This window comes from Nocardia lasii (assembly GCF_042658545.1).
Classification (GTDB): Bacteria; Actinomycetota; Actinomycetes; order Mycobacteriales; family Mycobacteriaceae; genus Nocardia; species Nocardia lasii.
On record NZ_JBHSQN010000011.1, the window covers coordinates 204,049 to 258,332 of the forward strand.

General features: G+C 68.6%; 61 protein-coding genes and 1 pseudogene. 21 read left to right on the plus strand and 41 right to left on the minus strand.

Annotation, left to right across the window (positions count from 1 at the left end; translation table 11 throughout):
- Positions 1–140: 140 nt before the first annotated feature.
- On the minus strand, positions 141–566 hold the full coding sequence (locus ACFP3H_RS16985; protein WP_378606874.1) for a ribulose bisphosphate carboxylase small subunit: 426 nt from the start codon (positions 564–566) through the stop codon (positions 141–143).
- 8 nt (positions 567–574) lie between these two features.
- The gene (locus ACFP3H_RS16990; RefSeq protein WP_378606877.1) at positions 575–2,038 is read right to left on the minus strand and encodes a form I ribulose bisphosphate carboxylase large subunit; all 1,464 of its coding nucleotides are present in this window, start codon (positions 2,036–2,038) and stop codon (positions 575–577) included.
- A gap of 107 nt (positions 2,039–2,145) precedes the next feature.
- Here ACFP3H_RS16990 and ACFP3H_RS16995 point away from each other — a divergent pair, with 107 nt between their 5' ends.
- Both ACFP3H_RS16995 and ACFP3H_RS17000 read left to right on the plus strand, forming a co-directional pair.
- On the plus strand, positions 2,146–3,057 hold the full coding sequence (locus ACFP3H_RS16995) for a LysR family transcriptional regulator (protein WP_378606880.1): 912 nt from the start codon (positions 2,146–2,148) through the stop codon (positions 3,055–3,057).
- 35 nt (positions 3,058–3,092) lie between these two features.
- Complete coding sequence (locus ACFP3H_RS17000) at positions 3,093–4,082, plus strand: class I fructose-bisphosphate aldolase (RefSeq protein WP_378606883.1); 990 nt, start codon at positions 3,093–3,095, stop codon at positions 4,080–4,082.
- Here ACFP3H_RS17000 and ACFP3H_RS17005 read toward each other — a convergent pair.
- From ACFP3H_RS17005 to ACFP3H_RS17015, 3 genes are all read right to left on the minus strand, one after another.
- Positions 4,064–4,228: a hypothetical protein gene (locus tag ACFP3H_RS17005; protein ID WP_378606886.1), complete on the minus strand. Its 165-nt coding sequence runs from the start codon at positions 4,226–4,228 to the stop codon at positions 4,064–4,066. The two genes, ACFP3H_RS17000 and ACFP3H_RS17005, sit on opposite strands and share 19 nt — an antisense overlap.
- Before the next feature lie 153 nt (positions 4,229–4,381).
- Positions 4,382–5,554 (minus strand): GAF domain-containing sensor histidine kinase, encoded by a 1,173-nt coding sequence (locus tag ACFP3H_RS17010; RefSeq protein WP_378606889.1) that lies wholly within the window; start codon positions 5,552–5,554, stop codon positions 4,382–4,384.
- Positions 5,551–6,219 carry a response regulator gene (locus ACFP3H_RS17015; protein ID WP_378606892.1) on the minus strand — a complete coding sequence of 223 codons (669 nt, stop codon included), beginning with the start codon at positions 6,217–6,219 and terminating at the stop codon, positions 5,551–5,553. Before ACFP3H_RS17015 ends, ACFP3H_RS17010 begins: the two co-directional genes overlap by 4 nt.
- A 134-nt stretch (positions 6,220–6,353) precedes the next feature.
- On the opposite strand from ACFP3H_RS17015, the gene rpe reads away from it, so the two are divergent.
- The 3 genes from rpe to ACFP3H_RS17030 are packed head-to-tail and all read left to right on the plus strand — an operon-like array spanning position 6,354 to position 9,750.
- Positions 6,354–7,049, plus strand: coding sequence for a ribulose-phosphate 3-epimerase (rpe, locus tag ACFP3H_RS17020; protein ID WP_378606895.1), 696 nt, complete (start codon positions 6,354–6,356; stop codon positions 7,047–7,049).
- On the plus strand, positions 7,046–9,064 hold the full coding sequence (locus ACFP3H_RS17025) for a transketolase family protein (protein ID WP_378606898.1): 2,019 nt from the start codon (positions 7,046–7,048) through the stop codon (positions 9,062–9,064). The genes rpe and ACFP3H_RS17025 overlap by 4 nt, the downstream gene beginning before the upstream one ends.
- Positions 9,061–9,750, plus strand: a complete 690-nt coding sequence (locus ACFP3H_RS17030; RefSeq protein ID WP_378606901.1) for an HAD-IA family hydrolase — start codon at positions 9,061–9,063, stop codon at positions 9,748–9,750. Before ACFP3H_RS17025 ends, ACFP3H_RS17030 begins: the two co-directional genes overlap by 4 nt.
- Positions 9,751–9,764: 14 nt before the next feature.
- Here ACFP3H_RS17030 and ACFP3H_RS17035 read toward each other — a convergent pair whose 3' ends face one another.
- The 4 genes from ACFP3H_RS17035 to ACFP3H_RS17050 form a co-directional block, all read right to left on the minus strand.
- Complete coding sequence (locus ACFP3H_RS17035; protein WP_378606904.1) at positions 9,765–10,640, minus strand: phosphoribulokinase; 876 nt, start codon at positions 10,638–10,640, stop codon at positions 9,765–9,767.
- Between the two features lie 10 nt (positions 10,641–10,650).
- The gene (locus tag ACFP3H_RS17040) at positions 10,651–11,727 is read right to left on the minus strand and encodes a class 1 fructose-bisphosphatase (RefSeq protein ID WP_378606907.1); all 1,077 of its coding nucleotides are present in this window, start codon (positions 11,725–11,727) and stop codon (positions 10,651–10,653) included.
- Positions 11,728–11,808: 81 nt separating this feature from the next.
- A complete protein-coding gene (locus tag ACFP3H_RS17045; protein WP_378606910.1) occupies positions 11,809–13,227 on the minus strand; it encodes a DHA2 family efflux MFS transporter permease subunit in 1,419 nt (472 codons plus the stop codon).
- 72 nt (positions 13,228–13,299) lie between these two features.
- On the minus strand, positions 13,300–13,776 hold the full coding sequence (locus ACFP3H_RS17050; RefSeq protein ID WP_378606913.1) for a MarR family winged helix-turn-helix transcriptional regulator: 477 nt from the start codon (positions 13,774–13,776) through the stop codon (positions 13,300–13,302).
- A gap of 109 nt (positions 13,777–13,885) precedes the next feature.
- Between ACFP3H_RS17050 and ACFP3H_RS17055 the strand changes: the two genes are divergently transcribed.
- Both ACFP3H_RS17055 and ACFP3H_RS17060 read left to right on the plus strand, forming a co-directional pair.
- Positions 13,886–14,896 carry an LLM class flavin-dependent oxidoreductase gene (locus ACFP3H_RS17055; RefSeq protein WP_378606916.1) on the plus strand — a complete coding sequence of 337 codons (1,011 nt, stop codon included), beginning with the start codon at positions 13,886–13,888 and terminating at the stop codon, positions 14,894–14,896.
- Positions 14,897–15,036: 140 nt separating this feature from the next.
- The gene (locus ACFP3H_RS17060) at positions 15,037–15,525 is read left to right on the plus strand and encodes a hypothetical protein (RefSeq protein ID WP_378606919.1); all 489 of its coding nucleotides are present in this window, start codon (positions 15,037–15,039) and stop codon (positions 15,523–15,525) included.
- On the opposite strand, the gene ACFP3H_RS17065 is transcribed toward ACFP3H_RS17060, so the two are convergent.
- Positions 15,488–16,150, minus strand: a complete 663-nt coding sequence (locus tag ACFP3H_RS17065) for a hypothetical protein (protein WP_378606922.1) — start codon at positions 16,148–16,150, stop codon at positions 15,488–15,490. The two genes, ACFP3H_RS17060 and ACFP3H_RS17065, sit on opposite strands and share 38 nt — an antisense overlap.
- A 91-nt stretch (positions 16,151–16,241) precedes the next feature.
- Positions 16,242–16,847 carry a DUF4126 domain-containing protein gene (locus ACFP3H_RS17070; RefSeq protein ID WP_378606925.1) on the minus strand — a complete coding sequence of 202 codons (606 nt, stop codon included), beginning with the start codon at positions 16,845–16,847 and terminating at the stop codon, positions 16,242–16,244.
- A 145-nt stretch (positions 16,848–16,992) separates the two neighbouring features.
- On the opposite strand from ACFP3H_RS17070, the gene ACFP3H_RS17075 reads away from it, so the two are divergent.
- From ACFP3H_RS17075 to ACFP3H_RS17090, 4 genes are all read left to right on the plus strand, one after another.
- The gene (locus ACFP3H_RS17075) at positions 16,993–17,520 is read left to right on the plus strand and encodes a hypothetical protein (RefSeq protein ID WP_378606928.1); all 528 of its coding nucleotides are present in this window, start codon (positions 16,993–16,995) and stop codon (positions 17,518–17,520) included.
- The gene (locus ACFP3H_RS17080) at positions 17,517–17,984 is read left to right on the plus strand and encodes a hypothetical protein (RefSeq protein WP_378606931.1); all 468 of its coding nucleotides are present in this window, start codon (positions 17,517–17,519) and stop codon (positions 17,982–17,984) included. The genes ACFP3H_RS17075 and ACFP3H_RS17080 overlap by 4 nt, the downstream gene beginning before the upstream one ends.
- A gap of 245 nt (positions 17,985–18,229) precedes the next feature.
- Positions 18,230–18,706, plus strand: coding sequence for a DUF1772 domain-containing protein (locus ACFP3H_RS17085; RefSeq protein WP_378606934.1), 477 nt, complete (start codon positions 18,230–18,232; stop codon positions 18,704–18,706).
- Positions 18,707–18,740: 34 nt separating this feature from the next.
- On the plus strand, positions 18,741–19,136 hold the full coding sequence (locus tag ACFP3H_RS17090) for a PPOX class F420-dependent oxidoreductase (RefSeq protein WP_378606936.1): 396 nt from the start codon (positions 18,741–18,743) through the stop codon (positions 19,134–19,136).
- 194 nt (positions 19,137–19,330) lie between these two features.
- Here ACFP3H_RS17090 and ACFP3H_RS17095 read toward each other — a convergent pair whose 3' ends face one another.
- The 6 genes from ACFP3H_RS17095 to ACFP3H_RS17120 all read right to left on the minus strand — a co-directional run bounded on the left by ACFP3H_RS17095 (position 19,331) and on the right by ACFP3H_RS17120 (position 25,302).
- On the minus strand, positions 19,331–20,128 hold the full coding sequence (locus tag ACFP3H_RS17095; protein ID WP_378606939.1) for an ABC transporter permease: 798 nt from the start codon (positions 20,126–20,128) through the stop codon (positions 19,331–19,333).
- Positions 20,129–20,130: 2 nt separating this feature from the next.
- On the minus strand, positions 20,131–21,021 hold the full coding sequence (locus ACFP3H_RS17100) for a 2-aminoethylphosphonate ABC transporter permease subunit (RefSeq protein WP_378606942.1): 891 nt from the start codon (positions 21,019–21,021) through the stop codon (positions 20,131–20,133).
- A 133-nt stretch (positions 21,022–21,154) separates the two neighbouring features.
- Positions 21,155–22,357: an ABC transporter ATP-binding protein gene (locus tag ACFP3H_RS17105; RefSeq protein WP_378606945.1), complete on the minus strand. Its 1,203-nt coding sequence runs from the start codon at positions 22,355–22,357 to the stop codon at positions 21,155–21,157.
- Positions 22,358–22,385: 28 nt separating this feature from the next.
- Entirely contained in the window at positions 22,386–23,423 is a 1,038-nt protein-coding gene (locus ACFP3H_RS17110) for a 2-aminoethylphosphonate ABC transporter substrate-binding protein (protein WP_378606948.1), read from the minus strand.
- Positions 23,424–23,479: 56 nt separating this feature from the next.
- Positions 23,480–24,166 carry a phosphonatase-like hydrolase gene (locus ACFP3H_RS17115; protein WP_378606951.1) on the minus strand — a complete coding sequence of 229 codons (687 nt, stop codon included), beginning with the start codon at positions 24,164–24,166 and terminating at the stop codon, positions 23,480–23,482.
- 8 nt (positions 24,167–24,174) lie between these two features.
- Complete coding sequence (locus ACFP3H_RS17120) at positions 24,175–25,302, minus strand: TIGR03364 family FAD-dependent oxidoreductase (protein WP_378606954.1); 1,128 nt, start codon at positions 25,300–25,302, stop codon at positions 24,175–24,177.
- Between the two features lie 97 nt (positions 25,303–25,399).
- Here ACFP3H_RS17120 and ACFP3H_RS17125 point away from each other — a divergent pair, with 97 nt between their 5' ends.
- Positions 25,400–26,122 carry a GntR family transcriptional regulator gene (locus ACFP3H_RS17125; protein ID WP_378606957.1) on the plus strand — a complete coding sequence of 241 codons (723 nt, stop codon included), beginning with the start codon at positions 25,400–25,402 and terminating at the stop codon, positions 26,120–26,122.
- Between the two features lie 3 nt (positions 26,123–26,125).
- Here ACFP3H_RS17125 and ACFP3H_RS17130 read toward each other — a convergent pair whose 3' ends face one another.
- Positions 26,126–26,485, minus strand: coding sequence for a DUF4254 domain-containing protein (locus tag ACFP3H_RS17130; protein ID WP_378607454.1), 360 nt, complete (start codon positions 26,483–26,485; stop codon positions 26,126–26,128).
- Positions 26,486–26,884: 399 nt separating this feature from the next.
- On the opposite strand from ACFP3H_RS17130, the gene ACFP3H_RS17135 reads away from it, so the two are divergent.
- Entirely contained in the window at positions 26,885–27,763 is an 879-nt protein-coding gene (locus ACFP3H_RS17135; RefSeq protein WP_378606960.1) for a helix-turn-helix domain-containing protein, read from the plus strand.
- A 3-nt stretch (positions 27,764–27,766) separates the two neighbouring features.
- Here the strand turns inward: ACFP3H_RS17135 and ACFP3H_RS17140 are convergent, their stop codons facing one another.
- Positions 27,767–28,189, minus strand: coding sequence for a hypothetical protein (locus tag ACFP3H_RS17140; RefSeq protein WP_378606963.1), 423 nt, complete (start codon positions 28,187–28,189; stop codon positions 27,767–27,769).
- A 232-nt stretch (positions 28,190–28,421) separates the two neighbouring features.
- The gene (locus ACFP3H_RS17145) at positions 28,422–29,765 is read right to left on the minus strand and encodes a TIGR03118 family protein (RefSeq protein ID WP_378606966.1); all 1,344 of its coding nucleotides are present in this window, start codon (positions 29,763–29,765) and stop codon (positions 28,422–28,424) included.
- 103 nt (positions 29,766–29,868) lie between these two features.
- Here ACFP3H_RS17145 and ACFP3H_RS17150 point away from each other — a divergent pair, with 103 nt between their 5' ends.
- Together ACFP3H_RS17150 and ACFP3H_RS17155 are read left to right on the plus strand one after the other, a co-directional pair.
- Positions 29,869–30,366, plus strand: coding sequence for a peroxynitrite isomerase (locus ACFP3H_RS17150; protein WP_378606969.1), 498 nt, complete (start codon positions 29,869–29,871; stop codon positions 30,364–30,366).
- Between the two features lie 178 nt (positions 30,367–30,544).
- Complete coding sequence (locus tag ACFP3H_RS17155) at positions 30,545–30,748, plus strand: hypothetical protein (RefSeq protein WP_378606972.1); 204 nt, start codon at positions 30,545–30,547, stop codon at positions 30,746–30,748.
- 22 nt (positions 30,749–30,770) lie between these two features.
- Here the strand turns inward: ACFP3H_RS17155 and ACFP3H_RS17160 are convergent, their stop codons facing one another.
- The 5 genes from ACFP3H_RS17160 to dxr all read right to left on the minus strand — a co-directional run bounded on the left by ACFP3H_RS17160 (position 30,771) and on the right by dxr (position 37,491).
- Positions 30,771–32,561 carry a penicillin-binding transpeptidase domain-containing protein gene (locus ACFP3H_RS17160; protein ID WP_378606974.1) on the minus strand — a complete coding sequence of 597 codons (1,791 nt, stop codon included), beginning with the start codon at positions 32,559–32,561 and terminating at the stop codon, positions 30,771–30,773.
- A gap of 76 nt (positions 32,562–32,637) precedes the next feature.
- A complete protein-coding gene (locus ACFP3H_RS17165) occupies positions 32,638–33,501 on the minus strand; it encodes a GNAT family N-acetyltransferase (RefSeq protein ID WP_378606977.1) in 864 nt (287 codons plus the stop codon).
- Positions 33,502–33,574: 73 nt separating this feature from the next.
- Positions 33,575–34,729: a flavodoxin-dependent (E)-4-hydroxy-3-methylbut-2-enyl-diphosphate synthase gene (ispG, locus tag ACFP3H_RS17170; protein WP_378606980.1), complete on the minus strand. Its 1,155-nt coding sequence runs from the start codon at positions 34,727–34,729 to the stop codon at positions 33,575–33,577.
- Between the two features lie 115 nt (positions 34,730–34,844).
- A complete protein-coding gene (locus ACFP3H_RS17175) occupies positions 34,845–36,044 on the minus strand; it encodes a M50 family metallopeptidase (RefSeq protein ID WP_378606983.1) in 1,200 nt (399 codons plus the stop codon).
- Positions 36,045–36,297: 253 nt separating this feature from the next.
- Positions 36,298–37,491 (minus strand): 1-deoxy-D-xylulose-5-phosphate reductoisomerase, encoded by a 1,194-nt coding sequence (gene dxr, locus ACFP3H_RS17180; RefSeq protein ID WP_378606985.1) that lies wholly within the window; start codon positions 37,489–37,491, stop codon positions 36,298–36,300.
- A gap of 116 nt (positions 37,492–37,607) precedes the next feature.
- Here dxr and ACFP3H_RS17185 point away from each other — a divergent pair, with 116 nt between their 5' ends.
- Entirely contained in the window at positions 37,608–37,877 is a 270-nt protein-coding gene (locus ACFP3H_RS17185; protein ID WP_378606988.1) for a DUF2631 domain-containing protein, read from the plus strand.
- A 60-nt stretch (positions 37,878–37,937) separates the two neighbouring features.
- Here the strand turns inward: ACFP3H_RS17185 and ACFP3H_RS17190 are convergent, their stop codons facing one another.
- On the minus strand, positions 37,938–38,900 hold the full coding sequence (locus tag ACFP3H_RS17190) for a LysR family transcriptional regulator (RefSeq protein ID WP_378606991.1): 963 nt from the start codon (positions 38,898–38,900) through the stop codon (positions 37,938–37,940).
- 35 nt (positions 38,901–38,935) lie between these two features.
- The gene (locus tag ACFP3H_RS17195; RefSeq protein WP_378606994.1) at positions 38,936–40,057 is read right to left on the minus strand and encodes a serine/threonine-protein kinase; all 1,122 of its coding nucleotides are present in this window, start codon (positions 40,055–40,057) and stop codon (positions 38,936–38,938) included.
- 140 nt (positions 40,058–40,197) lie between these two features.
- Here ACFP3H_RS17195 and ACFP3H_RS17200 point away from each other — a divergent pair, with 140 nt between their 5' ends.
- On the plus strand, positions 40,198–41,001 hold the full coding sequence (locus tag ACFP3H_RS17200) for a transglutaminase-like domain-containing protein (protein ID WP_378606997.1): 804 nt from the start codon (positions 40,198–40,200) through the stop codon (positions 40,999–41,001).
- A 12-nt stretch (positions 41,002–41,013) separates the two neighbouring features.
- Here the strand turns inward: ACFP3H_RS17200 and ACFP3H_RS17205 are convergent, their stop codons facing one another.
- The 5 genes and pseudogenes from ACFP3H_RS17205 to rlmN all read right to left on the minus strand — a co-directional run bounded on the left by ACFP3H_RS17205 (position 41,014) and on the right by rlmN (position 43,485).
- Complete coding sequence (locus ACFP3H_RS17205; RefSeq protein ID WP_378607000.1) at positions 41,014–41,418, minus strand: hypothetical protein; 405 nt, start codon at positions 41,416–41,418, stop codon at positions 41,014–41,016.
- 132 nt (positions 41,419–41,550) lie between these two features.
- Positions 41,551–41,697 (minus strand): annotated as a pseudogene (locus tag ACFP3H_RS17210) (23S rRNA (adenine(2503)-C(2))-methyltransferase RlmN); the annotation flags it as partial.
- Between the two features lie 54 nt (positions 41,698–41,751).
- Positions 41,752–42,063, minus strand: coding sequence for a hypothetical protein (locus tag ACFP3H_RS17215; RefSeq protein WP_378607003.1), 312 nt, complete (start codon positions 42,061–42,063; stop codon positions 41,752–41,754).
- Entirely contained in the window at positions 42,060–42,266 is a 207-nt protein-coding gene (locus ACFP3H_RS17220) for a hypothetical protein (protein ID WP_268240879.1), read from the minus strand. Before ACFP3H_RS17220 ends, ACFP3H_RS17215 begins: the two co-directional genes overlap by 4 nt.
- A 109-nt stretch (positions 42,267–42,375) precedes the next feature.
- Positions 42,376–43,485, minus strand: coding sequence for a dual-specificity RNA methyltransferase RlmN (gene rlmN / locus ACFP3H_RS17225; protein WP_378607007.1), 1,110 nt, complete (start codon positions 43,483–43,485; stop codon positions 42,376–42,378).
- Between the two features lie 101 nt (positions 43,486–43,586).
- Here rlmN and ACFP3H_RS17230 point away from each other — a divergent pair, with 101 nt between their 5' ends.
- Entirely contained in the window at positions 43,587–43,964 is a 378-nt protein-coding gene (locus ACFP3H_RS17230; protein ID WP_378607010.1) for a LapA family protein, read from the plus strand.
- Here the strand turns inward: ACFP3H_RS17230 and ACFP3H_RS17235 are convergent.
- The 5 genes from ACFP3H_RS17235 to rpsB all read right to left on the minus strand — a co-directional run bounded on the left by ACFP3H_RS17235 (position 43,961) and on the right by rpsB (position 48,402).
- Positions 43,961–44,824, minus strand: a complete 864-nt coding sequence (locus ACFP3H_RS17235) for a phosphatidate cytidylyltransferase (protein ID WP_378607457.1) — start codon at positions 44,822–44,824, stop codon at positions 43,961–43,963. The two genes, ACFP3H_RS17230 and ACFP3H_RS17235, sit on opposite strands and share 4 nt — an antisense overlap.
- Positions 44,825–44,937: 113 nt before the next feature.
- A complete protein-coding gene (gene frr / locus ACFP3H_RS17240) occupies positions 44,938–45,495 on the minus strand; it encodes a ribosome recycling factor (protein ID WP_378607012.1) in 558 nt (185 codons plus the stop codon).
- Between the two features lie 49 nt (positions 45,496–45,544).
- On the minus strand, positions 45,545–46,273 hold the full coding sequence (gene pyrH, locus ACFP3H_RS17245; RefSeq protein ID WP_378607015.1) for a UMP kinase: 729 nt from the start codon (positions 46,271–46,273) through the stop codon (positions 45,545–45,547).
- A gap of 169 nt (positions 46,274–46,442) precedes the next feature.
- A complete protein-coding gene (gene tsf / locus ACFP3H_RS17250; protein WP_378607018.1) occupies positions 46,443–47,267 on the minus strand; it encodes a translation elongation factor Ts in 825 nt (274 codons plus the stop codon).
- A 253-nt stretch (positions 47,268–47,520) separates the two neighbouring features.
- Positions 47,521–48,402, minus strand: a complete 882-nt coding sequence (gene rpsB / locus ACFP3H_RS17255; protein WP_378607021.1) for a 30S ribosomal protein S2 — start codon at positions 48,400–48,402, stop codon at positions 47,521–47,523.
- An 887-nt stretch (positions 48,403–49,289) separates the two neighbouring features.
- On the opposite strand from rpsB, the gene ACFP3H_RS17260 reads away from it, so the two are divergent.
- From ACFP3H_RS17260 to ACFP3H_RS17270, 3 genes are all read left to right on the plus strand, one after another.
- Positions 49,290–49,532, plus strand: a complete 243-nt coding sequence (locus ACFP3H_RS17260; RefSeq protein WP_378607024.1) for a hypothetical protein — start codon at positions 49,290–49,292, stop codon at positions 49,530–49,532.
- A 513-nt stretch (positions 49,533–50,045) separates the two neighbouring features.
- Positions 50,046–50,579, plus strand: a complete 534-nt coding sequence (locus tag ACFP3H_RS17265; RefSeq protein WP_378607026.1) for a M23 family metallopeptidase — start codon at positions 50,046–50,048, stop codon at positions 50,577–50,579.
- A gap of 50 nt (positions 50,580–50,629) precedes the next feature.
- Complete coding sequence (locus ACFP3H_RS17270) at positions 50,630–51,145, plus strand: DUF1990 family protein (protein WP_378607029.1); 516 nt, start codon at positions 50,630–50,632, stop codon at positions 51,143–51,145.
- Positions 51,146–51,148: 3 nt separating this feature from the next.
- Here ACFP3H_RS17270 and ACFP3H_RS17275 read toward each other — a convergent pair whose 3' ends face one another.
- The 4 genes from ACFP3H_RS17275 to ACFP3H_RS17290 form a co-directional block, all read right to left on the minus strand.
- Positions 51,149–51,517 (minus strand): GatB/YqeY domain-containing protein, encoded by a 369-nt coding sequence (locus ACFP3H_RS17275; protein ID WP_378607032.1) that lies wholly within the window; start codon positions 51,515–51,517, stop codon positions 51,149–51,151.
- Positions 51,518–51,762: 245 nt separating this feature from the next.
- Positions 51,763–52,062 carry a DUF202 domain-containing protein gene (locus ACFP3H_RS17280; protein WP_378607035.1) on the minus strand — a complete coding sequence of 100 codons (300 nt, stop codon included), beginning with the start codon at positions 52,060–52,062 and terminating at the stop codon, positions 51,763–51,765.
- Positions 52,059–52,424 carry a YidH family protein gene (locus ACFP3H_RS17285; RefSeq protein WP_378607038.1) on the minus strand — a complete coding sequence of 122 codons (366 nt, stop codon included), beginning with the start codon at positions 52,422–52,424 and terminating at the stop codon, positions 52,059–52,061. The genes ACFP3H_RS17280 and ACFP3H_RS17285 overlap by 4 nt, the downstream gene beginning before the upstream one ends.
- A gap of 503 nt (positions 52,425–52,927) precedes the next feature.
- Positions 52,928–53,851: a tyrosine recombinase XerC gene (locus ACFP3H_RS17290; RefSeq protein ID WP_378607041.1), complete on the minus strand. Its 924-nt coding sequence runs from the start codon at positions 53,849–53,851 to the stop codon at positions 52,928–52,930.
- Positions 53,852–54,284 lie beyond the last annotated feature (433 nt).

Below are 54,284 nucleotides of genomic sequence, written 5' to 3' on the forward strand. Positions count from 1 at the left end.
CCGCGGCCTCGTCGGCCGAGAGATCGAGTACCTCGTCGTCGCCGAGGATGGCCGGCTCGCGCGGCTCCTCGTCGACGACCGTGTTCGCCGCGTTGGTGGACGGTCGATGGAACCCGAATCCCTTTGGTGTGTCCATCAGTTCACGCGCCCGGGTACCGTTCGCCGGTCGGGCGCGCGGTGGCGTAGGACTTCACCGAGTACCGCTGGGTGCGGTCGGGGCCCTCCACACGTTCGAGCAGGAAGCCCGGCTCCGCACTGGGTCGCTGCACCAGAAACGACATCGCGGTGGACTGGCGGCCCAGGCTCGCGTCGTAGGCCAGCAGCCGGATGTAGTGCTGGGGGAAGGTGGCCCGGCAGTCGTTGAGCTGGGCGAGCACGCCGTCGGGTTCGGCCAGGTCGAACATCGGCAGCCCCCACATCTCCCAGTACACATTGCGCGGGTGCGGGTCGTCGGTGTATTCGAGCGAGACCGGCCACCCGTGGTCGAGGGCGTATTTCACCTGGGCGGCGATCTCGTCGTCGGTGAGGTCGGGCAGGTAGGAGAAGGTGCCGTAGCGAAGTTTCATCACAGTCCTCAGATCGAAGGCACCGGGGTGGGCACCACGTCGGGCGCGTCGGTGCTGGTGTAGTCGAAGGTGACCTCGCCCCAGGTGTCGAGGGCGGCCTGCAGGGGTGCGCAGTGCTTGGCCGCGTTGCGCAGCACGCCGGGGCCTTCCAGGAGCAGGTCGCGGCCTTCGTTGCGGGCCTTGACCACGGCTTCCAGCGCGACCCGGTTCGCTTCGGCGCCGGCGGCGATGCCGTAGGGGTGGCCGATGGTGCCGCCGCCGAACTGCAGGATCACGTCGTCGCCGAACAGGTCGAGCAGCTGGTGCATCTGGCCGGCGTGGATGCCGCCGGAGGCCACCGGCATGACGCCGGGCATCGAGGCCCAGTCCTGGTCGTAGAAGATGCCGTTGCCGAGATTCTGCGGAACGTTGTTGTCGCGCAGGGTGTCGTAGAAGCCGCGCGTGGTGGCCGGGTCGCCCTCGAGCTTGCCGACGACGGTGCCCGCGTGGACGTGGTCCACGCCCATCAGCCGCGACCACTTCGCGATCACCCGGAAGCTCACGCCGTGGGTCTTCTGCCGCGTGTAGGTGGAGTGACCGGCCCGGTGCAGGTGCAGCAGCACCCCGTTCTGCCGAGCCCAGTTCGCCATCGACTGGATCGCCGTGTAGCCGATGGTGAGGTCGATCATCACCACGACGCTGCCGAGTTCCTTGGCGAAGTCGGCCCGCCGGTACATCTCCTCCATGGTGCCCGCGGTGACATTGAGGTAATGGCCCTTGATCTCGCCGGTTTCGGCCATCGCCCGATTCACCCCCTCCATCGCGTAGAGGAAGCGGTCACGCCAGCGCATGAACGGCTGGGAGTTGATGTTCTCGTCGTCCTTGGTGAAGTCGAGACCGCCGCGACAGGCCTCGTAGACCACGCGCCCGTAGTTGCGGGCCGACAGGCCGAGCTTGGGTTTGATGGTCGCGCCGAGCAGCGGGCGACCGTACTTGTTGAGCATCTCCCGTTCCATGACGATGCCGTGCGCCGGACCCTGGAAGGTCTTGGTGTAGGCGACCGGGATGCGCATGTCTTCCAGGCGAAGGGCTTTGAGCGGTTTGAAGCCGAAGACGTTGCCGATGATCGAGGAGGTCAGGTTCGCGATGGAACCCTCCTCGAACAGGTCGATGTCGTAGGCGATGTAGGCGAAGTACTCGCCGGGCCGGCCCGGGACCTCGTCCACGTGGTACGCCTTGGCCTGGTAGTGGCTGTTGGCGGTGAGGCGGTCGGTCCACACGACGGTCCAGGTGGCGGTGGAGGATTCACCGGCCACGGCCGCGGCGGCCTCGATCGGGTCGACGCCCTCCTGCGGGGTGACCCGGAAGACCGCGAGCACGTCGGTGTCCTTGGGCACGTATTCCGGGTTCCAGTAACCCATTCCGGCGTAACTCTGGACACCGGGATCCCATCGCTGTTTGACGGTGGGGCCCTCGTTCTCGATCGTCGTCATCGCCGTTCCTTTCGGGTCACGCCAGGTGGAGCTCTCCCAGTGTGTGGGCGGAGACTGTTCAACGACAATGGAATCTTCACTGAGCATTGTTAAGGCATCCTTGAACAATGTTCGCCAGTCCCGATCTGCCCGCCGCCGCCACCTGGGGTCGGCTGCGCACGTTTCTCGCCGTCTACGAGTCCGGGAGTGTGCGCGCGGCCGCCGAATCGCTGCACGTCACGCCGCCCGCGGTGTCGGCGGCGCTCACCGCGCTCGAAGAGGCTTTGGGGACACGGCTTTTCGGCAAGTCGGGACGTGGCATCGTGGCGACGGATTCGGGGGAGATCTTCGCCGGGTACGTGCGCAAACTGCTCGGGTTGCTCGCCGAGGCGGCCGGCGCGGTGCACGACGCCGATCGGGGCCGGGTGCGGATCGGGGCGGTGGCCACGGCGAGTGAGTACGTGCTGCCGTTGTTGATGGCCTCGTTCGCGCGGGCGCATCCGCAGGTCGAGTTGTCGCTGTCGGTGCTCACGCGCGGTGAGTTGTTCGCGCGCGCCGCCGATCACACCTTCGACATCGCCTTGGCCGGGCGTCCGCCCAGTGGGTCCGGGCTGGTCATCGCGGCACGGCGGGCGAACCGGCTGCTGCTGGTGGGGCGTCCCGGGCTGGTCGAGGACCCGCTGACCACGCCGTGGTTGCTCACCGGAGTCGGCTCGGGCACCAGGGACACGACGCTGTCGCTCCTGAGTCGACTCCAGGCCGCACCGCCCCTGCTCACCCTGGGAACCTCGGGGGCGGCGGTGGCGGCCGCGCGCGAAGGGCTCGGGGTGACGCTGGTGCACGAGGAGGCGGCACGCGAACCCCTGGCCTCGGGGGAACTGGTCGCCTACGACGTGCCCGGCACACCGCTGGACCGACCGTGGCACGTGTGCACGAGCGCCGAACCCACTTCCGCGACAACGATGTTCGTGGCGCATCTGTGCGATCCTGGCCTCGTGGGCGCGGCGGCCTTTCACACCCCCTCTCGCCCGAAGGGGTGAGGACGACCGGTGGTGCTCCTCGCATGCTGGTGCCCATGACGACACTTCCCGCCACGTCCCTCACCGAGATCGCCCAGCAGCTGACCGGTGCCGGACGCGGCGTCCTCGCCGCCGACGAATCGATCAAGACCATGTCCGCGCGCCTGGCAGCCGAGGGTGTGCCCGCGAGCGCGACCGCCCGCCGCGACTACCGGGAACTGCTGCTCACCGCCGACGGCCTGTCGCAGTGGATCAGCGGAATCATCCTGTGCGACGAGACCTTCGGCCAGGACCTCGCCGACGGGCGGCCGTTCCCGGTGGCGGCCCGTGAACTCGGGGTCCTGCCCGGCATCAAGGTCGACACCGGCACCACACCGCTGCCCGGCCAGGGCGGCGCGCTGATCACCGAGGGGCTCGACGGACTCGGCGCGCGACTGGCCGCCTACGCCGACCGCGGCGCGGCCTTCGCCAAATGGCGGGCGGTATTCGACGTGGACACCATCACGCCGTACTCCGCCGGTGCCAACGGGCAGGCGCTCGCCCGCTACGCCGCGCTGTGCCAGCAGCACGGGATCGTGCCGATCGTGGAACCCGAGGTGCTGTGCGCGGGCACGCACGGGATCGACGCGTCGGCGAAGGCTTCCGCGCTGGCCCTGAGCGCGCTGTTCGCCGAGCTGATCGACGCCGGTGTCGACCTGTCCGCAATCGTGCTGAAGCCGAACTTCGTGACCCCGGGTCTCGATGCCGCGCCCGCCTCCCCCGCCGAGGCCGCGGCGGCCACCGTCGCGGTGCTACGCGAGTACGTGCCCGCCGAGGTACCGGGCATCGCGTTCCTCTCGGGTGGGCATCCGACCGCGCGGGTGTGCGAGTACCTGACCGCACTGGCCGCCATCGACGGGCGGCCGTGGTCGGTGACGTTCTCCTTCGGCCGCGCTCTCGTGAGCGCCGCACTGCGCACCTGGGCGAACGCGCCGACCGACATCGTCGCCGCCCAGGATGTCCTGCTGGGTAACTGCGCCACCGCCGCTCAGGCCGCGTCCGCGTAGCCGAACAGTCGGGCGACGAAGTCGCTGGGCGGCCGCACGCGCAGCACGGATTGCGTCCCGGCCGCACCGGGGATGGCTTCGTCGACGATGTCGACCTGCCAACCCCGGGCCGTGTCGTCCCACGTCGGGGTCCTCGAACCAGCCATCTGCCTACCCCTTCGCCAGGTCGCTCGGTGATCGGTGTCCGTCGTCTCGACCAGCGTAGGACCGGCTCTCCGCGCAGGTCACGCCCACGAACAGCAATTAGGGGACCGCCGATCGGAGTTAGGGGCACTGGGGGAACATCCCCCACGCGCCGACTACCGCAGCGGCAGTTCGACCAGCACGGTCGTCCCGCGTCCCAGCATGGACTCCACCCGCAGCGACGCTTCGATAATGGCGCAGCGTTCGGCGATCGAGGTCAGGCCGAAGTGCTGTTCACCGTCGATGTCCGCGGCCCGGTTGGCGCGGTGCAGGGCGGGGTCGAAACCCTCACCGTCATCGGAACAGCCGAGGATCACCGAGTCCCCGGCCCGGCGCAGGGACACGACGATCCGTTGCGCCCCAGCGTGTTTCACCGCGTTGGCCAGCGACTCCTGGGCGATGCGGTAGAGGGTCGCGGCGGCGTGGTCGGGGATGTCGTCGATGGCGGCGTCGGGGTCGACGAGGAGTTCGATCTCCGGCGCCCCGTCGCCGCTGACCGTGCGCACCAGCGATTCGATGGCGGCGACCAGACCCAGATCGTCGAGGACGAGACTGTGCAGGCCCGAGATCGCCGCCCTGGTCTCGTTGTAGGCGAAATCGGCCAGCTCGCGCGCGCTGACGAGTTCGGCGCGGGCGCGGGCGAGATCGCGCAGGCTGGCCTCGTCGGTCACGTCGACGTGGGCGACCAGTTCGGACACGGTGAGGTCGGCGGCGGACAGGTGGAACGACATCGAGGCCAGCGCGGTGGTGACCCCGTCGTGCAGGTCGAAGGCGATGCGGCGACGTTCGGCCTCCTGCGCGGTGATCGCCTTCTCCACCAGGCGATCTCGTTCGCTGCGCTGCCGGTTGACCGTGCGGAACAGCCGTTGCGCGTGCAACCACAGCCCGAGTACCCCGGCGTACTGTTGCGCGCGCTCGAGGTCGGCCGGTCCGAACGGGGTGCGCGGGTCGCGGTGCACGGCCAGTACACCCACCACATCACCCTCGAGTCCCGGCAGCGGTAAACACATTCGCGCGATCGTCTGCTGTGGCTCCAGACGTAAGAGCCTGCGGTGCAGCGCGTTTCGGGGAGAATCCGATTCCAGCAGCACCGGTTTGCGCGTGCGCGCGACCAACCCGGTCACCCCGAACCCCACCTGCAACCGCAGCGACCCCGCCGAGGGGTGCGCCGGCCACAGGTCGACGATGCCGAGGTCCTGGCCGTCGATCGCGTACAGCAGCACCCCGTCGACCTCGAGCACCCCGGCGAGCTCGGCCGCCGTCGGCACCACCGCACCGAGCGGGTTCACCGGAACAGCCCCTCGCGCAACGCCACCGCGATCGCCCCGCTGCGATCGGACACCCGCAGCTTCCGATACAGCCCCCTGATATGGGTTTTCACCGTGTCCTCGCTGACCACGAGCTTGCTGGCCACCGCCCGATTGGAGTGCCCCGACACCAGCAGGCCGAGCACCTCGGATTCGCGCTGGGTGAGCCCGAGATGCGCGCCCGACCAGAACTGGCCCGCGCTGAGCCGGGCCGCGGCCAACGCCACCCGACCCGCCAGCGCCGCGTCGACCACGGTCTCGCCCTCGCGGACCCGCCGCAGCTGCGCGACGAGTTCGCGCCCGTCGACGCGTTTGAGGATGTAGCCCGAGGCGCCGACGCGCAACGCCTGGTAGAGGTAGTGCTCGTCGTCGTAGACGGTGAGCAGCACGACCTTGGTGTCGGGGTATTGCAGGGTGATCTGGCGGCACAGGTCGAGGCCGCTGGCCTTGCCGATGCGCACATCGCAGAGCACGATGTCGGGTCGGTGTTCGGCGACCATGCCCAAAGCGGCGGTGTCGGTGGTGGATTGGCCGACGATCACGACCTCGTCGGGAAAATGGCCAAGCATGGCGTCGAGCCCGTGCAGCACCATCTCGTGATCGTCGACGAGCACAAGCTTCAACGGGGTCGGAGGTAACTCCGGCATCTGTTCACCCTACCGGCGGGGAAACACCCGGCGGGGGCATCGCCGAGATCTCACCCGGACCGCCACCCCGGCGGGGGAATACCCGCGCTCCCCGGTGCGGTCCGATGGACGGACTCGATCAGAAAGGCCGTGCCATGCCGGAACTTTCAGTCCCTGGACCGCTCATCGTGCCCTCGGTCCTGCCCGCCGATTTCGCCCGCCTCGGCGCGGAGGTGCGGGAGCTGTGCGCGGCCGGCGTCGACCGGATCCAGTGGGACGTGATGGACGGGGTGTTCGTCCCCAACCTCACCTTCGGCCCGGACGTGATCGCGGCGGCCCGACCGCACAGCACCGTCGCCTTCGAGGCGCACCTGATGGTGGTGAATCCGGACCAGATGCTGGCCGAATACATCAGTGCCGGTTGCGAACTCGTCATCGTGCACGCCGAAGCCTGCACGCACCTGCATCGCACCATGGCCCGCATCCGTGACCTCGGGGCGCGCAGCGGGGTGGCGCTGAACCCGCACACGCCCGCCGAGACGGTGGCGCACGTGCTGGCCGAGACCGACCTGGTGCTGGCGATGACGGTGAATCCGGGATTCGGTGGGCAGCGCTACATTGCGGCGGTCGAACCGAAGATCGCGCGGTTGCGCGGGCTGATCGACGAGTCGGGCTACGCGATCGAGCTCGAGGTGGACGGCGGGATCACCGCCGACACCATCGGCGGGGCCGCCGCGGCGGGTGCGGACGTGTTCATCTCCGGGTCGTGGATGTACGGCTACCCGGAGGGCAAAGCCGCTGCGGTGAAACGACTTCGCGACGCCGCGCTGACCGGCGAGGCCGTCCGATGACCGAGGTTCTCCGACCGGCTTTCGTGCCGTCCGCCGACACCGACCAGCTCGCGGTCGACACCCTGCGCTTCCTCGCGGCCGACATGGTGGAGGCCGCCCGGTCCGGCCACCCCGGGATGCCGATGGGGGCGGCGCCGATGGCGTGGACGCTGTGGAGCCGGCACCTGCGCCACGATCCGGCCGATCCGGACTGGGCCGATCGGGACCGGTTCGTGCTGTCGGCCGGGCACGGATCGGCGCTGCTCTACGGGCTGCTGCATCTGTTCGGCTACGACCTGCCCGTCGCGCAGTTGCGGCGGTTCCGGCAGTGCGGGTCGGCCACACCGGGGCATCCCGAATTCGGTGACACGCCCGGCGTGGAGTGCACCACCGGGCCGCTGGGTCAGGGGTTGGCGATGGCGGTGGGGATGGCGCTGGCCGAGCGGATGAGCGCGGCCCGCTATCCCGAGGTGACCGGGCATCGCACCTACGCGATCGTCGGCGACGGGTGCCTGATGGAGGGGGTCAGCCACGAAGTCGCCTCGTTCGCCGGGCATCTGGGGCTCGGCGGGTTGATCGTGCTGTGGGACGACAACGAGATCACCATCGACGGCGCGGTCGGGCGCTCGTGTAGTGACGATCAGGTGGCCCGGTTCGCGGCCTACGGGTGGCATACCGAGGTGGTGGCCGACGGAACCGACATCGCGGCGATCGATGCCGCACTGAACCGGGCGAAAGATGATGCGCGGCCGAGCTTTCTGGCCGTTCGCACGGTGATCGGGCACGGGGCGCCCGGTGTCGCGGGAACCTCGAAGGCGCACGGGGCGCCCCTGGGAGCCGAACAGTTGGCGCAAGCCAAAGCCCTTGCCGGATGGACACTTCCACCGTTCACCGTGCCGGACGAGGTCGCGGCGACGTGTGCGGTGCTGGCCGAACTCGGCGCCGAGCAGCACACGACCTGGCTCGACGAGTTCGCGAGGTTCGACGCGCAGTCGCCCGATCGGGCCGCGGAGTTCCGCCGCACCCGTGCGCGCCTGCTGCCCTCGGCGCTGGCGGCGGCGCTGGAATCCGTTGTCGCCCAGGCCCCGCGCGCGACCCGGCAGTCCTCGCAGGCCTGTTTGACCGCCGCGCTGGCGACGATGCCCGAATTGGTCGGCGGCTCGGCCGATCTCGCCGGATCGACCGGAACCTCCTGCGGCGAGGTGGTGACGCGCGAGGACTTCTCCCGCAGCGCCATCGCTTTCGGCATCCGCGAGTTCGGGATGGCCGCCATCCTGAACGGCATGAGCCTGCACGGCGGGTTCCGGGTGTTCGGCTCCACCTTCCTGGTGTTCGCCGACTACCTGCGGCCGGCCCTGCGTCTGTCGGCGCTGATGCGCCAGCCGGTGATCTATGTGCTGACCCATGATTCGATCGCGGTCGGCGAGGACGGACCGACGCATCAACCGGTGGAACAGGTCGAGTCGCTGCGCCTGATCCCGGGGTTGCAGGTGTTGCGGCCCGCCGATGACGCGGAGACCGCGCTCGCGTGGGAGCTGGCGCTGACCCGCATCGACGGCCCGACCGCACTGATCCTGTCGCGACAGGCACTCCCCCAGCTGAACATCACGTCCGACAGGGTCGGCGAATCGTGGCCCGCCACTCTCGCGACACCCTCGCTCGACGACCACTCGGGGCCGATGGAGCCGGACGGAACCCCACGCGCCTCGGTCGCCGTCGCACGAGCCATCGAAATCGTCGCCACCGGTTCGGAAGTCGCGTTGGCGGTGGCGGTCGCCGAACAGCTGCGGGCGCAGGGATACGACGTGCGGGTGATCTCGGCATTGGACCGAACTCGGTTCACCCCCGATCCCTCGGTGCACACGATCAGCATCGAGGCCGGCAGCACGGCCGGCTGGAAGGCCGCGGTCGACCTGGCGATCGGTATCGACGGATTCGGGCACAGCGGTCCCGGCGACGAGGTCATGGCCCACCACGGCTTCACCGTCGCGGCCGCGCTCGCCCGGATCCGCGAATATTTGCACGGTGCACCATGACTCGGCTGCGCGCGGTGATCTTCGACGTCGACGGCACCCTGGTCGACAGCGAACGCGACGGCCACCGGGTCGCCTTCAACGCCGCCTTCGCCGAGGCGGGGCTGCCCGACCGGTGGGAGGTCGACGAGTACGGCACGCTGCTGAAGGTCGCCGGGGGCGCGCAGCGGCTGGCGTACTGGTTCGAGCAGCACGGCATGAGCGCCGGGCAGGCACGTGACCTGGCCCGACACCTGCACCGCGGCAAGACCAGAATCATGGCGCAGATGGCCGCCGAGGGGCGGATCAGGGCCCGGCCGGGCGCGCGGGAACTGATCGAACGCCTCCGGGCGCGCGGGATCGCGCTGCACGTCGCGACCACCGGCACGCGGGCCTGGGTGGAGCCGCTGTTGCGGCACGCGTTCGGTGACCCGTTCGACACGGTCACCACCGGAACCGAAGTGCCCGTGCTGAAACCGAGCCCGGCGGTGTATCTGGACGTGCTGATCCAGACCGGACTGGCAGCGGAAGAGGCGGTGGCCGTGGAGGATTCGGCCAACGGGGTGCGCTCCGCGGTGGCCGCGGGACTGCGGTGCGTGGCCGCGCAGAACGCCTACACCCGCACCGACGACCTGTCCGCGGCTGTCCTCGTGGCCGACGGCCTCGACGACCCGGAACTGGTGGCCTGGTTCGACGACCACCTCGGGTGAGGTGGTCGCCGTTCTCAGCGGTGCCGTCCGCTGCGCTCCATGAGCCGCAACAGCATCGGTGTGAAGATCAACTGCATGGCCAGGTCCATCTTCCCGCCCGGACACACGATCGTGTTCGGGCGGGACATGAACGAGTCGTGCAGCATCGACAGCAGATACGGGAAGTCGATGCCGTGCGGATCGGCGAACCGGATCACCAGCATCGACTCGTCCGGGGTCGGAATCGTACGTGCGGTAAAGGGATTCGAGGTGTCGACCACCGGCACTCGCTGGAAGTTCACGTGCGTGCGGGAGAATTGCGGGCACATGAAGTTCACGTAGTCGTGCATGCGGCGCAGGATGGTCTCGGTGACCGCCTCGGTGGAGTAGCCGCGTTTGGCCTTGTCGCGGTGCAACTTCTGGGTCCACTCGAGGTTGATCACCGGCACCACGCCGATCAGCAGGTCCGCGTACTGGGCGACATCGACCCGCTCGTTGGCCACCGCGCCGTGCAGGCCCTCGTAGAACAGCATGTCGGTACCGGGCCGGATCTCCTCCCACGGGGTGAAGGTGCCCGGCTCCTGGTCGTACGGTGCCGCTTCCTCCTTGTCGTGCAGGTACTTTCGTACCCGACCCGTCCCGGTCTCGCCGTAACCACGGAACAGTTTCTCCAGCTCCTCGAACAGGTTCGCCTCCGGCCCGAAATGGCTGAAGGTGTGGTCGCCGTCGGTCAGCGCCCGCACCAGTTCCTCCTTCATGCCTGCCCGGTCGAACTTGTGGAAGCTGTCGCCCTCGACATACGCGGCATCGATGCCTTCCCGGCGGAAGATCTGATCGAACGTGCGCATCACCGAAGTTGTTCCGGCACCGGAGGATCCGGTGATGGCGACGACGGGGTGCTTGACGGACATGGAACTCCTCCTAGGTGGTGGAACGGTAGAGACCGCGCAGACCGAACAGCGGCGACCAGCCGCCGTCGGGTTCCTCGGCCGACTCCGCGTGATAGGCCACGATCCGGGCCACCTCCTCGCGGGAACCGAAGACGAACGCGATCCGCTGATGCAGCTCGGTGGGGGTGATGTCGAGGATCCGCTCGCGGCCGGTCGAGGCGAGACCACCGGCCTGTTCGATCAGGAACGCGATCGGATTGGCCTCGTAGAGCAGGCGCAACCGGCCCGCCTTGGCCGGGTCCTTGGTGTCGCGCGGATACAGGAACACCCCGCCCCTGGTGAGGATCCGGTGGGTCTCGACCACCAGCGACGCCACCCAGCGCATATTGAAATCCTTCTCGCGCGGACCGGTCGCGCCGGCCAGACACTCGTCGATGTAGCGGCGCACGGCCGGTTCCCAGAAGCGACGGTTGGAGCTGTTGACGGCGTACTCCGAGGTCGACTCGGACAGGCGCAGGTTCTGGCCGGTCAGGAAGAACTCGCCCAGCTCGGGGTCGAGGGTGAAGGCGTGCACGCCGGTGCCGACGGTGAGCACGAGCTGGGTGGCGGGACCGTAGATGGCGTATCCGGCGGCAACCTGTTCGGTGCCGGGTTGCAGAAAGTCCGCGGGCACCGCGTCCACGCCCGGCGTCGCGGCGCGCAGGATCGAGAAGATGCTGCCCACCGCGACATTCACGTCGATATTGGACGAGCCGTCGAGCGGATCGAAGGCCAGCAGGTACTTGCCGCGCGGATACTCCGGCGGGATCGGATACGGGTCGTCGAGCTCCTCCGACACCATGCCCGCGAGCTGGCCGCCCCATTCGTTGGCGCGCAGGAACACCTCGTTGGCGACCACGTCGAGCTTCTGCTGCTGCTCACCCTGCACATTCACCACCCCGGCGCCGCCGAGGACACCGGTCAGCGCGCCCGAGGCGATCCGTTTGGAGATCGCCTTGCAGGCCAGCGCGACGTCGAGGATCAGGGAATTGAGTTCACCGCTGGAACCGGGATGGCGGCGGCGCTCTTCGATGAGGAATTGGGTCAACGTCGTGCGATCGGTCAGCATCCTTCGAGGACACCACCGAAGCGCCGAGCCGACATCCACCCGAGGGGTGAACCGCGGGGGTGGCTCCCCGCGACGCGCGACTCAGCGGGCGGGAACCGGCTCGGCGACCGGCTCGTCCGCTCGCCGCAGCACGGTGGCGCTCAGGACGAGCGCCGTGGCGAGCAGACCGGCCGCGACCGTGAAGGCCAGCCGGTAACCGCTGGTCAGCGCGGTGGCATCGGAGGCGCCCGCCGCCAATTCGGCACCGGTCCGGGCGGCGGCGAGGGTGGACAGGACCGCCACGCCGACCGCCATGCCGACCTGCTGGGTGGTGTTGAACAGGCCCGAGGCCAGCCCGGCGTCATCGGTGTCGGCGCCCGACATGCCCAGCGCGGTGAGCGCGGGCAGTACCAGTCCGCCGCCCGAGATGGCCACCATCACCGGCAGCACGTCGGTGACGTACCCGGCGTCCACGGGAAGCCGTGTCAGCCACGACATTCCGGCCAGCAGCAGCACCAGACCGGCGATGAGCACGGCCCGCTCACCGAACCGGGTGATCAACCGCGCGGAGGCGAACAGCGACACCCCACCGATGGCGAGGGCGGCGGGCAGCATCGCCAAACCGGTCTGCAAGGCGTTGTAGCCCAACACTTTCTGCAGGTAGAGCGCGACGATGACCTGGAAGGCGAACATGGCTCCGAGCGTGAGCATCTGGACCACATTGGCGCCGGCGACATTGCGAGAGCGCAGGATTCGCAGCGGTAGCAGGGGGTTGGTCGCGGTGGCCTGTCGGATCACGAAGGCGACCAGCAGTGCGGCGGCCAGTGCGCCGAGACCGAGGGTGTGCGCGGAGACCCAGCCGTAGCGTTCGACTTCGACGACGGTGTAGATGCCGAGCATCAGACCGGCGGTGACCAGGGCGGCGCCCAGCACATCGGCCCCGGCGGACCAGCCGAGGCCACGGTCGTCGGGCAGCGCCCGCAGCGCGACGAGCACGGTCACCACGCCGATCGGCACATTGATCAGGAAGATCCAGTGCCAGCTCAGCGCGTCGGTGAGCACGCCGCCGAGCACCTGCCCGATCGAGGCGCCCGCGGCCCCGGTGAAGCTGAAAACGCCGATGGCCGTGGCCCGTTGGCGTGGCTCGGTGAAGATCGTCACCAGGATGCCGAGCACCACCGAGGCGGCGATCGCGCTGCCGACACCCTGGAGGAACCGGGCCGCGACGAGCACGCCGGGGGTGGTGGCCACACCGGCCAGCACCGAGGCGGCGGTGAAGACGACAGTGCCGGTGACGAACATCGTCTTGCGGCCGATCAGGTCACCGAGGCGCCCGGCCAGCAGGAGCAGACCGCCGAAGGCGATCAGGTAGGCGTTCACGGTCCAGCTCAGTCCGGCGGGTGAGAAGCCGAGGTCGTGCTGGATCGTCGGCATGGCGACGGTGACGATGCTGCCGTCGAGGATCGTCATCAGCATCGCTGCCGACAGCACCGCGAGGGCGATGCGTTGGGACTTCGTCATGGGTCATCTCCTGCGTTGGGCGAACAAGAGTGACCGTACTAGATAGTTCCGTAACAGACAATCTATAACGGACTATTGCCTGGCGCGACGCGCGGGCGCGGCCTCCACCACCGTCGACAAATGCCCCGCGACCAGGAGATCCAGTGCGCGCAAGAGGGATTCACGCTCGGCCCGCGGCAGCGAACCGAGTGCCGCACGATGGACGCCATCGACGATGTCGGTGCTGCGCGCGGCCAGTTCCGCCCCGGCCGGGGTGACCGAGATGATGCGCGCGCGACGGTCGGTGCTCGACGGTTTCCGTTCGGCCAGCCCCGCCTTCTCCAGCGCGTCGACGGTGACGACCATCGTGGTCTTGTCCATGTCGCCGAGTTCGGCGAGCTGCGCCTGCGTGCGCTCGGCCTCCAGCGCGTGGACCAGCACGCAGTGCATCCGCGCCGTCAGCCCGACCTCGGCCAGCGCCGCCGCCATCTGCGTGCGCAGGACGTGGCTGGTGCGGTCGAGCAGGAAGGACAGGTCGGGTTCGGTGCGCGTCGTCGCCAGGGCGGTCATAGCGCTCACTATAGTTTTGTCATAGATAATCCGCATCCACCCATAACTCGGGAATGTTATCGGACTGCGGTCCGTTTACCAGGGGACTGCATCCCGAAGAGAGGTTCACATGGAACTGGGGCTCACGACCTTCGCCGAGCTGTACCCCACCGGCTCCTTGCCCGCACCGACGGCCGCCGTGCGTTTACGCCAGGTGGTCGACGAGGCCGTGGCCACCGAGGCCGCCGGGCTCGACGTGTACGGCGTCGGCGAACACCACCGACGCGATTTCGCCGCCTCCTCCCCCGCCGTCGTCCTCGCCGCCGCTGCCGCCCGGACCGAGCGCATCCACTTGACCAGCGCCGTCACCGTGCTCAGCTCCGACGATCCGGTCCGGGTGTACCAGGATTTCGCCACCCTCGACGGCCTGTCCAACGGCCGCGCGGAGCTGATGGCCGGGCGCGGATCGTTCACCGAATCGTTCCCGCTGTTCGGCTACGACCTGTCCGACTACGACGCCCTGTTCGAGGAGAAACTGGCGCTGCTGCTGCGGTTGCGCGAGGAAGAGCCGGTCACTTGGTCCGGCCGATTCCGGGCACCGCTACAGAACGCCACGGTCTACCCGCGCACCGACAACCGCCCCCTCCCCGTCTGGATCGCCGTCGGCGGCAGCCCCGAATCGGTGATCCGCGCCGGCCTCCTCGGCCTCCCCCTCGCCATCGCGATCATCGGCGGCGAACCCGCCCGCTTCAAACCACTGGTCGACCTCTACCACCGCGCCCTCACCGAAGGCGGCCACGAACCCCAGCCCGTGGCGGTCCACGCCCACGGCTACGTCGCCGACACCGAAGCCCAAGCGGTCGCCGACTTCTACGAGCCCTACGCCATGGCCATGTCGGTCATCGGCCGCGAACGCGGCTGGGGGCCCATGACCCGCGAACAGTTCGACGGATTGCGCTCCCAACCCGGCTCCCTGTTCGTCGGCACCCCCGACTACGTCGCCACCAAGATCGCCGAAGTCCGCGACACCCTCGACCTCGCCCGCTTCATGCTCCACACCAGCGTGGGCACCCTGCCGCCCGAGCAGGTGCTGCACAGCATCGAACTGCTGGGGACGAAGGTGGCGCCGCAGGTGCGGTGAAGGTGGGACGGGTCTCGGACTGAATTCCCCCGCGACATCGACAACCGGTTCCGGTGAGATGCCAGGATGTTCGCGTGGGGACAATGCGCCGGGTGACAGCGAAGGCACGGAAGCTGTGGTTGCACGGAATCGGACCCACGATGCTGATCTTCCTGATCCCGCTGTCACTCGACGTACCGGACGCGTGGGCGGCACACACCGGCGACGGACGACTCGGAACCTGGACAATGACCGAACGGGCCTGTCGACCCGATCTGTGCATCACGTGGGGTGATTTCGTCCCCGACGACGGCGGCCCGGGTCGCGATCGAATCCACGTCGCGGGGGGCGACTTCCGTTCCTTCGACCTCGGATCGCGCCATCGAACAATAGACGTCGGCGCATCGGACACCGTGTTCGTCCCCGGGGGCGGCCGCGCGTCGACGACAGTACGGCTCTTCACGATCATGCTGCCACTGGTCGGACTCTGGTGCGCCAGCGTCGCTTTCGCGCTCCGCCACCGGCTCGCCCGCACGAAGCCCCCGAACCACAACATCGACCAGCACTTCGCCGCGTTTCGAGCACCGACTGAATCGAGCCCGCCCGAGCAGCTCAGCCCGCAGGGCGATCGAACCCGGGAGGGATCGTGATGTCGGGCGGCAAGGTCACGCCAGGCAACGTCACCCCGGGCGGCAGCGTCGGACCGGGGATGATCGTCGCTCCGGGCGGAGGCGCCGGTCGGGAGGAGGTAAGTGCGGTGATCGGTGGAACCGGTCCGAGCGTCTCCGGAGCGCAGGACAGGACCACCTTGGCGGTGTCGGAGCTGTTTCCCCGACCGAGTGGGCCCGTGGTCCACTCGCCGGTTCGCGGGTGCAGCAGGTACGACGTCAGCAGGCAAGTCTTGCGCGCACCATCGTGTTCGACCGACACCGTGCTGTCCAGCAGCGCACCGTTTCCCGCTGGTGTTCGATCCGGAACCAGTCGGTAACCCGACTCCGCCGTGATCGCGGCCACCTGCCGATCTCGCTGGCGCTGCCACTTCGCTTCGGTGACAACGCTCAATGTCGTGTAGGCAAGCCACGCCGTGACTAGAAAAACCACGGCGACCCCCAGTCGCCCCCCGACACTGCGCCCGACATCACGAATCCGCACGAGGCACCAGACGCAGACACCACCCAGCAGTACGGTGAGCGCCAGCCACCCCCACTGCGCCGAAATACCGGAGAGACCACCCAGATCGACGACGACTTCATATCGATCCACCTCGACGCCCATCGACCTCCCCTTCCCCGCGCCGCCGATTCACCGGCGTGGGGCTGTGATTGCACGGGCGACTTCGGCGCGTGGTCGGGGTAAGCGCCCAGGACTACTCCGCGGGCCGGGCACCGAGGGTTCGGGTGGCGCGGCGTTCTCGGCGGCGGTGGAGGTAGCGGCGGATTCTGGTGGCGCACAGGTAGAGCAGCCAGAGGCCGATGGCAAGGAGGAGGGCCGCTATCGCCGCTGCCAGGACGGGGAAGAAGACGGCGAGGGTGATGACGGCGCCGACGCTGAGGTCTTCGACGGTGCTCATCGCGATGTTGGTGACCGGTTCGGGAGAGGTGTTGACGGCCATCCGGGTGCCGGCTTTGACGAGGTGGCTGAGCAGGGCGGTGGTTCCGCCTACCGCGGCCGCGAACATCGTGGGGAGGGAATCGTCTTGGCCTGCGATCAGGGCCGAGACGACCGCGCCGGAGGCGGGACGGACGACGGTGTGGACCGCGTCCCAGAACGAGTCGAGGAACGGGATCTTGTCCGCGACGGCCTCGATCAGGAACAGGGCGCCGGCGGCGATGAGCACGTCGGTGCGCTGTAGGCCGGGCGGGACGTCGCCCGCCCAGCCGATTCGGCCGAACAATCCGAGCAGGAACACCACCGCGTACGCGTTGATTCCGCTGGCCCAGCCCGCGGTGAAGATCAGAGGAAGTACCGACACGCGCTCAGGGTAAGCCCGCCCACCGACATCTTGCCGCCCGCTCGCGAACAGCACGGGCCTGTAGTCTGCTGACGTACGGCCGTCGCCGTGACGCTGTGCCACACAACGAGATCGGGCTGGTGGGGTCCGACAGCCGGGGGGTTCGATGAACACGCGTGTTGCTGGACTGTTGATGGCCGTGGTGGCCGTGTGCGGGGGTGTGGTCACGGTCGGCTGCACGCAGTCCGTCAGCGGTCGGGCCGTCGTCAACGAGACCGAGCGGGCGGCCTATGTCACCGCCGCAGCCGCCACATCGTCGTCCAAGGCGAAGGCCGCACGCGGGGCGGTGTGCGCGGAGTTCGTCGTCCATGCACTGAAAGTGCAGGGCAAGATCGACGCGCTCAAACGGCGCCTGGACGAGAAGGCCGATCGCACAACGACTCTGGGTGCGGCCCGAGACGCCGGAACCGCACTCGACGACGCGAGCGAGGCTGTCGCCAGTTCGCTGCGGAACAACAGCGTCGACGCCGGACTCAACACCACGATGTCCGAATACTCCACCGCCGCAGAGGCCTTCGGCAAGGAAATGACCAAGATGTCGCTGGGCACCGGCGATCAGACCACCTTCGCCACCGCCCAGACCCGCTACTTCGCGGCCAAGAACGCGGGGGCGTCGGCCTGCGGGCCTTCGTGATCTCGCGACCGGAGCACACACGTGTACGCCTGGCCGACACTGCGCGCCTACTCGCGAAAACGCTGTCAGCCACCAACCACGCCGTCATCATCGACCTCGACCCGATCATCGCGTTGGACGGCGAGCTTTTCATCCGACGTACACCTCTACGAGATCGCATACTCCGCGTCGTAGCGGACCCGATTCTCGACACCGTGGTGATACAGCCGGTTTCGCGGTGGCCCGGGCACCTTCGAAGCGAGGTCCGCCGGATGCGTCCACCGCTGGGTCCGTCCGTCGATGATGCCGCGCTGGACGCACTGATAGACGAATTCGCCCGGGATATCGAGTGCACGCTCGGCATCATCCGGTTCGCGGCGCAAGTGGAGGTCCGCCCGGACGGCTACTACGCCAATATCTGGAATGACTTCGTGCTGGTCTCCCGTACGCACATAGCTCGGCTGTCTTTGAGCGCCAGCGATTGACGACGGCCTACGAGGCCGGGTGCGGTTGCCCGGCGGCCTCGACGCTTCCGTTCCGCTCCAGAGTGTCCGTCAGCAGCTTCTGAGGACGCGGGCCGCGTTCTCGTCACGTCCCTGACCGCCCATCGGTGATGCCAGGTCGGCCTTGCGCCTATCCGAAATCTAGCATCGCTAGACAACAGTAATGTGCTGATGTTATCTTTGCTCCAGTTCCTAGCATTGCTAGGTTTTCGGAGAGGAAACACGAAATGCTCATCATCACCGGCCAACTCATCGCCACCGCCGCCGTTCTCACCAATGCCGTCGTCTACGGCACCGATGTCAGCTGCGCCGTGATCACCCGGTCCGTCTACCGCAAGCTCGACGACGCGACCGTGACCATGAGCGCGGGCTGGGGTCACTACTACGGCGACAAGCGCATGCCGGTCGTCGGCGCGGGCGGCGTGATCACCGCGGTGCTCACCGTGCTGATCGCACTGGTCGTCGGCCAGTTCGCCGCCGCCGTCGCCGCGGGGATCTCGGTCGCGGCACTGCTCACCTGGCTCGCCCTCTACGTGCGCATCGCCAAGCCCATCAACACCCAGCAGACCGCCGCCGCCCGCAGCGGCATCATCCCGGCCAATGCCCGTGCGCTGCAGGACAAGTGGGACAGCATCCTGAAGTACCGGGTCACCCTCCAGTTCATCGCCCTCGCCGGACTCTGCGCCGCCCTGATCCTGTTCTGATCCCGGTTATCGAATCCACCAAGGAGAACCCACCATGACTTTCACCAGCAACGAACAGCAGTTCCTCGCCGAGGCCGGCATCGGTCGACTGGCCACCGTCTCCCCCGACGGCATCGTCCAGAACAACCCCACCAACTACCGCGTGAACGCCGACGGCACCATCGACATCGGCGGCATGCGCATGCGCGCCAGCCGCAAGTACCGCAACATCGAAGCGGGCAGCCGCGTCTCCTTCGTCATCGACCAGCAGATCTCCGTGGAGCCCTACGTCATTCGCGGCATCGAAGTCCGAGGCACCGCCGAAACCCTCGACGACCAAGAACCCCCGTTCCCACCCCAAGAACGCACCATCATCCGAATCCACCCCGAACGCATCATCACCTGGGGCATAGACGGCGACTCCTTCGACTTCACCAGCCGCTCGGCCTAGGCCTGCACACCCTCGAATTCGACCGAGGACGACCAGGGGACCGTATGCCGCGCATCCACAACGGAGACATTCTCTTGGTCGGCGCCGAGGAGGCGGCTGCCGCGGCCGCCTTCCTGGCCTCGAGAGACGCCGCCTATGTCAACGGCCACGACCTGCGCGTCGACGGTGGGCGCGGGGGGCGTTCGGGAAGACGATCAGCGTAGGGCCGCTCGGCCTCGGAGGCGGCCGAGGATGGTCAGCACGATCAAGGTCACCACTACCAGGACTGTGGTTCCGGCGGCGGCGTCGAAGACTTCGCCTCGGTCGGTGTGGGCGAAGATGCTGATGGGGAGGGTTTTCCAGGTGGCGGGGTAGACCATGATGGTGGCGCCCAGTTCGCCCATGGAGAGGGCTATCGCCAGGCCGGCGGCGGCGCCAAGGGCGGGGAGGAGGAGGGGGAGGGTGATGTGGCAGAGGACTCGGATCGGGCCTGCGCCTAGGGATTCGGCGGCTTGGCGGTAGGTGGGGTCGAGGCGGTCGAGGGCGGCGGAGACGGCGCTGAAGGTGTAGGCCAGGACCAAGACGGTGTGGGCGAGGATGACGATCCACTTGGTGCCGCCGAGCAGGAGGGGGCGCTCGTTGAAGGCGATGAGGACGCCGAGGCCGATCGCTACCGATGGGACGGCGACGGGGAGGTGGAAGACGGCGTCGGTGAGGCGGCGTAGCCAGGTGGGGGCTTCGCGGGCGGCGAGGGCGGCCCAGGTGCCGAGGATCAGGGAGATCGCGCCGGCCAGGAGGGCGGTTTGCAGGCTGACCGAGAGGCTGGCGGCCTGTTCGCCGCTGAGGGCGTTGCCGATATTGGTGAGGCCGAGGTTCGACGGTAGTGGGCCGGTCCAGCTGCCTGCCAGGGCTGCGGCGATCACGGTGGCGATGGGGGCGACGAAGACCACCGTGACGACCAGCGCGAAAACGCCCAGTACCAAAGCTTTTCCGCGAGGAGTCCAGACGAGCATGATCAGCGATCCTTCGGGCGGGCGAGGAAGCGGGCGAACACGAATCGGTAGACGAGGTACAGGCTCAGTGAGAGCAGGACCTGGACCGAGGCCAGGACCGCCGCGCCGGGGAGGTCGAAGGTGACGATGCCGCGCGTATAGATCAGGGCGGGCAGGGTGATGACGCCCTTGGCGCCGGTGAACAGGACGATGCCGAACTCGTTGAGCGTCAACAGCAATACCAGCGAGCCGCCCGCCGCGAGCGCGGGCCAGGCTTCGGGCAGCACGACCTGACGCAGTACCCGCCACGGTGAGGCGCCGAGACTGGCTGCCACGTCGAGTTGTTCGCGGGGTAGCTGCGCGAAGGCGGCCAGCACCGGGCGCACGACGAACGGGGTGAAGTAGGTGATCTCGGCCAGGATCACGCCCAGCGGGGTGGTGAGGAAGTCGATGAAAGGGGTGGTGGCGCCGGTCAATTCGGCGATCAGGGCGTTCACCGCGCCCGCGGTGCCATAGAGGAACGTGAACGCGAGGGTGATCAGGAACGAGGGCAGGGTGAGGATGGTGTCGATGAGGCGACCGACCAGACCCGAGCCGGGGAACGGCACGAACGCGAGGACGACGGCGAGGAAGGTGCCGAGGACCAGGCAGCCCGCCGTCGAACACACAGCGATGGAGACGGTGCGCCACAACGCTTCTCGGAAGAATGCGGAGCCGAGGACCGAGGTCCATACGTCGGTGCCGCGTCCGGTCGGCGTCTGCGTGGATTCGGTGAGCACCCGCACAATCGGGTAACCGGCGATGCCGAGGACCACGAGCACCGGCGGCAGCGTCCAGACGATGGGCAGCCATGACCGTTGCGCGGCAGGTGGTTTCGACGGAACTTCGGGCCGATCGAGGACGGTGGTGTTCATCGCCGCACCTCGCGCATGATCGGTTCGAGGGCGGTCGCTCCGAGCGGATCGGCTACTCGGCGCGCCGAATCGAGCGACCGCGATCGGACGAAGCACTCGCGAGCAGTCACGCGAGTCTGCGACGACAGGGCCCTCATGACGCGCGCTCCGCAGTCGTGGAACTGTTTGTGCCGCCGTATGGTTCGCCGACGGTGTGGGGAATGAGAACCCCCGCTGGGTCCGCCAGTGCGACGCCGACGACCGCGCCGACCGCACCGGTGAAATGTCCCGACACCTCGGCGGCGAGCGCGCCGGGCAGCCCGTCGACCGCCAGTTCGACCCTGGTCGTGGCGCCCCGCCACACCGAGGTGAGCACCGTGGCGCGCAAGGTATCGCGCTCACCGACCTTGCCGACGGTGATCGTGTGCGGGCGAACACACAGCAGCGCCTCGGCAGCGGGCGCCCACTCCACCAGTCCCACACCGGGTTTCGGTGCCTCAGCGCGCAGAGTATGCACACCGGCCGTGACGAGGGCGACACTGCCGCTGACGTGATTCACGGTGCAGGGCAACAGATTCGCGCCTCCGAGGAAACCGGCGGTGAAATCGGTGGGCGGACGCTGCCACAGGTTCTCGGCAGTGTCGATGTCGACTAGCCGGGAATCGCGCATGACCGCGATCCGGTCCGCCAGCGCGAGCGCTTCGGACTGGTCATGGGTGACATAGAGCATCGCGGTGTCGGGCAACGCTTTTCGCAATGCCTGCAGTTCCCCGAGCATGGAATGGCGCAGTTGGGCGTCGAGCGCGGCAAGGGGTTCGTCGAGCAACAGCACGCGGGGCTTGATGGCCAGCGCACGGGCGATCGCCACCCGCTGCTGCTGGCCGCCGGACAGTTCACGCGGTAGTCGTCGCGCGTAGGCACCCATGCCGACCATGTCGAGCGCCTCGGTGACCCGCGCGCCGATCTCCGCGCGCGGCACCCGATGCGATGTCAGGCCGAACGCCACATTGCCGTGCACGCTCATGTGCGGGAACAGTGCGTAGGACTGGACGACGACCCCGATCCCGCGCCGGGCGGGCGAGAGGTCGGTGACGTCGCGGCCCGCGAGGCGGACCCGGCCGGACGTGGGTCGGACGAAGCCGGCCAGCGCTTTGAGCGCGGTCGACTTGCCCGACCCACTCGGGCCGAGCAGGGCGACGGTCTCGCCGACGGCGACCCGCAGGCTGAAATCGGCCAGGGCGACAGCGGCTGTGCGGCCCCTGCCGTACCTGACCCCGACCCGGTCGAACGCGATCGCGGGTTCGTCGTCGGCCGTCACCGAGGTGGCGGATCTCATCTGGAGGGCACCGTCGGACATCGTCAACTCCCTTGTGTCACAGCCGCGATCAGCTGCCGGTGGCCTTCTGGTACGCCGCGAGGTCGGCGTCGAGCTCGGACAGGACCTTGTCCCAGTCGACCGGGACCACCTCGACGCCGGTCAGCGCGGCGGCGGAACCACCGTCGGCCGGGGCGGCGACGTCGGTGCGGGGCGACACGGCGAAGGCGTCGGGGCCCAGCGTCGACTGGGCGGCCGGGGCCATCAGGAAGCGCATGAGCGCGGTGGCGTCGTCCTTGTGCGGGGCGCCCTTGGCCAGGCCCATCATGTACGGGACGGCGACGGTCGAACGCTTGCCGTCGGCGGCGGGGAAGAAGACGCTGAAGTTCGAGCCCTTCTCCTTGACCGTGGTCAGGTTCATCTGCACGTCACCGTTGGCGATGAGCAGCTCGCCCTTGTCGACCTTGGCTTGCAGTTTGCCGGTGGAGGAGGACGGGCCGACATTGTTGGCCTGCAGCGCGGCCAGGTAGTCCAGGGCGCCCTGCTTGCCGCGCAACTGCTGCAGCAGCACCAGCACCGCGGTGCCGTCACCGGCCTGGCCGGGGGTGGAGTACTGCAGCTTGCCCTTGTACTCGGGCTTCAGCAGGTCGTCCCAGGTCAGCGCCGAGGCGTCGACCGCGGGGTTGGCGATGAAGCACAGGAAGTTGTTCGCCATGGTCACGTAGGTGCCGTCGGCGTCCTTGGCGGCGGCGGGGATCGCGGCGGTGTCGATACCGCTGGGCTGGAGCAGGCCCGACTGCTTGGCCTTCTGGATGAACGGCGGCAGGGTGACGACGATATCGGCCTGCGGGTTGGACTGTTCCTTGTCGACCCGGTTCACCACCTCGCCCGAGCCCGCCTCCACCAGGTTCACCGCGATGCCGGTCTCCTTGGTGAACGCGTCGAACTGGTTCTTGTACCAGCCACCGACACCGTCGGCGGAGTACACGGTGACGGTCTTGCCGCTCGCGGATTCGGTGCCGGTGCCACCGCAGGCGCCGGTGAACGCCACGGCGGTGACTCCGGCCAGCAGCAACGCGGCCTTGATGAGGGAAGTACGCACGATCACAACAACTTTCGTTCAGAGGCAGGGCGACGCCGCGGCGACTACCGCGACGGCAGGTTTCAGCGGGCCGCGACCAGTGCGGGGAACTCGGCGACCGAGGCCACGACATGGGTGGCACCGGCGGCGCGCAGCTGGTCGGCGGTGTGCGCGCCGGTGAGGGTGCCCGCGACGAGGCCCGCACCGGCGGCGAGACCGGTGGCGATATCGCTGGTGGTGTCGCCGAGTACGGCGATCCGGTCGACGGCGTCGACGCCGAGGCGCAACGCGGCGGCCAGCACCATGTCGGGGTAGGGGCGGCCGCGACCGGCGTCCGAGGGGGCGAGGGTGAGGTCGACGAGGTCGGCCCAGTCGAGCGCGGCGAGCAACTTGTCCTGGGTACCGCGACTGAATCCGGTGGTCAGCGCGACCCGGACACCGGCGTCGCGCAGTGCCGTGATCGCCTCGACGGCACCGGGAATCGGGGCGATGTCGGCCTCGTCGACCAGGGCGTCGTAGGCGGTTTCGAAGGCGCGGTTGGCGTGCTGCGCGGCGGACTCGTCGCCGTCGAGCAGGGCGCGGAACACCTCGATCTTGGACTGCCCCATGGTGTCGACGACGTAGCGGCGGGCCTGTTCGCGGCGCGGGCCCTCGGTCTCGATCCCGGCGGCGGTGGCGGCGTGCTCGAAGGCGCGCAGCACCAGTCCCCCGTCGGCGACGGTGGTGCCCGCCATGTCGACCACGGCGAGTTGAATTCTGCTGTCGGGCACGGTGTTCCTCACAGTCCGATCTGGTCGGCGGTCTGGTCGCCGATGGCGGGGCCGAGGGTCATGCCGCGCCCGCCGGGGCCGGTGACGACCCAGACGTGGGTGTCGGCGCGGACCCGGGTAACGAGAGCGGTGGGATCGACGCTCTGGCTGTAGACACCGGCCCAGCGCCGCACGATCGACGGCAGCTTGCGGCCGAGCAGCGCCTCGGCGACCTCGGTGAGGTGCTCATAGGGCGCTTCGTCGACGTCGAAGGCGAACGGTTCGCTGTACTCGTGGGTGTCGCCGATGGTCAGGCCGCCGTGCAGGCGCTGCACGCACAGCAGCTGCATCTTGTGCTCGGCGGCGGTCGCGGTCTGCGACTGCTCGGCGGTGAGCGAATCCAATTGCGGGCCAGCGAAACCCGGGTAGTAGCGGAAGCTGTCGCCGTCGGCGATCGCGGTGGTGAGCGGCTCGTCCAGCGGGGCGGTCTGCATCATCTGCAGACGTACACGGCGCACCGGCAGTTCGCCGGCCAGTTCGCGGGTGAGGCCGGAGTGAGCGGCGCCGGGGCAGTGCACGACGAGGTCGGCCTCGTGGCGGCGGCCTCGATCGTCGAGAACGACCGCGCCGGAACCGGTGTCGAGTACCGAGCGGGCCTCGGTGCCCTCGTGGAAGGTGTAGCGGCCGGTCGCGGCCATGTGGGCACGCAGCGCGGGTAGTGCCTGGCGCGACTCCACGACGGCGTCGGTCGAGCAGTGCAGGCCCGCGAGGTAGTCGCCGCGCAGGGCGGGGTTGAGCGCGCGGACGCGGTCGGGGTCGAGCAGGGTGAAGCCGCGCGCGTCGGCGGTGTCGCCCGCGGCCGCGGCCTCGGCGACCGCGAGTTCGGCGGCGGTGCGCGCCAGCGTGATCGAGCCCGCGGGGCGGAAGCCGACGCCCGGCACCCGGCCGCCGATCTCCTCCCACAGCTCGCGCGAACGCAGCGTGAGCTCGAGCTCGCCCGCCGAACGGCCCGAGACCCAGACCAGACCGAAGTTGCGGACCGTCGCGCCGCGGGCCTCGCGTTCGCGTTCGAGGTGCACGACCTCGTGTCCCCTGGCTATCGCCGCCCAGGCGTGCGCGGTGCCGAGAATCCCGCCGCCGATGATGACCAATCGCATGGGATCGATACTGACAAATGGTCTAGACCGATAGGCGTGGGCAGGGCGAACGTCAGGTTAAATTTTGGTATAGACCAATCCGGGTACGCTGGGCGGCATGGCTTCACCGCACCCGACCCGAGTTCCCAAGGTGTTCCTGGTTCGCACCGAGATCGAGTCGATCCTGGCCGATCTCGAGGAAGGCGACTCGGTCCCCGCCGAACGCGACCTGGCCACCCGCTTCGGCGTCGCCCGCGAAACCGTGCGACAGGCACTGCGGGAACTGTTGGTGGAGGGTCGAATTCGCCGACGCGGGCGCGGCACCGTGGTCTCGCGCCCCAAACTGACCCAACCGCTGTCGCTGCGCTCCTATACCGAGGGCGCGATCAGCCTCGGGCGCACCCCCGGCCGCATCCTGGTCACCTGGGCGGACGTGCCCGCCGACCCGGCGACGGCCGCCGACCTCGAGGTGGCGCCGGGCACCGAGGTGATGCACCTGGAACGGGTCCTGCTCGCCGACGGTGACCGCATCGGACTGGAGAGCACCTACCTGCCGCTGCACCGCTTCGCCACCCTGCGCGGCAGCTATGACCCCACCACGTCGCTGTACGCCGCGATCCGCGCCACCGGCGTCGAATTCGCCGGTGCGCGCGAACGCATCGAAACCGTACTCGCCGCTCCGCGCGAGGCGGGGCTGCTCGAATGCACCACCGCACTACCGATGTTGCTGCTGCACCGGCGCAGTGTCGACGCCGACGGCGCACCCATCGAACGGGTGCGCTCGCTCTACCGAGGGGACCGCGTCGCCTTCGAGGCGAGACTGTCCCCCGAGCCGAACTAGCCGCTACTGCCCCGGCAACCTACGTCGTCCACCGGCCACATCGGTGACCAGATCTGTGTAACCATCCACAAGCTCGGCGAGGTGATACCAGTGCTTGTGTGTGTTGTGGCTTCGCGCGCCGTCGACGTCGATGGCCTGGTTGGCATCCACCCAGCTACGCGCCATCCGGTCCACCACCGCGCCGAGGCTCTCGGTGTGCAGGGAGGCACCGTTGCGGTGCAGCGGGATCTCCTGCACGCACCAGTCGTTGATGTCGTCGACCAGTTCGCTGCGACGGCAGTCTATTTCGGCGATCAATGCCGTATCGCGCACTTGACCGCGTCGTTCGTGCAGTTCAGCGAGCGCGTGCGCCGATCGCAACAATTCGCGATCTTGAAATCGTCGTCCTTGAAAGGCGCACAACAATTGTGGCGCGGTCGGCAGAATCCCCATCACCGGCGCGCTCATCGCACTGCCCCGAATTCACCCGACACCCAAGATTTGTCTACCAACATGATTGGCTCTCGATTCGGTTATTCCCGGTCATCTGTTCGGATTGTTCGCAACCAGGCTAACTGGATCATGCTCGCTCACAACGCGAAACGCAAGATTGCGTTATCACTCCTGCAGTAAAGCCTCCCTGACAGAACCGGCGGTCACATCCGCAGCGTCACACAGCCTTCCGGCGTGCCTCGAAGACGCGCCGAACACCATGACAATCCCTATGTCTCGTTCTTCGCCGAACACGTGACAGCGGGGCCGCGCAGCGCAATAATGCGATTCATGGCAGGCAAGCGCACCACCCTGACCGTCCGACTCCGTCGCCTCGCCGCGATGCTGCGCGAGCTGCGCGAAAGCGCCCAGCTCAGCAAGGAGGACGTGAGCGCGCGAACCGGAATCAATGTCACCACCCTGTACCGGATCGAAATGGCGCAGGCGCGTCCGCAACGTCGCACCTTGGGCGCGATGCTCGATCTGTACCAGGTGGACGACAAAATGCGCGAGGAGGCACTCAGCCTGCTGACCGACGCGCTCAAACCCGGCATGTCGCGGCCCTACGAGGGCGCGGTGTCCGAGGTGTACGCGAATTACATCAACTTCGAAGCGGAAGCGTTGTCGGCAAGGCAGTACCAGACCTCAACGGTGCCCGGTCTGCTCCAGACCTTCGCCTACGCGGCCGCGGTGATCGACACCTCCATGCCGCGCCTGGACGCCACGGTGATGGAGAGCCGCGCCCAGGCGCGCATGGATCGCGCGATCAACCTCACCAAGGAAGATCCGCTGGAACTCTGGGTCGTCATGGACGAGGCGGCGATTCGCCGCGTCGTCGGCGGGCCCGCGACGATGGCCGAACAGCTCGACCGGCTGCTCGACGAGACCAAGCGCAAGAACGTGATCCTGCAGGTACTTCCGTTCGACGCCGGCGCCCACCCCGGCATGGCAGGCTCGTTCACCCTGCTCGACTTCCGCAATCCGGTCGACCCCGAGCTGGTGTACGTGGAGAGCATGTCGGTGCACGATCTGGTCGAAGGGCATTCGGAGATCAGGCGATTCGGGGTGATCTTCGATCAGCTGCGCGCGATGGCGTTGAGTCCGCGCGATTCGGCCAAGTTGATCGCCGAGGTACGCGCCGAGATCACCAGTTCGGCCGCCGAACAGTAGTTCTCAGGACTGATAGGTGCGAGTCGGCAGGCTGCGCGCACCCGACCACAGGTCGGCGATGAGGCGCTCGTAGCTGTCGGCCAGGTGGTCGAGGCGCGTCCACGCGTCGTCGGTGGATGCGACGACGGAGCTGTGTTCGGCCAGCCGGTCGACCAGATCGCCGAGGGATTCGCCGTGTTCGTCGGCCGCGGCAGGCGGAACCGGGGCGGCGAGGATGACCCAGCGATCGATCGCGCGCATGAGCTGGGCGCGACGGCGATCGATGCGCTCGGCCTGGCCGCACGGGGTTCGCTCGCGCAGCTGGTGCAGCAGGGCCAGTTCGCCCGCCGCGTGCAGGATGGGATGGTCGTCGTGGGGTAACCCGCGAAACGCCGCCAGCAGGACGTCTCGACCGGGCAGCATTCCCGCGCGCGCAGACTGCCGCATGTCACCGCCTCCGAACGGAACCGACGACGTCCTCGGACCACACCCGCATACGACACCTCCGGCTCGAGGGCACGACACCCCGATGGAGGTGCCATCACGTGCGACGGAAACGAGTCGAACTCCGTGGATGACACGAAGCCCGACCCCTTCCCCGCTCCACTGTCCCCCAGCGCGGACCCACCGGACACTGTTTCCCACAGGACATCCGGGTTGTCCGCGCTCGTCCGGTGTTTCAGGCCAGGCGCAGACTGCCGAACAGGCCGTCCTTGCCCTGCTTGGGGCCCGCCGTGAAGTACAGGGCGTTCGGGTCGCCGAGGCTCTCGCCGTTGCCGAACATCAACGCCCTCAGCCCATCGATCTCCACCGGCTTGGCCGAGGCGTCGCGCAGGAAGTCGACGAAGGTACCGGTGGTGTCGTCGTAGGCGACCACGCGACCGAGGCCACCGAAGTTGCCGATCAGCAGCTTGCCCGACAGCGCGCCGAAGTTCGACGGCGCGATCGCCACACCCCACGGCGCGTTGAGCCGGCCACCGTCGTCGATGATGCGCACGAGCTTGCCGGTGCCGTCGAACTCGGCGACTTTGCCGCGGTCGGGCTTGCCGTCGAAGGCGCGTTCCTGGTCGGCCGCGAAGGATTCCGCCTCGGCGGCGGCGAAGGCCTCGGGATCCTTGTCGGCGGCCTTGGTCACCGCGTAGGACACGAAGACTCGGCTGCCCAGGGTGGTGATGTTGAACGGGGCGGGATCGCCCGGCGCGGCCTTCTTGCCCTTCTCCGGGGACGAGGCGTCGATGACCTCGCCGGTGGCGAACGGGTTGGCGAAACCGGTGGTCACGACCGGCTGCCAGTGCTTGTCGAAGGTGCGGACCTGCGGTTCGGTGCCGAAATCGGCGGCCAGCAGCTTGTCGCCGGAGGGGGACAGCGCCAGACCGAAGAAGGCCATGCCCTGGGCGGACCCGTCGAAGATCTGGTTCGCGCCGCCGTCGCGCCGCACGATCGCGCCGTCGGGGGCCTGCTCCGTCCAGGCCGAGATCTTGCCCGAATCGGTGGCGAAGACGTACCGCGCGGAACCGGTGAGCGGCAACGGCATTCCGTCGAGGTCGACCCACTGATCGCGCACCACGAACGCGTCGGAGTTGAGCGGCGCGGGATTGAACACCACGCCGGTGACCTTGCCGATGCTCTTGTCGGAGGTGTCGGCATCCGCACCGGGGACGCCCACGTGCGTGAACTGATCCTGAGACAGCTTCTGCAGCTTGGTATCCGAGGACGACTGCACATCGCCGAGGAACTGGAACGCCCGGCCGCCCGCGCCGACCGCGAAGTGCCCGCCCGCGCCCTTGGGCCGATCGGCCAGACCCCAGGTGTTCACCATGCCCGACACCCTGATCTGTGCCTGGTAGAAGTCCTTGTCGGCGGCCAGGTCGGTCTGGCTGTAGCGGTTGCCGTCCAGCGCGGCGACGTCGGTGGAGGGCTCGGTGTTCGAGCACGCCGCGGCGAGCAGCACCGCCGTACCGAGCACCACACCGCGCAGCAGCCCGGACCGCGCCGCGCGGGTACCCCTCACATGTCCGTTCACGTTCTTTCCTTTCGACCTTCCGCCGGACGGCATTTCAGGCGTGGCTGACCTTATCGTGAGGCGAGCCACGGTGTGTCGCCACCGCAGGTCTAGGCTGTCGGCCGTGGCCGAACCCTCCCCCGCCGTCGTCCCGCATCCCGACATCGCCGCCCTGGCACCACTTCTCGGGTCGTGGCGCGGGCGCGGCCACGGCGAGTACCCGACCATCGACTCCTTCGACTACGTCGAGGAGATCACCTTCGGGCATCTGGGCCGACCGTTCCTCACCTACCAGCAGCGGACCAAGGCCGGAGCCGACGGCAGGCCACTGCACGCCGAGACCGGCTACCTGCGCAGCCCCGCACCGGGCCGGGTGGAATTGGTGCTGGCGCATCCGACCGGAATCACCGAGATCTGCGAGGGCACGATCACCGAAACGGTCGACGGAATTCGCCTTGAATTGAACTCGACGAATATCGGCCTCAGCGAGTCGGCGAAATCGGTGAGCGCGGTCGGTCGGTCCTTTCACGTCACCGGCGACACGATCGAATACACCCTGCGCATGGCCGCGGTCGGCGAATCGTTGCAACACCATCTCGCCGCCACTCTGCAACGCGGCTGAGTGCCCTGAGCAGCGCGTTCGAACGCGCCCGCACACAGGGCAACAATTGTGTGTCGCTTACTGTCGCCGCCTGTCGCCGCCGTAACCACCGCTCTACGGTGATATATCAGCTAACCCTCAGCCAATCGAAGAAGGGCAGTCCGAAACACGTCGAGACCCTGGACGAGGGAGACGAAATATGAGGCGTTCCACACTGATCTTGACCACCGCGGGGATGATCTTGGGCGGCGCTGCCGTCATCGACGTACTCGACGGCGCCACCAGCGCCGCACCCGAACCCGTCGCCAGTTACAACGTGCTGCACGACACCGCGTCGTCGCACACCGAGAGCACCTCGCTCGCGGTGGTGCGGGGCCTGTTGGCGACCGAGAACGCCGACTGACCCGACCTCACCGCCCGCGCCGTCAGTACCCCGACGGCAGCGCCGCGAACATATCCCGGGTGACCGCGACCGCGTTGTCGGAGCTGCCACCCTTGACCAGCAGAGTCGCGAAGGCCATGTCCTCGCGATAGCCGACGAACCACGAGTGTGATCCACCGTCGACCTCGGCCTCGCCGGTCTTGCCGTATACCTCCCCCTGATCCTTGATGCGCTCGGCCGTGCCGCCGGTGACGACCATGCGCATCATCGCCCGCAGGCCGTCCACCACGTCCGGGGCGAGTTCGGGGCGATCGCCGGTGACCTCGGTCGGCCTGCCCGCGATCAGAAACGGCGTCGGAGCGGCGCCGTTGGCGACCGTGGCGGCCATGACCGCCATGCCGAACGGGCTCACCACCACCCGACCCTGCCCGATGCCGTCCTCGGCGCGCTGCACGATGCCCTCGGCGGCGGGCACCGAGCCCGACACGGTCGGCAGGCCTTCGACCCGGTAGGTCTGGCCGACGCCGAGGCGCGCGGCGGCCGTGGTGAGCGCGTCGGGCTCTAGCTTGCTGGCCAGGCGGGCGAAGGTGGTGTTGCAGGAACGCTCGTAGGCGGTCGCCATCGGCACGTCCCCGACCGAGAACATGTTGTAGTTGGGGATGGTGCGTTCGCCGATGATCGTGCTCGACGGGCAGGCCAGCACGGTCTGCGGGCCCGCCAGGCCCGCCGCCATCGCCGCCGAGGCGGTCACCGTCTTGAAGATCGAGCCCGGCGGGTACTGGCCGCTGGTGGCCACGGGTCCGTCACGGTCGGCGGCCTTGTTCTGGGCCACCGCCAGGATCGCGCCGGTGGAAGGCCTGATCACCACCATCATGGTCTGCTCGGTGCGCAGGTCGACGGCGTGCTGGGCGGAGTTCTGCACGAACCGGTCGATGCTCAGCGCGAACGACGGCGCCGGCTCGGCCGCTTCCTCGTGCAGCACGTCCAGATCGGCGCCGTCGGCGTTGCGGGTGACCACGCTCCAGCCCGCCTTGCCGTCGACCTCGGCGATCACGGTCTTGCGGACCTGGGTGAGCAGATCGGGCGCGAACTTGCGATCGGTGGGCACCATGTCCCACTCCTGGGTCAGGGTCACCCCGGGCAGGCCGATCAGCTCGCCGCCGATGGTGTCCGCCTCGTACTCGTTGAGCAGGATCACCGTGTGCGCCCCACCGGTCCGACGGGCGGCGGTGAGGATGGTCTGCGGGGTGTAGGCCACCGGATCGATGCGGCTCAGCGCCGCGGCCAGCGCGCCGGCGACCCGGGTCGGGTCGGGGGCGTCGGCCACGGTGAACTTCACCCGCGAGACCTTGCCGGGCACCAGCACGTCGCTGCCGGCGGACTCGTTGACCCGCGCGCGCGGGGCGGGACGGGTGCGCAGTTCCATGGTCTGGGTGTCGCCGAGTTGGGGGTGGATGTCGGAGGAGGTCCAGCGCACCAGCCAGCGGCCGTCGCTGCGGCCCATCTGTAGCTCGCCGGAGTAGGTCCACTGGCGGCCCTTGGGCAGGGTCCACTGGTAGGTGTAGTCCACGGTCGCGGTGTCGCCGCGCACGCGCGCGTCACCGGTGCGGATGGACAACTTCTCCGCCTGCAGGGCGTCCCACGCGGAAGTCAGTGCCGCCGTGGCCTTGTCGGGCGCGGTGGTGAGCGCGGCGGCGGCGGACAGGTCGTGCTCGGCGAAAGCCCGCGCGAAGGCGTCGGCGGCGGGCACCGGTCCCTGGGCGCCCGATGAACAGGCGGTCGCCGCCACCACGAGGGCGGCCACCGCGCAGCTGGTGAGCATCCGTGTCCTCATCGGCCAGATGGTAGCGGCGAACCGGCCCTCCACCTGGGTGCAACACGGTGTCGCCCTTGCGATTTGCCGCCGGAACTCAGTCGACCAGGACGGTGGCGAAGGTGGCGATCTGGCGAAAACCGACGCGGCTGTAGGCGCGACGGGCCACCCGGTTGTAGTCGTTGACGTAGAGACTGGCCGTACGACCCGTCGCCACAACGGCATTGGCGACCGAAGCGGTGCCCGCGGTGCCGACCCCGGAACCGCGATAGTCGGGATGCACCCAGACGCCCTGGATCTGGCCGGTCCGGCGCGACAGCGAGCCGATCTCGGCCTTGTAGACGACCACGCCGTCCTCGAAACGTGCCCAGGCCCGCCCGGATTCGATGAGGCTCTTGATCCGGCGACGATAGCCGCGACCACCGTCACCGGTGCGCGGGTCGACGCCGACCTCCTCGATGAACATGGCGATCGCGGCGGTCAGGTAGCGGTCGATCTCGTCGGGGCGCACGCGACGCACCCCGCTGTCGGCGCGCACGGTCGCGAGCTGGCCCAGCGCGAGCAGGGGTTGATCGGCGCGTAACTCGCGCGCGGGACCCCACCTCGGCAGCAACATGTCCCACAGCGGCAGGGTGAGTTCGCGGCGGCCGACCACCGAGGAACACACCCGCGGCCACCGCGCCGCCCGATCGGCGAACGCGCGCAAGGCGTGCCGGTCACCGCGCAGGGGAACCAGATTCGCACCGGAGAAACACAGGGAATCGCCGGGACCGCCACGGGTCCACAGCTCACCGACACCGCTGCGCGCGTCGAGCCCGAACTCCTGGACGCGGGCCGCGATCATGCACGAGGCCACCGGGTCATCGTCGAGGACCCGGAGCACCTCGGCCAGGTCTCGCACACTCACCGGGCGCGCGGGACCGGTCTTGGACCGTCGCGTCGGCTCCAGCAGACTCCGCACGGCATCAGCCTGCCACGAAACCACGCCCAGCGGTATGGGTCCGTCGAATCCGACGCCGGACCGTGAGAGGAACTCAGCCGACGCTGACGACGGGCTCGGCACCCGGCTGCTCGCCCATCTCCTCGGCGATGCGCATCGCCTCTTCGATCAGGGTTTCCACGATCAGATGCTCGGGCACGGTCTTGATCACCTCGCCCTTGACGAAGATCTGACCCTTGCCGTTGCCGGAGGCGACACCGAGATCGGCCTCGCGGGCCTCGCCGGGACCGTTGACGACACAGCCCATGACGGCCACCCGCAACGGCACCTCCAGCCCGTCCAGACCGGCGGCGACGGCGTCGGCCAGGGTGTACACATCCACCTGGGCGCGACCACACGACGGGCAGGACACGATCTCGAGCTTGCGCGGGCGCAGGTTCAGCGACTGCAGGATCTGGCTGCCGACCTTGATCTCCTCGGCGGGCGGCGCCGACAGCGACACGCGAATGGTGTCGCCGATGCCCTCACTGAGCAGCGCGCCGAAGGCCACCGCGGACTTGATGGTGCCCTGGAACGCCGGACCCGCCTCGGTGACGCCCAGGTGCAGCGGGTAGTCGCTGCGCGCGGCCAGCTGACGGTAGGCCTCCACCATGATCACCGGGTCGTTGTGCTTGACCGAGATCTTGATATCGCCGAAGCCGTGCTCCTCGAACAGACTCGCCTCCCACAGCGCCGACTCGACCAGCGCCTCGGGAGTGGCCTTGCCGTACTTCTCCAACATCCGCTTGTCCAGGGAACCGGCATTGACACCGATGCGGATCGGGATGCCCGCGGCGGCCGCGGCCTTGGCCACCTCGCCGACCCGGCCGTCGAACTCCTTGATGTTGCCCGGATTCACCCGCACCGCGGCACACCCGGCATCGATCGCGGCGAAGATGTAGCGCGGCTGGAAGTGGATGTCGGCGATCACCGGGATCTGCGACTTCTTCGCGATCGTGGCCAGCGCGTCGGCGTCCTCCTGGCGCGGACAGGCCACCCGCACGATGTCACAGCCCGAGGCGGTGAGCTCGGCGATCTGCTGCAGGGTGGCGTTGACGTCGTGGGTCTTGGTCGTGGTCATCGACTGCACCGAGATCGGCGAGTCACTGCCGACGCCGACCGAACCGACCATGAGTTGGCGGGTCTTGCGCCGGGGTGCGAGAACAGCAGCGGGGGCGGCCGGCATCCCCAATCCGATTGTGGTGGTCACGTTCGGCTGCCTTCTTTCCTTACGTTCTCGAGTCGACCAGGGCTTCGGTGTCGAGCTTAGTCGCGCGCGGTGACCGGTCGCCGTGTGAGGGCCACGACACCGGCCATCGTGTGTGTCAGCGCAGGCTGATCGGGTTGACGATGTCGGCGGCCAGGGTGAGCAGCATGAACGCGCCGCCGATCACCACCGCCACATACGTCAACGGCAACAGCTTGAGGTAGTCGACCGGGCCGGAAGGGGCCTTGCCGAGCCAGCCGCGAATCGTATTGCGGATCTTCTCGTAGAGCACCACCGCGATATGACCGCCGTCGAGCGGCAACAACGGCAACAGGTTGAACGCGCCGAGGAAGAAGTTCAGGCTCGCCAGGATCAGGATGAACATGCCCCACAGGCCACGCTCGGCGGTCTCGCCACCGAGCCGGCTGGCGCCGTAGACGCTGACCGGGGTCTCCGGGTCGCGCTCGCCGCCGGTGACGGCCTCCCACAGGGCCGAGACCTTCTGCGGCATCTTGGCCAGCGACTTCACCGTCTCGACGAGGAAGTCGCCGGTGAACGAGATCGTCGCCGGAATCGCGGCCACCACGCCGTACTGCTTGGGCGGGGCGAAGGGCGCGGGACCGACACCGACCGCGCTCACCTCGCGACTGGCGCCCTCCTTGGGCGAGCGCACGACCCGCTCGGGAGTCACCGGCACGGTCAGAGTCTGGCCGCCGCGTTCGATCGTGTAGTCGAAGGGGCCGGTCTGCTTCTGGGTCTCGAGCTGGAACTGCGCCCAGGTGCTCACCTCGACCCCGTTCACGGCCTTGACCACGTCACCGGACTGCAGACCCGCGCGCTGGGCGGGACCGGTACCGGTGCAGGGCGCCAGCGTCTTGTCCGGGTTCTCCTGCGCGACGCAGCTCATCGCACCCAACTGGGTCGCGGGCGGCTGGTCCAAGGTCGGCAGACCCCAACCGATCGCCAGAATCACCAACAGGATGAACCCCAACAGGAAGTTCATCGCGATACCGCCGAACATCACGACCAGACGCTTCCAGGTCGCCTGCCGATACATCGCCCGGTCGACCTCCTCCGGCTCGAGCTCGTCGAGCGCGGTCATGCCCGCGATATCGCAGAAACCACCCAGCGGCAGCGCCTTGAGGCCGTACTCGGTCTCCCCGCGACGAAACGAGAACACCTTCGGCCCGAAGCCGATGAAGTAGCGGCGCACCTTCATCCCGGTGGCCTGCGCGGCCCACATGTGCCCACACTCGTGCAGCGCGATCGAGATCGTGATACCGAGGGCGAACAGTGCGAACCCCAGCGCGAATACCATCTGGCTCCTGTGTTCATGGCGGCTGGCGCCGCGGGGTTTCGGCCTGGGTCCCCCGAATCCGAGGGGCGATACTTCGGCTTCGCCGTTACGTCTCGCCCCTCGGATCCGGGGCGGCCGAAACCCGTGGTGGTCTGGTTGGGAGTCCGTAGGGGGGCTCGTCAGGTGGTGCGTTTCACTCGCGACAGTGGTGCTGTGTTTGTCGGCAGGGTGATCTTGCGCTTTGTTTTGTCGTGTCTTGTCTTGTCGTGTCTTGTCAGGGTGCGGTTTTTTCGTTGATGGTCTTCGTGGCGAACTCTCTTGCCCAGAGGTCTGCCGCTAAGACGTCGTCCAGGGTATCGGGTTCGGCTCGCCAGCGGTCCGCGGCCTCTACGGCGCGGGTGACGGTGCGCACGATCGCGGGGAAGGTGATCGTGCCGTCGAGGAAGGCTTGGACGGCTACCTCGTTGGCGGCGTTGTAGACGGCGGTGACGCTGCCGCCCGCTTCGCCTGCCTGTCTGGCCAGGGCCACCGCGGGGAAGACCGCGTCGTCCAGTGGTTCGAAGGTCCAGGTGGACGCGGTGCCGAAATCGCAGGGGGTGGCGGCGCCGGGGATGCGGTCGGGCCAGCCGAGGGCCAGGGCGATGGGCAGTCTCATGTCGGGGGGGCTGGCTTGGGCCAGGGTCGAGCCGTCGGTGAAGGTGACCATCGAGTGGACGATCGACTGCGGGTGCACGGTGACGTCGATGCGGTCGTACGGGACGCCGAAGAGCAGGTGCGTCTCGATCAGCTCGAGGCCCTTGTTGACCAGCGAGGCCGAGTTCAGGGTGTTCATCGGGCCCATCGACCAGGTCGGGTGGGTCTTCGCCTCGTCGGGGTTCACCGATTCGAGCATCTCGGTGGTCCAACCACGGAACGGGCCGCCCGAGGCGGTCAGCACCAGGCGGTCGACCTCCTCGGCGCGACCGCCACGCAGACACTGAGCCAGGGCCGAGTGCTCGGAGTCGACCGGCACGATCTGGCCGGGCGCGGCCGCCCGCATCACCAGCGAACCGCCGGCGACCAGAGATTCCTTGTTGGCCAACGCCAACCGCGTGCCTGCCTCGAGGGTGGCCAGGGTGGGCTCGAGGCCCAGCGAGCCGACCAGCGCGTTGAGCACGACATCGGCCTCGGTGCGGCGCACCAGCTCGGTCACCGCGCCCGGACCGCCGAGGGACAGCTCGAGCGCCGCCGCCACGCGCGGATCGGCCACGGCCGCGTTGCGGGTGCCGGTCGCGGCCATCTGCTCGGCCAGCAACGCCGGATTGCCGCCGCCCGCCGCCAGACCGACCACCTCGAACCGGTCGGGGTTGGCGGCGATCACCTCGAGCGCCTGGGTGCCGATCGACCCGGTACTGCCCAGAAGCAGCACCTTCACCCGATCGGGGGACTGGGAATCACCGTGCGCGGCACGGGCTGCGGGCTGGGACACGGCCCCATTGTGGCAGGGCTGCTGGCTACGACGGACGGTCGTATGCCACGATAAGGCCCAGGCATGCGCAGGCGTGCCCCTCGCGCACCCAGAACTCGAGCCCATAAGGAGCGATCGTGGCAGCCACGGACCTCGACAAAGCCAGCACCGAGCGCGCCGTCGCCACCAGCGTCGACCCGGCCGAGGTGCCCTCGGCCGCATGGGGCTGGAGCGGTGAGTCGCGCAAGACCTTCCAGATCGCGGGTTGGGTCGTCGTCATCGCCCTGCTCGGCATGACCATCGGCAACCACCAGGGCCACGTCGAGGACCTGTTCCTCATCGGCCTCGCCGCGCTGATGGCGGTCGTGCTGATCGTCGACTCGCTCACCCACCGCCTCCCGAAGTAGGCCCCGAACGCCGAACGCCTGCGGCAGCGATTCCGATCGCACCGCAGGCGTTTTCGTCGGTCAGCGACCCCGACGCGCCGGTTTGCGACCGCGCGCCACCGGCTTCTTCGGTGCCGGTTTCTTGGCGGCGGCCTTCTTGGGCGCGGCCTTGCGGGCCGGAGCCTGCGCGCGCTGTTCCGGTTCGGCCACCCCGCCACGCGAACTGTTGGCCGAACGACCCCGCACGATCCCGACGAACTCCTCGAGCAGTTCGGTGTCGGAGCCGACGGGCCAGGCCAGCGCGATCTCGGTGAACTCGGTCTCGCTGATCGGCCGGTACACCAGGTCGCGGCGATGATGCAGGCGCGCGATCGACTGCGGCACGATCGCCGCCCCGCCCACCGCGGCCACCAGCGCGAGAATGTCGACGGCCTGATCGAGATCGGCGGCGTCCTGGATCGTCTCCCGCGCCAGATCCGCCGGACTGATCGTCGCGAGCAACGACAGCTCGTCGTCCTTCTGCACGACCGCGACCGGCGTCTCCTGCCACAGCGGGATCGCGTTCATCGCGGTCCGATCCAGCGGCAACCGCACGAAGCACAGGTCGACGCGCCCCTCCCGCAACGCCGCCTCCTGCTCCCCCTGCGCCACACCGACGACCTCGAGCGGATGATCGGGCAGCCGGTCGCCCCAGATCCTGGCCCACTTCGACACCGTCACCCCCGGCACGAAACCGACCCGCAGACTCGCGGGCGCCTCCGGCTTCTGTTCACGCTCGGCCTGCTCCCGCGCCCGGATGAGGTCCCTGGCGCGCGCGAGCAGGGCGTGACCGTCGTCGGTGAGCTCGGTCGGCGAGGCGCCCGGCACGAACACGCGGGTGCCGAGTTCTTCCTCGAGCTCGATCACGGTGGCGCTGAGCGCCTGCCGAGGAATCCGCAGCGCCTTGGCCGCGCGCGCGAAGTGCAGTTCCTCGGCGACGGCGACGAAGCGACGCAACCGGGTCAGGTCGATGGTGTCGGCGGCGGTGACGTCGAAGTCGCTCATTCTGAACAGGATATGGCACCGGGCGAACCCGTCGATCACGCGCCGATCAGCAGCGCCAGCACCGCGGCGACACCGGCCACCACGACCAACAGCAGCAGATACGTGCCCAGCGCCGCGCCCCAGCCGCCGCGCCGTGGCGGCGGCACCGGAATCCGGGCCGGTTGCTGCCAGTACTGCGGTTGCGCGGCGTACTGCGGCTGCGGCACCGGCATCGGCGCCGGGCTGTAGGGGGTGCCCGCCGCGCTCACCGGACGCATGGGCGGCACGCCGACGAACGGTTGCGGATGCGACCCCGAAGTCGGCCGGGCGATCGGGCGCGCGCCCGTGGTGGGCGTGCGCAGGGCGCGCTTGGCGGCCTCGACGAACTCCTCGCACGAGTTGAACCGGTCGGCGGGCCGTTTGGCCAGGGCACGCGCCATCACCGCGTCGAGGATCGGCGGCAGCCCCGCGCGACGCGGGCTCACCGGCGGCGGGGGCGCCTGCAGGTGGCCGGTGATCACCGCGGCCGGACTCGCCGATTCGAACGGGGCGCTGCCGGTGAGCAGGGTGTAGAGGGTGCAGGCCAGCGAGTACTGGTCGGTGCGGTGATCCAGGGCGGCGCCGGTGAGCTGCTCGGGCGCGGCGAAGGCGAGCGTGGCGGTGAACGAACCGGTCTCGGTGAGATGGCCCGAATCATCGCGCAGGCGGGCGATGCCGAAGTCGGTGAGATACACGCGCTCCTGGCTGTCGGAGCGGGCCAGCAGGATGTTGGCGGGCTTCACGTCACGGTGCAGGACACCGGCGCGGTGCGCGTAATCCAGGGCGGCGGCGGTCTCGCCGATGATCTGCAACGCCCGATCCGGCGGCAGGGTGTGCGGATTCAACGACGACGCGTCGATCCCGTCGATGTACTGCATGCTGATCCACAGCTGGTCGCCCTCGACCCCGCGATCGAACACCGTCACGATATTGGGGTGGTCGAGCTGAGCCACCAGATCGGCCTCCCGCTCGAACCTGGCCCGGATCTCGGTGTCGGAGAACAACTCCCGATTGAGCAGTTTCAGTGCCGTCCAGCGGGGCAGCCGCGGATGCCTGGCCAGATACACCGACCCCATCCCACCGCGCCCGAGTTGGCGATCGATCGTGTAGCCGGCGAACACCGTCCCGTCAGAAACCATCTCTCTGACCCCCGAATCTCGCTCGACGTCCGACGGCTGGACCCTACCAAAACGCCGTTCGCACCGTCGAAATGCCCGCTCCACACCGCCGATGCGGGGTTCGGTTCGCCTGAACCGGGTCGGCCTGTCACTCTGGTGCGGTGAAACGGGACGTTTCCGCCCACCTGGAGGTCGCGGTCCATGCCGATTCGGTGCTGCAGTGTCAGATCGCTGCCGCCCGACAACCCGGGCTCGAACTGATCGAGTCCATGACATGCTCGCTCGACGGCGAGCCACGCACACCGCGCGAGATCCTCGGACCGCACGGGTCGCGCATCCACGTCCTCGACGTGGGCGCGGGCACCCTGCGGATCGACTATCAGGCGACGATCCTCGGCACCGCGATCATCGAGCCGCCGTCGGACTACGACCTCGCGCTGTATCGCAGGCCGAGCCGGTACGCGGAGTCGGACAAGCTGCTCGGGTTCGCGGCGGCCGAATTCGGTTACGGCATCGCCGATCCCGAGGTGGCCAACCGGGTCTCGGCGTGGATCGGACGCCGGATCACCTACGTGCCCGGCAGCAGCACCCCCATCGACGGCGCGGTCGAGACCTTGCTGTCGGGCACCGGGGTGTGTCGCGATTTCTCGCACCTGATGGTCGCGCTGCTGCGCGCGGTCGGCGTGCCCGCCCGGGTCGCCGCGGTCTACGCGCCCGGGTGTGTGCCGATGGACTTCCACGCGGTGTGCGAGGCCTACGTGGACGGCAGGTGGCGCGCGTTCGACCCGACCGGGCTGGCACCACGGTCGAGTCTGGCCCGCATCGCCACCGGCCGCGACGCCTCCGACATCGCCTTCCTGGACAACCTGGGCGGCGACATCACCCTGAACTACATGTCGGTCAACGCCTTCGTCGAAGGACCACTGCCCTACGACGACTTCATCACCCCGACCAGCATCGTCTGACCCGCGCCGTCCTCAACTCCTCGCGGGGAGCGCGACCGTGGAGAAACGAAACAGATCGACCGGTCCCCCGAGACCGGTCATCACCCCCAACAGCCCCTGACACGTGTGCTCGTCGTAGAAGAAGATGCCGCTTTTCGGCCCGAAGGTCCGAAACCCGTGCCAGAACATGAGTTCCGGAATATGGACGGTCGGCTGCCCGGCCGACGGGCGAGGCCACCCCCGACTCTTCGCGATCCGCGCAAGCCCCGCCTCGATCAGCGCACTCTCCCCCGCCTCCCCCACACCCATGAAGTCCGCCCGCGTCGCCAGCTCATCGTGGAAATAACCCCACGGAACCGCGAAATCCTGTGCCGTACGAAGGCTTTCCCGCAACCGAGAAACCCGAACCCGCAGGGCGGAATAGCTGTCAGCAACCATGATGCAACCTCTTCGGTGTTCGATAGAGCTCACTGGTCAACGTCGGCCGCCAGCGTAACCACACCCACCGACACCTTCACCGAGCCAGACGAACGCTCCGCCTTCTGCTGCGAGCTGCCCGCAGGCCGCACCCGCGAGCTTGCGGATCGCCGGCGCCAGACCAACCGTCGACACCGCCATCGACCGCTGCGAGGTCCCAAGCCTGTCCGGCGACGACGAGGTGATGCGCCGAACAGTCGATAGCACACACCTCTAATTAGCTAGAGGCTCGCCGATACCCTTGATTTACAGACGCTCCGACCAGCGCTGACGGCTGGCAAATCACGCCGCGAGCTAGTCGACGCTCGGCCGTCTCCGCATTTCCGCCAGCAGTTGAGCCAGGTCGCGGTCCCGATCGAAGCCGCGCTCGGTGATCAGCCGAATCGCCTCAGCAGCGGCGAAAAACTGGTATCCGGCGGCTATCAGCGACTGCACGAGTTCTTCGGCCTGCGTGTCACGGGCCACCGCAGCAGCGATGTCGATATCCGCCGTGAATCGCGGGTTCGATCGGGCGGACACCGCGAACCCGCCAACGATTGACCACTGACACCCGCGCTGATCAAGATCGGAAGCAGCCTTCCGGAGCGCAGCCTCGAGCGGATTCATGCAAACCTGGCCGACGGTCGGCCTCGCCCTCCGCCGAGCGGCTCATACGGTCGCGACAGTAACCACTCGTCAATCGCTGAATCGATCACCGACTCGTCCGCGTCCGGATGCTTACGACGAAGTCGAGCGCGCTGCATTCCCAAGCCGAACTCGAACATACCGACCGCAAGCCGGAGCCGATCCGCAGGTGAGTCGTCATCCATACACCTAGCCTACCGTCGGCGTCGGCCCCACCCTGGCCATCCGCAACCGCGATACCTCGGTCCAACTCGGCTTCCGGAGCTACCAACATCGCTGGACGCCAGGGTGAACTCAGCCTTCGGCAGCCAGCTGCCCACACGCCGCCGCGATCTCCTGACCGCGAGTATCGCGCACCGTGCACGACACCCCCTGGGCGATCACGCGCCGAACGAACTCGCGCTCAACAGGTTTCGGACTGGCGTCCCATTCGCTGCCCGGGGTCGGGTTGAGGGGGATCAGGTTCACGTGGACCAGCGGGCCGAGAGCCTTGTGCAGCTTCTTGCCCAGCATGTCAGCGCGCCAAGGCTGGTCGTTGATGTCGCGGATGAGCGCGTACTCGATCGAGACTCGACGGCCGGACTTGTCGGCGTAATAGCGTGCGGCGTCGAGGACTTCGGCGATGGACCAGCGGTTGTTCACCGGTACCAGGGTGTCGCGGAGTTCGTCGTCAGGGGTGTGCAGCGAGACCGCCAGACGCACCGACATGTCCTCGTCGGCCAGCTTGCGGATCGCGGGCGCGAGGCCGACCGTGGACACGGTGACCGAGCGCTGGGAGATACCGAGACCGTCGGGAGCGGGCGAGGTGATGCGGCGGACCGCATTGACCACTCGCTTGTAGTTCGCGAGGGGTTCGCCCATGCCCATGAACACGATGTTGGACAGACGGCCGGGACCGCCGTGTACTTCGCCGTCGCGCAGATCGGCGGCGGCCGCGCGGACCTGGTCGACGATCTCGGCGGTCGAGAGGTTGCGGGTCAGGCCCGCCTGGCCGGTGGCGCAGAACGGGCACGCCATGCCGCAGCCCGCCTGGCTCGAGATGCACAGCGTGTTGCGGTCGGGGTAGCGCATGAGCACGCTCTCGAGCAGCGTGCCGTCGTGGGCCTTCCACAGCGTCTTGCGGGTGTCGCCCTCGTCGCAGGCGATATTGCGGACCACCGACAGCAGGGGCGGGAACAGCGTCTCAGCGACCTTGTCGCGCACGTCGGCGGGCAGATCGGTCATCAGGGCCGGGTCGGCCTGCAGGCGGCCGTAGTACTGGCGGGCCAGCTGATCGGCCCGGAACTTCGGCAACCCGAGCTCCTGCACCGCGGCCTTGCGTTCGTCCGAATCCAGATCGGCGAGGTGGCGCGGCGGCATACCGCGGCGCGGGGCATCGAACACGAGGGGCAGGGAGGTGGCCATAGTTTCACCATTGTCCCAAACGCGACGTCGGGACCGCCACGCCGGGCGACGTTATCGAGAAGTTGCGTGCGTGAGCGATAGCGGTCGGCAATGATCGAACTATGAGTACACACGCGGAATCCGGTGCGTCACCGGCCGAGCACGACCCGCCGACGACCGAACACACCGGCAAGCACAGCAAGCACGACAAGGCGGTCGAGCCCGCGAAGACCGCACCGGTCACGCACGACGCCGTGCACGGATCGCGCGCCGGCTACACCTGGATCGCCCTGATCGCCGCCGCCCTGCTCGGCATCGTTCTGCTGGTCTTCATCATCCAGAACCTCGACAAGGTCCGCACCGAGCTGCTGTTCTGGAGTTTCGAGCTACCACTGGGCATCACCGTGCTGCTGTCGGTGATCGCGGGCGCGCTGGTGATGGCGCTGGTCGGCGGGGTCCGCATCCTCCAGTTGCGCCACGCGGCGAAGAAGTCGCTCTAGATCAGCGCGCTGAGCACCAGCCACGAGACGAAGGCCGAGGGCAGCATCGAATCGAGCCGGTCCATGATTCCGCCGTGGCCGGGCAGCAACGTGCCCATGTCCTTGATGCCGAGCTCACGCTTGATCTGCGACTCGATCAGGTCGCCGAGAGTCGCCACGACCACCAGGCCGACACCGAGCACCACGCCGATCATCGAGTTCGCCTCGAGCAGCAGCGTGACGGTCAGCAGACCGCCGATCACGCTGAACACCAGCGACCCGCAGAACCCCTCCCACGACTTCTTCGGACTGATCGCGGGCACCATCGGATGCCTGCCGAACAGCACGCCGGCGACATAGCCGCCGACATCGGAACACACCACCAGGATCATGAACGTGAGCACCCGCAGGTTGCCGTCGGGTTCGAGCAGCAGCAGCGTGGAGAACGCGGCGAGCAGCGGAATCCAGGCCAGGGTGAAGATCGTGATCGCGGTATCACGCAGGAAGTTCTTCGGCGCCACACCGAGACCGTGGTCGAACAGTCGCCACACCATGCACACCAGTGCGGTGGCCGCGAACGCGCCGAGCACCCCGCTCGCACCCCACGGCCACCCCAGCCAGAACACCGCCTGCCCGCCCACCAGCAGCGGCACCCGCGGCACCAGCACATCGGCTTCGCGCAGCCGCTTGGCGACCTCCCAGGTGGCCACACCGACACCGACACCGGCGACCGCGATGAACACCTTGGGCACGAACAGCAGGATCGCGATCAGCGACAGCCCCAGCGTCAACCCCACCGCCAGTGCCGCGGGCAGGTTGCGTCCCGCCCGCGAGGTCGGGGCAGGCGGCACGGCCGCGGTCTGCTCGACCGTGTCCGGCATCGGATCCGGTGCCGCCCCGGTGGCGGCGGCGTCTTCGGCCACGATTGTCCCGTCGCTCAACTCGTCGTTCCGTTCATCCCCCGCACGAGCGGGCCTGGTGAGATCTGCCGTGCTCAGACCTCGAGCAGTTCGGCTTCCTTGTGCTTGACCAGCTCGTCGACCTGCGCCACGTACTTGGCGGTGGTCTTGTCGAGTTCCTTCTCGGCGCGCCCGACCTCGTCCTCGCCCGCTTCGCCATCCTTCTGGATCCGGCTCAGTTCGTCCATGGCCTTGCGGCGGACGTTGCGAATCGAGACCTTGGCGTCCTCGCCCTTGCCCTTGGCCATCTTGACCATCTCGCGGCGACGTTCCTCGGTGAGCTGCGGCACCGAGATGCGCAGGATATCGCCGTTGTTGGTGGGGTTCACGCCCAGATCGGAGTTGCGGATCGCGTTCTCGATCAGGCCGAGCGTGCTCTGCTCGTAGGGCTTGATCACGACCATGCGCGGCTCGGGCACGGTGATGCTCGACACCTGGGTGATCGGGGTCAGCGAGCCGTAGTAGTCGATCAGTACGCGCGTGAACATGCCGGGGTTGGCGCGACCGGTGCGAATGCTGCCCAGGTCGTCCTTCGCCACCGTCACGGCCTTGTCCATCTTCTCCTCGGCATCGAAGAGCGCTTCATCAATCACGACCGAATCCTCCACAGCGTCGTCATCGTCATCATCCGCGGGTGCGGGGTCACGACCGAACCAGGGTGCCGATGGGTTCACCGGCGACCGCACGGGCAATATTGCCCTTGATCAACAGATTGAACACCAGCATCGGCATCTGGTTGTCCATGCAGAGACTGAACGCGGTGGCATCGGCCACCTTCAGCCCCTTTTCGATCACTTCCTTGTGCGTGATCTCGGTGAACATGCTCGCGTTCGGATCCACCCGCGGGTCGGCGTCGAACACGCCGTCGACCGCCTTGGCCATCAGCACCACGTCGGCGCCGATCTCGAGCGCGCGCTGGGCGGCGGTGGTGTCGGTGGAGAAGTAGGGCATGCCCATGCCGGCGCCGAAGATCACGACGCGGCCCTTCTCGAGGTGGCGCTTGGCGCGCAGGGGTAGGTAGGGCTCGGCGACCTGGCCCATCGTGATGGCGGTCTGCACGCGCGTGTCCACGCCCTGCTGCTGCAGGAAGTCCTGCAGCGCCAGGCTGTTCATCACGGTGCCCAGCATGCCCATGTAGTCCGAGCGGGCGCGCTCCATGCCGCGCTCCTCGAGCTCGGCGCCGCGGAAGAAGTTGCCGCCGCCGATCACCACGGCCACCTGCACACCGGTCTCGACGATCTCGGCGATCTGCTCGGCGACGGTCTGCACGACGTCGGGATCGAGACCGACCCCGCCACCACCGAACATCTCCCCACCCAGCTTGAGCAGCACCCGGTTGTATCCAGGGCGGTCGTTACCCGGGTCGGTCATGGGTGTCGGTCTCCTTCGGCGAGGTCGAGAGCGGGGCGAGCGGGCGGCATCCATCCTGCCCTATCAGGTTGCGGTCACCCAGAAGTGGGGTCACCTCGATCCATGAGGAAAGCCCCTCCGGCGCGGCATCACACCGCCCCGAAGAGGCTTTTTCGTCCTGTCAGGCGGATCAGGCCTGGCCGACCTCGAAACGAGCGAAACGCTTCACGTTCACGCCCGCCTCTTCCAGAAGCTTCTTGACGGTCTTCTTGGAGTCGGTGACGGCGGACTGCTCGAGCAGCACGACGTCCTTGAAGAAGCCGTTGACGCGGCCTTCGGTGATCTTGACCAGCGCGGCCTCGGGCTTGCCCTCTTCGCGCGCGGTCTCCTCGGCGATGCGACGCTCGGCGTCAACGACCTCGGCGGGCACGTCCTCACGGGTCAGGTACTTGGCCTTGAGGGCCGCGACCTGCATGCCCGCGGCACGAGCGGCCTCGGCAGCGGCGTCGCCGGTGCCCTCGTACTCGACCAGCACGCCGACGGCGGGGGGCAGGTCGGAGGCACGCTTGTGCAGGTAGGTGGCGACCGGGGCGTCGAAGGACACGACGCGACGCAGCTCCAGCTTCTCGCCGATCTTGGCCGAGAGCGCCTGCACGGCGTCGTCGACGGTGCCGTCGGTCAGCTTGAGCGCCTTGAGGGCGTCCAGGTCGGCCGGCTTGGCAGCGGCGGCCGCGGTGACGATGGCGTCGGCGAGCTGCTGGAATTCGGCGTTCTTGGCGACGAAGTCGGTCTCGCAGTTGATCTCGACCATCACGCCGTCCTTGGCGGTGACCAGGCCCTCGGCGGTCGCGCGCTCGGCGCGCTTGCCGACGTCCTTGGCGCCCTTGATGCGCAGCACCTCGACGGCCTTGTCGAAATCGCCGTCGGAATCGGCCAGCGCGTTCTTGCAGTCCATCATGCCGGAGCCGGTCAGCTCACGGAGCCGCTTCACATCAGCAGCGGTGTAGTTCGCCATCGGGGGCGAGCCTCCTGTTTTTTTGGCGGCTGGCGCCGCGGGTTTCTCGGCCCTGTGGGCCTCGATCTTCCCTCCCGGCGGGCACTCCTTCGTCGCACCCTGAAGGTCAGTCCGGATCGAGGCGGCCGAGAAACCACGGAAAAGGGCATCTCGGCCGAGGCCATGCACTTGCTTGTTCGGGTATTACGCCACCTTGCCGACCGCATCTGAATTCAGACGGGTCGGCAAGGTGAACAGTGCGCTACCGGTCAGCTCAGAAGTCGGCCGGGGTGTGCTGCGCCGGGTCGGCCTTGACCTCGGCCTCGGCCTCGGCCGGGGTCTCGATCGGGGTCTCGACGACCTCGGTGACCTCGACAGCCGGGGTCGCGGAGGACAGGAGCTCCTGCTCCCACTCGGCCAGCGGCTCGCCTGCGCCGGCTTCGGGCTTCGCGTCGCCGGAAGCCTGGCCCGCGCGGGCCTGCACGCCCTCGGCCACCGCGGAGGCGACGACCTTGGTCAGCAGTGCGGCGGAACGGATCGCGTCGTCGTTACCCGGGATCGGGTAGTCGACCAGGTCGGGGTCGCAGTTGGTATCCAGGATCGCGATGACCGGGATGTTCAGCTTGCGCGCCTCGCCGACGGCGATGTGCTCCTTGTTGGTGTCCACGATCCAGATGGCCGAGGGAACCTTGGCCATGTCACGGATACCGCCGAGGGTGCGGTCCAGCTTGGTCATCTCACGCGTGAGCATGAGGATTTCCTTCTTGGTGCGACCCTCGAAGCCACCGGCCTGCTCCATGGCCTCGAGTTCTTTGAGGCGCTGCAGGCGCTTGTGCACGGTGGAGAAGTTGGTGAGCATGCCACCGAGCCAACGCTGGTTCACGTAGGGCATGCCCACGCGCAGCGCCTCGGAAGCGATCGACTCCTGGGCCTGCTTCTTGGTGCCGACGAAGAGAACGGTGCCACCGTGGGCGACGGTCTCCTTGACGAACTCGTAGGCCTTGTCGATGAAGGTCAGCGTCTGCTGCAGGTCGATGATGTAGATGCCGTTGCGGTCGGTGAAGATGAACCGCTTCATCTTCGGGTTCCACCGACGAGTCTGGTGGCCGAAGTGCGCGCCGCTGTCGAGCAGCTGCTTCATAGTTACGACGGGCATAGCCTTCGTATCTCTCTTTCGTTGCCGGTTGTCGCGGCCGATCGGTGATCGACTGCCCTGGCGCCACCGAAACCGCCGGACCCGATTCGAAGAATCCGGGACCAGCCGACGATTTCCTGTTCATCCGACGGAGAACTCGCGCTGACATGCCCTCTCGGCGAAGTCGGCTTGCGAGCGACGACCGGATGGACGAGCACGGGTGGCGCGCGAAGTCGGTTCGTGCTGTGCACACGCAATGGCTGCTGAACACAAACCGCTCGATCAGTCTACGCGGGCGAAGCCCAGGCCCGAAATCGCCCCCTGCGCATCGGCCGCCCACCGCATGGGTGAAGTACGAGATATCCACATGTGTCGAAGTTGTCCACAATCTCGAATTCGGTGTCCCACGGGGCCCGTTCGGCGCCCAGAGTGGGGGCATGAACACGTTGATACGCACCCTGATCACGACGTTTCCGCTGCTCCTCGCGCTGGGAATCGCCACCGCACCGGCGGCCGCGCATCCCGATCCGGGCTCCCCGACCGTAGCTGGGACCCCTGCCGCGGAGCCCGATCACGTACCGGAAGCGCCCACGCCGACGCCGGTGTGTGGGCCGCCGGTCGTCCTCGCCCAGCCGCCTACCGGCCAGACGCGCGGTCCCGCGCCCGAGCGTGCGGCCACCCCGGGATCGGTACCGGTCACACCGCCGCGTCCGGCACCGGATTCCGAGTCGTCGCCGAGCACGGCTCCGGTGCCGGTACGACAGGATTCCGCTCCGCCACCGAACGCGACCCCGGCGAGACCGGATTCCGGGCCGTCGGCGCGCACGACCCCGGCTCCGCCTTCGTCGGGCTCGCCTGGCGCGGGGAGTCGGCCGGCGTCGTGCGGTCGCCCGTCCGTCGTGGTGCCGGTGATCGTCGTTCCTCGCCGTGAGCTGGTTCCCGCACCCGTTCCGGTCCAGGTCACGGTCCACGAGCTCGGCCCGACCCGCTCGCGGCCGGAGCAGCGCCCCGCGGCCGCGCCCGAACTCGAGGTCACCGTTCGTACGGGCGGTGGGAGCGGGTCGGCGGCCCAGCTGCCCGCTGTCCTGCGGGAAATGTTGCGGGCCATGGCAGCGCAGCAGCGCGTCCCGACTCCCCGACCGCATCGCTGAGACGGGCCGACGATGTTCGAGAACCCCACACGCCACCAGAACTCGCGCGTCCCTCGCATCGATCGATCCCTGACCTATGTGTCCACGCCGTTCTGGGAGGACGACCCGATACCGAGGATCGACGCTCGAAGCCCACGTCGAGGTGCGTTCCCAGCGCACGACCCGGTCTCACAGCGAGGTACCGCGGGCCGACGGCCCCGTCGGTCCTGGGCGGACATCCACCTGCCGCAGATCGATGTGCTGAGTTTCCGAACCCGTCGGTCACCCGCGGTCGGGCGGTCGATCGGGAGTTGTCGGCGTTCCCGGAGTGATCGCCGCGTCAGCGAGAGCGAGGGGCGGTCCACGGTCTTCGGTAGTCGACGCCGCGGTGTCGAGTTCTCCGATGCCGCGGCGGTGCGGTGGACGTCGGCGACCCGGTTTCGGGATCATCGGCGCCACTCGGTCGACCATCGCGGGTGGGTCGACACGTTCGACGGCGATGAATGGCCGCCGCGACCGGGGAAGGCGCGGCGGGTGGTGCGCGGGGTGTGGGCGGTGGTCGGGCGGGCGGTGGGGGTGATCGCGCTGGTGGCGATCGTGCTGGGCGCGGCGGCGCCGGTCGATGCCGCCGCGGCGGGGACGTTCGGGTGGCCGTTGCGGCCGCGGCCGACGGTGGAGCGGCCGTTCGACAAGCCGGAGCGCAATTGGTTGCCGGGCCACCGCGGAGTGGATCTGGCGGGGGCGGTCGGGCAGTCGGTCTTGGCGGCGGGTGCGGGCATCGTGGTGTTCGCGGGTGAGGTCGCGGGCAAACCGGTGGTGTCGATCGACCATCCGGGTGGGCTGCGCACGACCTACGAGCCGGTGCGGGCGCAGGTGAGCGTGGGAAGCAGGGTGGGTCGGGGTACGGCGATCGGCACCCTGGTCGGCGGGCACGAGGGTTGTCCGGTCGCCGCCTGCTTGCACTGGGGCGCCCGCCGGGAAACCGGCACCCACAACTCGCGCGAGTACGTCGACCCGCTCGGACTCCTGCACGAGGTGCCCGTTCGCCTGAAGCCGTGGGTTCCGTGATGTGACCGAACCGACTGGGCGACCGAGCGACGGAAGACGAGAATCGAGACGTGTCCGAGGAATCAGTGCCCTTCACCTATCCCGAGGTCGGTGCCACCCGCACCGATCCGCCCGCCGGCTACCACCGTTTCCGACATCGTCGGCCGATCGGCCACGGTCGCGCCCTGTTCGACCGGGCTGCCGAGCATATTCTCGGCTTCGGAATGCAGAAGGGCGTCGGCATCTTTCAGCGGGCCGACACCGAAACCGCCCTCGCGGGAACCGAATTGCGACTCCTTCTCGGCGTGGGCCGCTTCGGGATCGGCGCGCCGTGCCGCGTGGTCTACGTCCTCGACGAACCGGACCGGCGCGGTTTCGCCTACGGCACCCTGCCCGGCCACCCCGAGATCGGCGAGGAGCTGTTCGCCGTCGAATACGATCCCGCCGACGACACCGTCTACGGCCTGGTCGCCGCCTTCTCCCGGCCGGGCTCCTGGTACACCCGCCTCGGTGGTCCCATCGCCCGCGCGGCCCAGGGCTGGATGGCCCGCCGCTACCTCGCCACCCTGCCCACCGACGAGGAGTGATCCTCAGAGCAGCGCGGTCAGTGCGTCCGCTTCCGCGATCAGTTGATCGCCGCGCTCGACAGCTCCAGCACGCACGTATTCCGCTGCCGCGGTGCGCCTCTCCTCGATCTCACGGCGAACGATGTCCTCGACGTCGGCTTCGGTCAGATCCCGCCGTCGCACCTCGGCGGCACCGAGTCCGACCGGACTGTCTTCCAGCGCACCCGCTTTCACCGCTCCGATATCGACCGCCTCCGCATTGTCGATCGCGCCCAACGTCGAGCGCAGCGCCGAGACCGCGCCCCGGTCACGCGCTTTCATCGCGGCCTTCAGTGCGGCGCGCAGTCGCTCACGCAAGGGAGCCTCGGAAGGGACCGGGTGATCGGAGGTCATGGTTGTCGAGGCTAGGTTCCGCTGGACCCGGCGTCGAGCGGTTTGTCGACGTGGGTCTCGATCGCTAGGGCGCACGATCGCCACGCGTAAGCGCGCACAATGGCCACGCGGAATCGGCCACGATCGCCGGGCTCATTCGGCAGCGTGCCCGGAGAGACCAGTTCGGCTGGGGTGGGGTCGAATCGGGGCAGCGAAGCCGGTGCCGCACCGACGGTCCTGGCAACCGGTGCGCCACGGAAACCGCGTCAGCCGTGAACCAGAACAGCGACCGCGGCGATCAGGGCGACGAGCGCCACGCCCACCGCCGTGGCCGCCACTGGCCGGTGGCCACCGCTGGTCTGCCCGCGATCCAGCGAACGGCCGCGATACCAGGCCAGCGCCGCCAATATCAGCGCGACGACGGCGGCGACCAGTGGAAGTACCACGGTCCGGCGGCTGTCGGTGGTCATCTCGTGGACGAAGATCATGGCGCAGCCGGCGGTCGCGAGAGATGTGCGACGCCAGGACAGGGCGGTGCGTTCGGCGGCCAGGGTCGAGGCGCTCATGACAGGACCACCGCCACGCAGGCGAGCAGTGCGACCACCGCGACCCCGGCGGACAGGATCGGGACCAGTTCCGATCTCGGCAGGTCGCGCCCGCTGCGCATCGCCAGATTCACCCGACGCCAGTGCAGGAAGGCGGCCAGCGCGACGATCAAGGCCATGAGCAGGCAGATCAACGAGATCGGCCCGGCGAACCCGGCGAGGCGGGTCGGCTGCACCAGGGTGTGCACCGCGACGCCGCCCGCGAGCAGCCCGAGCGCGGTCCTGATCCAGGCCAGAAAGGTCCGTTCGTTGGCGAGGGTGAATCGGTAGTCGACCTGCTCCTCACCATCGCCGGATTCGGCCCCCACCTCGGGCAACGTCACCGCACCACCTCCTTGCCCCATCATGGCCCACGCACTGCCTCGACCGTCGAATGTGGCAAGCGCGCCGTCCGAGAACGCAGCGGCGCACCGCCCGATCCCCGGGAATGCAACGCGGCCCGCGCTCCCTTCGCATCGAAGGATCGGACCCTCGACGGAGGCGCGGACCACTGTCCGCTCGGTTCGTCGCAGCCGAAGACCGCTGCGCGTCGGTTCGTCGCCAACGACGACCACTGACCGCTCGGCCCATCGCAGCCGAAGACCGCTACCAGTCGGTTCGTCGCGAACGACGACCACTGCCAGTCAGTCCGTCGCCAACGACGACCACTGCCAGTCAGTCCGTCGCCAACGACGACCACTGCCAGTCAGTCCGTCGCCAACGACGACCACTGACCGCTCGTCCATCGCAATGGCTCGTAGCGCGGGACGTCGGCAGCCCATCCCCCGGTCGGCGATCCCCACGTACTGGCAGGGTCGAGAGCTGGCTGTCCCACCCGTCGCGAAGGTCAGGCGCGGGGATGGGCTTGGTCGTGGACTCGTTTGAGTCGTTCGACGGAGACGTGGGTGTAGAGCTGGGTGGTCGCCATGCTGGCGTGGCCGAGCAGTTCCTGGACGACCCGCAGGTCGGCGCCGCCTTCCAGGAGGTGGGTGGCGGCGGTGTGGCGCAGACCGTGCGGGCCCATGCCGGGTGCGCCGGGGATGGCGGCGACGACCTCGTGGACGACCTCGCGCGCTTGGCGCTGGTCGAGTCGACGTCCGCGCTGGCCCAGCAGCAGCGCCCGACCGGACCGCTCGTTGACCAGCGACGGGCGGCCCGCCCGGAGCCACGCGTCGAGTGCGGTGTCGGCGGGGCCGCCGAAGGGCACCGAGCGTTCCCTGTTGCCCTTGCCGAGCACCCGCACGAGACGTCGTTCCCGATCGATGTCGTCGAGATCGAGTCCGCACAGTTCGCTGACCCGAATCCCGGTGGCATACAGCAACTCCACCACCAGACGATCCCGCAGTGCCATCGGATCCTGTTGTGCCGCACCGGATTCCGCCGCATCCATCGCCAGCTCGGCCTGCTCGCGACCGAGTACCGCGGGCAATGTCCGATACGCCTTCGGCGCCTGCAACCGCAGCCCCGGATCCACGCCGAGCCGCCCGGTCTCGGTGAGCCAGGCGGTGAAAGTCCTCGCCGCCGAGGCACGTCGAGCCATCGTCGTACGCGCCACCCCCGCCGCCGCCTGCTCGGCCAACCACGACCGCAGCAGCGCCAGATCCAACTCCCGCACCGCCGAATCCGCCGACCGCGCGTAGAGGTGCTCCAACAGCGATCGCACGTCCCCCACATAGGCCCGCACGGTGTGCGCCGACCGATTCCGCCCCAACCGCAGATGCCGCCCGAACTCCGCCGCCAACGCGCCCAGATCCTCGGGCAACACATCCATCCCCCCACCGTCGCCCCTGTCCGGCCCCCACGCAACCCACCACGCCGCCACCGAACTCGAACCCGAACACCCCCCAGCCCCACCACCACCCGTCCACTCCCCCGCGACACACCCCACAACCCAAGTCCGCGACCGCACATCTCAACCCCGATCCACCGACAAACCTCCGCCCACGACCGAACGCACGACCCACGACCGTCCACAGCCCCGCCCACCGCACACGCCACCACCCGCAGCTCCCCACGCGTCTCCCACCTCTCACCTCACCCAACGACCGGACATCCGAACCACCCGCCGGATTCCCCACCCACCAGGCCCGCCGGCACCCTCGACCCCGCGCCTCACAGCTCACCCGTCCGACCGGACGCTGAGAACCACCCCTCAGATTCGCAACCCATCAGCCCCCACCACCCTCGACCACGCGCCTCCACCA

Coding starts and splice junctions, on each gene's coding strand:
- ACFP3H_RS16985 (WP_378606874.1), bottom strand. CDS start 566: ATGAAACTTCGCTACGGCACCTTCTCCTACCTGCCCGACCTCACCGAC.
- ACFP3H_RS16990 (WP_378606877.1), bottom strand. CDS start 2,038: ATGACGACGATCGAGAACGAGGGCCCCACCGTCAAACAGCGATGGGAT.
- ACFP3H_RS16995 (WP_378606880.1), top strand. CDS start 2,146: ATGTTCGCCAGTCCCGATCTGCCCGCCGCCGCCACCTGGGGTCGGCTG.
- ACFP3H_RS17000 (WP_378606883.1), top strand. CDS start 3,093: ATGACGACACTTCCCGCCACGTCCCTCACCGAGATCGCCCAGCAGCTG.
- ACFP3H_RS17005 (WP_378606886.1), bottom strand. CDS start 4,228: ATGGCTGGTTCGAGGACCCCGACGTGGGACGACACGGCCCGGGGTTGG.
- ACFP3H_RS17015 (WP_378606892.1), bottom strand. CDS start 6,219: ATGCCGGAGTTACCTCCGACCCCGTTGAAGCTTGTGCTCGTCGACGAT.
- rpe (WP_378606895.1), top strand. CDS start 6,354: ATGCCGGAACTTTCAGTCCCTGGACCGCTCATCGTGCCCTCGGTCCTG.
- ACFP3H_RS17025 (WP_378606898.1), top strand. CDS start 7,046: ATGACCGAGGTTCTCCGACCGGCTTTCGTGCCGTCCGCCGACACCGAC.
- ACFP3H_RS17030 (WP_378606901.1), top strand. CDS start 9,061: ATGACTCGGCTGCGCGCGGTGATCTTCGACGTCGACGGCACCCTGGTC.
- ACFP3H_RS17035 (WP_378606904.1), bottom strand. CDS start 10,640: ATGTCCGTCAAGCACCCCGTCGTCGCCATCACCGGATCCTCCGGTGCC.
- ACFP3H_RS17040 (WP_378606907.1), bottom strand. CDS start 11,727: ATGCTGACCGATCGCACGACGTTGACCCAATTCCTCATCGAAGAGCGC.
- ACFP3H_RS17045 (WP_378606910.1), bottom strand. CDS start 13,227: ATGACGAAGTCCCAACGCATCGCCCTCGCGGTGCTGTCGGCAGCGATG.
- ACFP3H_RS17050 (WP_378606913.1), bottom strand. CDS start 13,776: ATGACCGCCCTGGCGACGACGCGCACCGAACCCGACCTGTCCTTCCTG.
- ACFP3H_RS17055 (WP_378606916.1), top strand. CDS start 13,886: ATGGAACTGGGGCTCACGACCTTCGCCGAGCTGTACCCCACCGGCTCC.
- ACFP3H_RS17060 (WP_378606919.1), top strand. CDS start 15,037: ATGCTGATCTTCCTGATCCCGCTGTCACTCGACGTACCGGACGCGTGG.
- ACFP3H_RS17065 (WP_378606922.1), bottom strand. CDS start 16,150: ATGGGCGTCGAGGTGGATCGATATGAAGTCGTCGTCGATCTGGGTGGT.
- ACFP3H_RS17075 (WP_378606928.1), top strand. CDS start 16,993: ATGAACACGCGTGTTGCTGGACTGTTGATGGCCGTGGTGGCCGTGTGC.
- ACFP3H_RS17085 (WP_378606934.1), top strand. CDS start 18,230: ATGCTCATCATCACCGGCCAACTCATCGCCACCGCCGCCGTTCTCACC.
- ACFP3H_RS17090 (WP_378606936.1), top strand. CDS start 18,741: ATGACTTTCACCAGCAACGAACAGCAGTTCCTCGCCGAGGCCGGCATC.
- ACFP3H_RS17095 (WP_378606939.1), bottom strand. CDS start 20,128: ATGCTCGTCTGGACTCCTCGCGGAAAAGCTTTGGTACTGGGCGTTTTC.
- ACFP3H_RS17100 (WP_378606942.1), bottom strand. CDS start 21,021: ATGAACACCACCGTCCTCGATCGGCCCGAAGTTCCGTCGAAACCACCT.
- ACFP3H_RS17105 (WP_378606945.1), bottom strand. CDS start 22,357: ATGTCCGACGGTGCCCTCCAGATGAGATCCGCCACCTCGGTGACGGCC.
- ACFP3H_RS17120 (WP_378606954.1), bottom strand. CDS start 25,302: ATGCGATTGGTCATCATCGGCGGCGGGATTCTCGGCACCGCGCACGCC.
- ACFP3H_RS17125 (WP_378606957.1), top strand. CDS start 25,400: ATGGCTTCACCGCACCCGACCCGAGTTCCCAAGGTGTTCCTGGTTCGC.
- ACFP3H_RS17135 (WP_378606960.1), top strand. CDS start 26,885: ATGGCAGGCAAGCGCACCACCCTGACCGTCCGACTCCGTCGCCTCGCC.
- ACFP3H_RS17140 (WP_378606963.1), bottom strand. CDS start 28,189: ATGCGGCAGTCTGCGCGCGCGGGAATGCTGCCCGGTCGAGACGTCCTG.
- ACFP3H_RS17155 (WP_378606972.1), top strand. CDS start 30,545: ATGAGGCGTTCCACACTGATCTTGACCACCGCGGGGATGATCTTGGGC.
- ACFP3H_RS17160 (WP_378606974.1), bottom strand. CDS start 32,561: ATGAGGACACGGATGCTCACCAGCTGCGCGGTGGCCGCCCTCGTGGTG.
- ACFP3H_RS17175 (WP_378606983.1), bottom strand. CDS start 36,044: ATGGTATTCGCGCTGGGGTTCGCACTGTTCGCCCTCGGTATCACGATC.
- ACFP3H_RS17190 (WP_378606991.1), bottom strand. CDS start 38,900: ATGAGCGACTTCGACGTCACCGCCGCCGACACCATCGACCTGACCCGG.
- ACFP3H_RS17195 (WP_378606994.1), bottom strand. CDS start 40,057: ATGGTTTCTGACGGGACGGTGTTCGCCGGCTACACGATCGATCGCCAA.
- ACFP3H_RS17205 (WP_378607000.1), bottom strand. CDS start 41,418: ATGGTTGCTGACAGCTATTCCGCCCTGCGGGTTCGGGTTTCTCGGTTG.
- ACFP3H_RS17215 (WP_378607003.1), bottom strand. CDS start 42,063: ATGAATCCGCTCGAGGCTGCGCTCCGGAAGGCTGCTTCCGATCTTGAT.
- ACFP3H_RS17220 (WP_268240879.1), bottom strand. CDS start 42,266: ATGGATGACGACTCACCTGCGGATCGGCTCCGGCTTGCGGTCGGTATG.
- rlmN (WP_378607007.1), bottom strand. CDS start 43,485: ATGGCCACCTCCCTGCCCCTCGTGTTCGATGCCCCGCGCCGCGGTATG.
- ACFP3H_RS17230 (WP_378607010.1), top strand. CDS start 43,587: ATGAGTACACACGCGGAATCCGGTGCGTCACCGGCCGAGCACGACCCG.
- ACFP3H_RS17235 (WP_378607457.1), bottom strand. CDS start 44,824: ATGCCGGACACGGTCGAGCAGACCGCGGCCGTGCCGCCTGCCCCGACC.
- pyrH (WP_378607015.1), bottom strand. CDS start 46,273: ATGACCGACCCGGGTAACGACCGCCCTGGATACAACCGGGTGCTGCTC.
- tsf (WP_378607018.1), bottom strand. CDS start 47,267: ATGGCGAACTACACCGCTGCTGATGTGAAGCGGCTCCGTGAGCTGACC.
- rpsB (WP_378607021.1), bottom strand. CDS start 48,402: ATGCCCGTCGTAACTATGAAGCAGCTGCTCGACAGCGGCGCGCACTTC.
- ACFP3H_RS17275 (WP_378607032.1), bottom strand. CDS start 51,517: ATGACCTCCGATCACCCGGTCCCTTCCGAGGCTCCCTTGCGTGAGCGA.
- ACFP3H_RS17280 (WP_378607035.1), bottom strand. CDS start 52,062: ATGAGCGCCTCGACCCTGGCCGCCGAACGCACCGCCCTGTCCTGGCGT.
- ACFP3H_RS17290 (WP_378607041.1), bottom strand. CDS start 53,851: ATGGATGTGTTGCCCGAGGATCTGGGCGCGTTGGCGGCGGAGTTCGGG.